At 40.1% G+C, this 44857-nt stretch carries 49 protein-coding genes and 1 other RNA gene (1 of these 50 running past the window's edge); 45 read left to right on the forward strand and 5 right to left on the reverse strand.

What is annotated here, in order from left to right; all coding sequences use genetic code 11:
* The 17 genes from ABD010_RS07700 to ABD010_RS07780 all read left to right on the forward strand — a co-directional run.
* A protein-coding gene (locus ABD010_RS07700; RefSeq protein WP_343811782.1) for a demethylmenaquinone methyltransferase crosses the window boundary here: on the forward strand, positions 1-550 show its 3' portion. The gene continues 155 nt to the left of window position 1, outside the view; 550 of the gene's 705 nt are visible here — the last part of the coding sequence; the start codon falls outside the window, past its left edge; it ends in the stop codon at positions 548-550.
* 41 nt (positions 551-591) lie between these two features.
* Positions 592-1563 carry a heptaprenyl diphosphate synthase component II gene (gene hepT / locus ABD010_RS07705; protein WP_343811784.1) on the forward strand — a complete coding sequence of 324 codons (972 nt, stop codon included), beginning with the start codon at positions 592-594 and terminating at the stop codon, positions 1561-1563.
* A 75-nt stretch (positions 1564-1638) separates the two neighbouring features.
* Complete coding sequence (ndk, locus tag ABD010_RS07710; protein ID WP_343811786.1) at positions 1639-2085, forward strand: nucleoside-diphosphate kinase; 447 nt, start codon at positions 1639-1641, stop codon at positions 2083-2085.
* Positions 2086-2331: 246 nt separating this feature from the next.
* On the forward strand, positions 2332-3498 hold the full coding sequence (gene aroC, locus ABD010_RS07715; RefSeq protein WP_343811789.1) for a chorismate synthase: 1167 nt from the start codon (positions 2332-2334) through the stop codon (positions 3496-3498).
* On the forward strand, positions 3499-4575 hold the full coding sequence (gene aroB, locus ABD010_RS07720) for a 3-dehydroquinate synthase (protein WP_343811791.1): 1077 nt from the start codon (positions 3499-3501) through the stop codon (positions 4573-4575).
* A gap of 23 nt (positions 4576-4598) precedes the next feature.
* The gene (hisC, locus tag ABD010_RS07725) at positions 4599-5702 is read left to right on the forward strand and encodes a histidinol-phosphate transaminase (protein WP_343811793.1); all 1104 of its coding nucleotides are present in this window, start codon (positions 4599-4601) and stop codon (positions 5700-5702) included.
* A complete protein-coding gene (locus ABD010_RS07730; protein ID WP_343811795.1) occupies positions 5699-6799 on the forward strand; it encodes a prephenate dehydrogenase in 1101 nt (366 codons plus the stop codon). The genes hisC and ABD010_RS07730 overlap by 4 nt, the downstream gene beginning before the upstream one ends.
* Before the next feature lie 27 nt (positions 6800-6826).
* Positions 6827-8116: a 3-phosphoshikimate 1-carboxyvinyltransferase gene (gene aroA / locus ABD010_RS07735; protein WP_343811797.1), complete on the forward strand. Its 1290-nt coding sequence runs from the start codon at positions 6827-6829 to the stop codon at positions 8114-8116.
* Between the two features lie 106 nt (positions 8117-8222).
* On the forward strand, positions 8223-9491 hold the full coding sequence (locus ABD010_RS07740) for a tetratricopeptide repeat protein (RefSeq protein ID WP_343811799.1): 1269 nt from the start codon (positions 8223-8225) through the stop codon (positions 9489-9491).
* 31 nt (positions 9492-9522) lie between these two features.
* On the forward strand, positions 9523-10095 hold the full coding sequence (locus tag ABD010_RS07745; RefSeq protein WP_343811801.1) for a ReoY family proteolytic degradation factor: 573 nt from the start codon (positions 9523-9525) through the stop codon (positions 10093-10095).
* 96 nt (positions 10096-10191) lie between these two features.
* Positions 10192-10656, forward strand: coding sequence for a DUF2487 family protein (locus ABD010_RS07750; protein WP_343811803.1), 465 nt, complete (start codon positions 10192-10194; stop codon positions 10654-10656).
* A 150-nt stretch (positions 10657-10806) separates the two neighbouring features.
* The gene (locus tag ABD010_RS07755; RefSeq protein ID WP_343811805.1) at positions 10807-11319 is read left to right on the forward strand and encodes a QcrA and Rieske domain-containing protein; all 513 of its coding nucleotides are present in this window, start codon (positions 10807-10809) and stop codon (positions 11317-11319) included.
* A 6-nt stretch (positions 11320-11325) separates the two neighbouring features.
* Positions 11326-12000 (forward strand): menaquinol-cytochrome c reductase cytochrome b subunit, encoded by a 675-nt coding sequence (gene qcrB / locus ABD010_RS07760; protein ID WP_343811806.1) that lies wholly within the window; start codon positions 11326-11328, stop codon positions 11998-12000.
* 19 nt (positions 12001-12019) lie between these two features.
* Complete coding sequence (locus ABD010_RS07765; RefSeq protein ID WP_343811808.1) at positions 12020-12799, forward strand: menaquinol-cytochrome c reductase cytochrome b/c subunit; 780 nt, start codon at positions 12020-12022, stop codon at positions 12797-12799.
* A gap of 84 nt (positions 12800-12883) precedes the next feature.
* Positions 12884-13465 (forward strand): lipoprotein heptaprenylglyceryl N-acetyltransferase LhaT, encoded by a 582-nt coding sequence (lhaT, locus tag ABD010_RS07770; RefSeq protein ID WP_343811810.1) that lies wholly within the window; start codon positions 12884-12886, stop codon positions 13463-13465.
* A 67-nt stretch (positions 13466-13532) separates the two neighbouring features.
* On the forward strand, positions 13533-13787 hold the full coding sequence (locus ABD010_RS07775) for a sporulation protein YpjB (RefSeq protein ID WP_343811812.1): 255 nt from the start codon (positions 13533-13535) through the stop codon (positions 13785-13787).
* A gap of 61 nt (positions 13788-13848) precedes the next feature.
* A complete protein-coding gene (locus ABD010_RS07780; RefSeq protein WP_343811814.1) occupies positions 13849-14535 on the forward strand; it encodes a zinc metallopeptidase in 687 nt (228 codons plus the stop codon).
* Between the two features lie 638 nt (positions 14536-15173).
* Here the strand turns inward: ABD010_RS07780 and ABD010_RS07785 are convergent.
* The gene (locus ABD010_RS07785; protein WP_343811816.1) at positions 15174-16046 is read right to left on the reverse strand and encodes a YitT family protein; all 873 of its coding nucleotides are present in this window, start codon (positions 16044-16046) and stop codon (positions 15174-15176) included.
* A gap of 231 nt (positions 16047-16277) precedes the next feature.
* Here ABD010_RS07785 and ABD010_RS07790 point away from each other — a divergent pair, with 231 nt between their 5' ends.
* The 15 genes from ABD010_RS07790 to nth all read left to right on the forward strand — a co-directional run bounded on the left by ABD010_RS07790 (position 16278) and on the right by nth (position 30989).
* Positions 16278-16613, forward strand: coding sequence for a nucleotide pyrophosphohydrolase (locus ABD010_RS07790; protein WP_343811818.1), 336 nt, complete (start codon positions 16278-16280; stop codon positions 16611-16613).
* Positions 16614-16649: 36 nt separating this feature from the next.
* The gene (gene dapB / locus ABD010_RS07795; RefSeq protein ID WP_343811820.1) at positions 16650-17447 is read left to right on the forward strand and encodes a 4-hydroxy-tetrahydrodipicolinate reductase; all 798 of its coding nucleotides are present in this window, start codon (positions 16650-16652) and stop codon (positions 17445-17447) included.
* 12 nt (positions 17448-17459) lie between these two features.
* Positions 17460-17882: a methylglyoxal synthase gene (gene mgsA, locus ABD010_RS07800; RefSeq protein WP_343811822.1), complete on the forward strand. Its 423-nt coding sequence runs from the start codon at positions 17460-17462 to the stop codon at positions 17880-17882.
* The gene (bshA, locus tag ABD010_RS07805) at positions 17879-19003 is read left to right on the forward strand and encodes an N-acetyl-alpha-D-glucosaminyl L-malate synthase BshA (protein WP_343811824.1); all 1125 of its coding nucleotides are present in this window, start codon (positions 17879-17881) and stop codon (positions 19001-19003) included. The genes mgsA and bshA overlap by 4 nt, the downstream gene beginning before the upstream one ends.
* Positions 18997-20208, forward strand: coding sequence for a CCA tRNA nucleotidyltransferase (locus ABD010_RS07810; protein WP_343811826.1), 1212 nt, complete (start codon positions 18997-18999; stop codon positions 20206-20208). The genes bshA and ABD010_RS07810 overlap by 7 nt, the downstream gene beginning before the upstream one ends.
* Complete coding sequence (locus tag ABD010_RS07815; RefSeq protein ID WP_343811828.1) at positions 20175-21179, forward strand: biotin--[acetyl-CoA-carboxylase] ligase; 1005 nt, start codon at positions 20175-20177, stop codon at positions 21177-21179. The genes ABD010_RS07810 and ABD010_RS07815 overlap by 34 nt, the downstream gene beginning before the upstream one ends.
* Complete coding sequence (gene panB / locus ABD010_RS07820) at positions 21179-22018, forward strand: 3-methyl-2-oxobutanoate hydroxymethyltransferase (protein WP_343811871.1); 840 nt, start codon at positions 21179-21181, stop codon at positions 22016-22018. Before ABD010_RS07815 ends, panB begins: the two co-directional genes overlap by 1 nt.
* Before the next feature lie 5 nt (positions 22019-22023).
* A complete protein-coding gene (gene panC, locus ABD010_RS07825; RefSeq protein ID WP_343811830.1) occupies positions 22024-22884 on the forward strand; it encodes a pantoate--beta-alanine ligase in 861 nt (286 codons plus the stop codon).
* Positions 22885-22939: 55 nt separating this feature from the next.
* Positions 22940-23323, forward strand: a complete 384-nt coding sequence (gene panD, locus ABD010_RS07830) for an aspartate 1-decarboxylase (protein WP_343811832.1) — start codon at positions 22940-22942, stop codon at positions 23321-23323.
* Positions 23324-23408: 85 nt separating this feature from the next.
* Positions 23409-26216, forward strand: coding sequence for an ATP-dependent DNA helicase DinG (dinG, locus tag ABD010_RS07835; protein WP_343811834.1), 2808 nt, complete (start codon positions 23409-23411; stop codon positions 26214-26216).
* 288 nt (positions 26217-26504) lie between these two features.
* Entirely contained in the window at positions 26505-27023 is a 519-nt protein-coding gene (locus ABD010_RS07840; protein WP_343811836.1) for a cell wall elongation regulator TseB-like domain-containing protein, read from the forward strand.
* Between the two features lie 12 nt (positions 27024-27035).
* Positions 27036-28220, forward strand: a complete 1185-nt coding sequence (locus ABD010_RS07845; RefSeq protein WP_343811838.1) for a pyridoxal phosphate-dependent aminotransferase — start codon at positions 27036-27038, stop codon at positions 28218-28220.
* 18 nt (positions 28221-28238) lie between these two features.
* A complete protein-coding gene (asnS, locus tag ABD010_RS07850) occupies positions 28239-29531 on the forward strand; it encodes an asparagine--tRNA ligase (protein WP_343811840.1) in 1293 nt (430 codons plus the stop codon).
* Between the two features lie 114 nt (positions 29532-29645).
* Complete coding sequence (locus ABD010_RS07855; protein ID WP_343811842.1) at positions 29646-30332, forward strand: DnaD domain-containing protein; 687 nt, start codon at positions 29646-29648, stop codon at positions 30330-30332.
* Positions 30333-30335: 3 nt separating this feature from the next.
* On the forward strand, positions 30336-30989 hold the full coding sequence (gene nth, locus ABD010_RS07860) for an endonuclease III (RefSeq protein WP_343811844.1): 654 nt from the start codon (positions 30336-30338) through the stop codon (positions 30987-30989).
* A gap of 91 nt (positions 30990-31080) precedes the next feature.
* Here the strand turns inward: nth and ABD010_RS07865 are convergent, their stop codons facing one another.
* A complete protein-coding gene (locus ABD010_RS07865; RefSeq protein ID WP_343811846.1) occupies positions 31081-33882 on the reverse strand; it encodes a PBP1A family penicillin-binding protein in 2802 nt (933 codons plus the stop codon).
* 91 nt (positions 33883-33973) lie between these two features.
* Complete coding sequence (gene recU / locus ABD010_RS07870; protein ID WP_343811848.1) at positions 33974-34579, reverse strand: Holliday junction resolvase RecU; 606 nt, start codon at positions 34577-34579, stop codon at positions 33974-33976.
* A 95-nt stretch (positions 34580-34674) separates the two neighbouring features.
* Here recU and ABD010_RS07875 point away from each other — a divergent pair, with 95 nt between their 5' ends.
* Positions 34675-35625, forward strand: a complete 951-nt coding sequence (locus tag ABD010_RS07875) for a DUF2515 family protein (protein WP_343811850.1) — start codon at positions 34675-34677, stop codon at positions 35623-35625.
* Between the two features lie 57 nt (positions 35626-35682).
* Here ABD010_RS07875 and ABD010_RS18330 read toward each other — a convergent pair whose 3' ends face one another.
* Positions 35683-35787: a spore protein gene (locus tag ABD010_RS18330; protein WP_390351235.1), complete on the reverse strand. Its 105-nt coding sequence runs from the start codon at positions 35785-35787 to the stop codon at positions 35683-35685.
* Positions 35788-35940: 153 nt separating this feature from the next.
* Here ABD010_RS18330 and ABD010_RS07880 point away from each other — a divergent pair, with 153 nt between their 5' ends.
* The 10 genes from ABD010_RS07880 (at position 35941) to ABD010_RS07925 (ending at position 42852) form a co-directional block, all read left to right on the forward strand.
* Positions 35941-36180, forward strand: a complete 240-nt coding sequence (locus tag ABD010_RS07880; protein ID WP_343811852.1) for a hypothetical protein — start codon at positions 35941-35943, stop codon at positions 36178-36180.
* A 73-nt stretch (positions 36181-36253) separates the two neighbouring features.
* Positions 36254-36610 (forward strand): DUF1798 family protein, encoded by a 357-nt coding sequence (locus tag ABD010_RS07885; protein WP_343811854.1) that lies wholly within the window; start codon positions 36254-36256, stop codon positions 36608-36610.
* A 62-nt stretch (positions 36611-36672) separates the two neighbouring features.
* Complete coding sequence (locus tag ABD010_RS07890) at positions 36673-37077, forward strand: cytidine deaminase (protein WP_343811856.1); 405 nt, start codon at positions 36673-36675, stop codon at positions 37075-37077.
* A 155-nt stretch (positions 37078-37232) separates the two neighbouring features.
* Positions 37233-37532, forward strand: a complete 300-nt coding sequence (gene gpsB, locus ABD010_RS07895) for a cell division regulator GpsB (RefSeq protein WP_343811858.1) — start codon at positions 37233-37235, stop codon at positions 37530-37532.
* A gap of 69 nt (positions 37533-37601) precedes the next feature.
* An RNA gene (gene rnpB, locus ABD010_RS07900) (RNase P RNA component class B) lies at positions 37602-37985 on the forward strand.
* 167 nt (positions 37986-38152) lie between these two features.
* Positions 38153-39295 (forward strand): THUMP domain-containing class I SAM-dependent RNA methyltransferase, encoded by a 1143-nt coding sequence (locus ABD010_RS07905; RefSeq protein WP_343811873.1) that lies wholly within the window; start codon positions 38153-38155, stop codon positions 39293-39295.
* Entirely contained in the window at positions 39292-40785 is a 1494-nt protein-coding gene (locus tag ABD010_RS07910) for a carboxypeptidase M32 (protein WP_343811860.1), read from the forward strand. The genes ABD010_RS07905 and ABD010_RS07910 overlap by 4 nt, the downstream gene beginning before the upstream one ends.
* Positions 40786-41157: 372 nt before the next feature.
* Positions 41158-41553 (forward strand): NUDIX hydrolase, encoded by a 396-nt coding sequence (locus ABD010_RS07915; protein WP_343811862.1) that lies wholly within the window; start codon positions 41158-41160, stop codon positions 41551-41553.
* A gap of 487 nt (positions 41554-42040) precedes the next feature.
* On the forward strand, positions 42041-42448 hold the full coding sequence (locus tag ABD010_RS07920) for a MarR family winged helix-turn-helix transcriptional regulator (RefSeq protein ID WP_343811863.1): 408 nt from the start codon (positions 42041-42043) through the stop codon (positions 42446-42448).
* On the forward strand, positions 42445-42852 hold the full coding sequence (locus ABD010_RS07925; protein WP_343811865.1) for a rhodanese-like domain-containing protein: 408 nt from the start codon (positions 42445-42447) through the stop codon (positions 42850-42852). The genes ABD010_RS07920 and ABD010_RS07925 overlap by 4 nt, the downstream gene beginning before the upstream one ends.
* Before the next feature lie 165 nt (positions 42853-43017).
* Here the strand turns inward: ABD010_RS07925 and ABD010_RS07930 are convergent, their stop codons facing one another.
* Complete coding sequence (locus ABD010_RS07930; RefSeq protein ID WP_343811866.1) at positions 43018-43500, reverse strand: hypothetical protein; 483 nt, start codon at positions 43498-43500, stop codon at positions 43018-43020.
* Positions 43501-43888: 388 nt separating this feature from the next.
* On the opposite strand from ABD010_RS07930, the gene ABD010_RS07935 reads away from it, so the two are divergent.
* Positions 43889-44407, forward strand: coding sequence for a DinB family protein (locus ABD010_RS07935; protein ID WP_343811868.1), 519 nt, complete (start codon positions 43889-43891; stop codon positions 44405-44407).
* 124 nt (positions 44408-44531) lie between these two features.
* Positions 44532-44765, forward strand: coding sequence for a hypothetical protein (locus ABD010_RS07940; protein WP_343811869.1), 234 nt, complete (start codon positions 44532-44534; stop codon positions 44763-44765).
* Positions 44766-44857: the final 92 nt, after the last annotated feature.

Here is a 44857-nt window from a genome sequence, read left to right on the forward strand (position 1 = left end):
GGATGTTTGTTGCGGTACGGGGGATTGGTCATTTTCACTGGCTGAGGCAACTGGTAAGGAAGGCACGGTGATTGGAATTGACTTCAGTTCCAATATGCTGTCAGTAGCTCGTGAGAAAAACAATAACGCACAATATGAACATCTTTCATTTATTCAGGGTAATGCAATGAATCTGCCATATAATGATAATTCCTTTGATTACGTAACGATTGGCTTTGGGTTGCGAAATGTTCCCGATTATATGACTGTCCTGAAAGAAATGTACCGGGTCGTGAAACCGGGTGGGAAAGTGGTATGTCTGGAAACATCCCAGCCGACCATGTTCGGTTTTCGACAAGGTTATTATTTTTATTTTCGGTTCATTATGCCGCTCATTGGCAGATTGTTTGCCAAAAGCTACAAGGAATACGCATGGTTACATGAATCTGCCAAGAATTTTCCTGATAAAAAGAAATTGAAGGATATGTTTTTGGAAGCGGGATTCAGCCGGGTACAGGTGAAAAGCTATACTGGCGGAGTGGCAGCCATGCATATGGGTGAGAAGAAATAAACGCAACGATTAGCGGGAACTCAATGTAAAAGGTGACGTGCATGAAACTAAGTAAAACATATGGATATTTAAAAAAAGAACTGGATACAATTGAACATGCATTAAACAATGCAATTCAAGCCGATCATACTGTGCTACGGGAAGCATCTTTACAATTGCTTCAGGCAGGGGGAAAACGCATTCGCCCTGTTTTTGTCTTGTTATGCGGTCAGTTGGGGGATTACAATCTGGACCGGGTAAAAACGGTTGCGGTCTCTCTTGAACTGATACACATGGCGACGCTAGTGCACGATGATGTAATCGACGATGCTTCATTGCGCAGAGGAAAATCCACCACAAAACAGTTATACGGAAATCGGGTTGCCATGTATACAGGGGATTATATACTGGCCCGTGCATTGGAAAATATCACAACCATTCCCGATGTCAATGCTCATCAGGAATTATCCAAAACAATCGTCCAGGTTGTAGTCGGTGAGATTGAGCAAATTAAAGATAAATTTGACTGGGACCAGAATCTCCGTGATTATTTGCGAAGAATAAGACGAAAAACTGCACTGCTTATAGCAACAAGCTGTAAGTTGGGTGCTATCGTTTCGGGGCTTTCGGAAACGGAACAAAAAAAGCTGTATCAGTATGGCTATTATATAGGGATGTCCTATCAAATTATTGATGATATTCTGGATTTTACCTCTTCAGCAAATGAATTGGGTAAGCCTGCCGGAAATGATCTGCTTCAGGGTAATATAACACTGCCTGTCTTATTTGCAATGCAGGATCCGGCATTTAAGAAGTTGCTCATGGAAACATTTGAGTCACCTGAAACAGTGACAGATGATGAAATGTCCAACGTAATTAAAAAACTGAAAACAACAGATGCGATCGAAAAATCGTATCAAATCAGCGATCACTATTTGAATAAAGCGCTATATGCTTTAAGCAGTATTCAGAATCATAAAGCCAAACAGACACTTGTAAACATTGCCAAATATATAGGCAAAAGGCGTTCCTAGATTCATTGTTATTTACCACGAAGTTTGATAAACTTTTAAACGGTTGTGAAAATACATACTAAACGAGGTGCTAATATGGAAAAAACATTTTTGATGGTAAAACCAGATGGCGTTCAACGCAATTTGGTAGGGGAGATTGTAAATCGATTTGAACGTAAAGGATTTAAACTGGCCGGGGCAAAACTGATGCAAATCACGGATGAACTGGCCGAAAATCACTACGGTGAACATAAAGAACGTCCTTTCTTTGGTGAGCTGGTCAGTTTCATTACGTCCGGACCGGTATTTGCAATGGTTTGGGAAGGTGAGAACGTGATCACTACCGCCAGAGATATGATGGGAAAAACAAATCCGCTTGAAGCTGCAGCCGGAACAATCCGCGGCGATTACGGCATTACAGTTGGTAAGAATGTCATTCACGGTTCTGATTCACCAGAAAGTGCTGAACGCGAAATTGGCCTTTTCTTTAATGAAAATGACATTTTATCCTATTCAAAACAAGATAGTGAATGGATCTACTAATTATGAAAAAACCTCCGTATTTGTACGGAGGTTTTTGTGTCTCCAAACGAAACTCCTATTTTTATGCCAATTAAATCAGCCCCAGCATAATACTTCGGCAAACATTTTAATTCAATTCGGATTTTTTTAGCGAAACCACTTTTATCTCAGCATCGTATTTTTATGCAAAATAATGATGTTTTTTTCACAAAAGTAAAAACAAATATGATATAGTAATATGAAAATCCTGAAAAGGAGGATCTCATTATGCGCTACTTAACTGCAGGTGAATCACATGGAAAACAACTTACAACAATTATCGAAGGTCTTCCTGCCCGGATGCCGCTTACCATTGATGACATCAATCAATCATTGCTTCGCAGGCAAAAAGGACATGGCAGAGGCAAACGAATGCAAATTGAAAAGGATTTGGCCGAAGTAACAAGTGGAGTTAGGCACGGATATACGCTTGGCTCTCCTGTTACGCTCGTCATTCATAATGATGATTTTAAGCATTGGAAAGATATCATGGGGGAAGCATCGCTGGAAGAGGATAAAAAAATCAGACGCACTGTCTCCAGACCAAGACCAGGGCACGCTGACTTAAATGGTGCATTAAAGTATGGCCACCGTGATATGCGGAATGTACTGGAACGTTCTTCAGCCCGCGAAACTGCTGCAAGGGTAGCAGCCGGAGCTGTTGCTAAAACATTGTTGAAGCAACTTGGGATTGAAATTTCAGGATACGTAAAGGAAATTGCCGGAATTGTCGCGGAAGATTCCCCTTCACTTACTATGAAGGAAAGGCAGGATATGTCGGAATCATCTCCGGTTCGAACGTTGGATAAGCAAGTGGAGCAACCAATGATGGATGCAATCGACAAAGCAAAAAAAGATGGCGATTCAATCGGTGGGGTTGTGGAAGTATGTGTGGAAGGGATGCCTGCCGGAGTCGGATCCTATGTCCATTATGATCGAAAACTGGATTCCCGCATTGCCGGCAGTGTTGTCAGCATAAATGCTTTTAAGGGAGTGGAATTCGGTCTCGGTTTTGAAGCAGCACGACGAAATGGAAGTCAGGTTCATGATGAAATTGCCTGGAGTGAAGAAAAAGGTTATTACCGGAAAACGAATCGTCTGGGTGGATTCGAAGGTGGCATGACAACCGGAATGCCAATCGTTGTTAAAGGTGTTATGAAACCTATTCCAACACTGTATAAGCCACTGCAAAGTGTTGATATTGATTCCAAGGAAGCTTTCAATGCCAGTATTGAACGATCTGATTCATGTGCTGTACCAGCGGCTTCAGTTGTGATGGAACATGTTGTGGCATTTGAAATTGCAAAAGCTGTTTTGGAACAATTTCCATTTGATCAGTTTCCGAATCTTGCAGAAGCCATCAATGATTACCGCGAAGAAATAAGGTGCTTTTAGGTGAATGTAACCAGAATAAACGCTTCTTCAAAAACGTATTATGTTTATGTTGGCGAAGGTCTCAGAACAAAGGTTGAGGAATTTTTACCGAAAACATATTCTTCCATTTTAATCGTTACGGATAATCTGGTGGCTGGCCACTACCTGGAAGACATTGAACATAATTTTGACAATGAACGTGTTTATACGGCAATTATTGAGAATGGAGAAGAGTCGAAATCAATTGAAATGTTTCATCAACTTCAAACGAAAGCAATTGATTGCGGACTGGATAGAAAATCATTAATTGTAGCGCTGGGCGGCGGTGTTGTTGGTGATTTGGCAGGGTTTGTTGCAGCAACATATATGCGTGGTATCGATTTTATTCAAATGCCTACGACCATCCTGGCACACGACAGTAGTGTGGGCGGGAAAGTGGCAATCAATCATGAAAAAGGGAAAAACTTAATCGGAAATTTCTATTCACCTGCAGCGGTGATTTATGATGTCGATACACTGAAATCGTTAAACCAAAAAGAGTTCAGGTCCGGATATGCGGAATTGGTCAAAGAAGCCTTGATTGCTGACGGGACATTTTTCAACACACTGATGTCCGTTAACTTGTCTGATTTAAACAATACAACCATTGCGGATCATATCAATCAAGGAATAACAATAAAAGCAGAGGTAGTTGAAGCAGACGAGAGAGAAGCTGGAATACGAAAATATTTGAATTTTGGTCATACATTCGGGCATGCATTGGAGGCATTGCAAGGCTATCATGGCTTCTCACATGGTGAGGCAGTAGCAGTCGGACTGCTTTTTGCATTTCAGGTTAGTGAGGAAACATTTTCTATCAGGTTGCCATTTGAACGATTGTTTTCCTGGCTCCGATCAAATGGTTATCCATTACAACTACCGGAATTGGATTCAAAGCACATGTTAAGTAAAATGAAACTTGATAAAAAAACAGAAGGCAAAAAAGTTCAAATGGTGCTTTTACAGTCAATTGCCCAGCCGATAACGGTTGAAATCAGCGATGATGATCTATTGAGGCATATTGAATTATTTAAGAAAACATTATCAGGCAGATTTTAAGTAAAGGACAGGTGAGGACTGGGATGGATACTAAACAAATTATAAATGAGTTAACACCATATAAACCGGGCAAGCAAATTCATGAGGTCAAGGAAATGTATGGATTGGACCGCATCGTAAAACTGGCGTCAAATGAAAATCCATTCGGTTATACAAAAAAACTTGATAATCTGAACGCATTTTCACCATCCTTTGAGGTTTATCCAGATGGATATACAGCAGAATTACGAAGTGCCTTGGCAAAAAGATTAAATGTTGATGAAAGTCAGCTTGTTTTTGGAAATGGATCTGATGAAATTGTCCAGTCTATCTGTCGTGCATTTCTGTATCCGGGAGTCAATACTGTTATGGCGGTACCGACATTTCCTCAATATAAGCATAACGCGCGCATCGAGGGAGCGGATGTTAGGGAAGTGCCGGTTGTAAATGGCTACCACGATCTGCAGGGAATGCTTGATGCTATTGATGAGGAGACAAATGTGGTTTGGCTGTGTTCACCGAATAATCCAACCGGCTGTGCCATCCCTCATGACGATTTCTATAACTTTCTGGATCAATGTCCGGATGATGTGCTTGTAGTACTGGATGAAGCTTATTATGAATATTTGGATGAAAAGAAAGACCTTGATACAGTGGAAAATTTGCCGCAATACAAGAATCTGATTGTACTGAGAACCTTTTCAAAAGCATATGGGCTGGCAGGTTTGCGAATTGGGTACGGAATTGGAAACCCGGATTTGGTTGCAAAACTGGATGTTGTCAGAGGACCGTTCAATACATCATCCATTGCACAAAAAGCTGCTTTAATTGCTATGGAAGATGATACGTTTATCGCTGACAGTGTTTCTCGAAATAAAAAGATCAAAAAAGAGTTTCAACAATTTCTGGACACCATTGATTGGCAATATTATGAGTCAGAAACTAATTTTTTATTTATTTCCACACCGATAAACAGTAATGATGTGTTCCAATACATTCTGAAGCAAGGCTTTATTGTTCGTCCGCTCGAAGGTCTTGGGTGTCCGAATGCAATCCGGGTCACAATTGGCAAAGAATCGGATATGAAAGAATTACAGTCCATTATTTTACAGTTGAACAACAAAGTAATCGAGGCGAATCGATCTTGAAACGAACAATATTCATCATTGGCCTGGGTCTGATTGGTGGTTCTCTGGCCAAAAGTCTTAAAAACGACAGCAATAATTATATAATAGGATTCGATTCGGATATGCGAAGCGTTGAGCTTGCTCGGAACAACAATTTTATCGATGCTTCCTGTGAGGATATTACGGTGTCTGCACAGGAGGCCGATATCATTATTTTGGGTACACCTATCAGTGAAACCATCACAATTCTTGGAAAGCTGAACAAGGTATCGTACGATCATGAAGTAATTGTGACGGATGTTTCCTCGGTTAAAACACCTGTAATGAACAAAGCCAAGATGATTACGAATAAAAATATCAACTTTATTGGCGGTCATCCGATGGCAGGATCCCACAAACGGGGAATAACCGCAGCGAAGGAACATCTGTTCGAAAATGCCATTTATGTACTAAGTCCGGCAGAGAGTTGCCGTTCACATTTTGTTGACGAGTTAGAAGAAGTGCTCCGTACCGTAAAAAGTAATTTTATTGTTTTGCCGGCCGAAGATCATGACGAGATGACGGGTGTAATTTCGCATTTTCCGCATTTAATTGCATCTTCCCTGGTTCATCAGGCAAGAAAATGGCAGCACACACATGCATATATTCCAAAACTTGCTGCAGGAGGCTTTCGTGATATTACAAGAATTGCCTCAAGCAATCCGGATTTATGGCAAGATATTTTTTACCATAACCGAAGTAAAATGTCACAGTTATTGGGTGACTGGATAGCAGAAATGAACGAATTAAAAGATTTAATTGATTATAACAACCGGCATGAATTGACTGCCTATTTAAGACAGGCAAAAGAATACCGGGACGGGCTTGGCACCTCGAAAAAAGGTGCTATTCCGGCATTTTATGATTTGTACGTCGATATCCGTGACCAACCTGGAGCAATTTCATCGGTTGCCAATATACTGGCATCAGCAGAGGTTAGCATCAAAAATCTGCAAATACTAGAGATACGTGAAGGTATAACAGGTGTATTGCGGTTAAGTGTGCCATCAAAGGACGAACAGCAGAAAAGCCGGATTGTTTTGGAGAAAAGCGGATATGAACTTATGCTTGCAGAATAAAAGTATCCAATGAAGGAAGTGAAACTATTGACCGAAATAAAGCTGAAGCCATTTCAAAAGCCATTAACCGGAGAAGTGGAAGTACCGGGAGATAAATCGATTTCTCATCGTGCTGTAATCCTAGGATCATTGGCAAAAGGCACAACAAACATTACTAATTTCCTGAATGGAGAGGATTGTCGCAGGACAATTGACGCTTTTCGGAAACTGGGTGTCACGATTGAACAGGAAGGTACAAGTGTCACCATACATAGTGATGGAAAAGAAAAATTAACCGAAGCAAAACAGCCCATATATTTTGGAAATTCAGGAACAACGGCACGGTTGATGCTAGGAGTGTTAGCGGGATTACCTTTTTTTACGACGGCATATGGTGATCCGTCTTTAACGATCAGACCAATGGATCGGGTTGTTCAACCGATGCGCCTTATGGGAGCTTCCATTACGGGCCGTGAAAAAGGAAGTTATCTGCCAACGGCCATTAACGGAGGAAACCTTAAGGGAATATCGTATACACTTCCCGTTAAAAGTGCACAGGTGAAATCTGCGGTTTTATTGGCAGGGTTATTTGCTGAAGATGTTACCGAAGTCATAGAGCATGCAGCTACGCGTAATCATTCTGAAAATATGCTGGAAGCGTTCGGAGCAGATATCGTGATAAAGGATAATGCAATTCGTATAACCAATCAATCATTGTCTGCGGCAAATGTTTATGTTCCCGGGGATATTTCGTCGGCAGCATTTCTTTTGGCATCTGCAGCCATCGTTCCCGGGAGCAGCATATCGATTAATAATGTTGGCCTGAATAAGACACGTACAGGCATTATTGATGTTCTGCTGGAAATGGGTGCAAATCTGAACATTTCAAATAAAAAAAGTATAAGTGGTGAATTAATCGGCGACATCACGGTCACACAAGAAGATCTGAAAGGTATCGTGATCGAAGGCGCTATGATTCCCAGATTGATTGACGAAATTCCTGTCATCGCTCTTCTTGCAACACAGGCTGAAGGGGATACAGTAATTCGTGATGCAAAAGAACTCAGACTGAAGGAAACGGATCGGATTGAAGCAATTGCGTCAAACTTAACCAAGCTCGGTGCCAATGTTGAAACAACAGAAGATGGCATGGTTATCCACGGCAAAACTTCCATTACTGGCGGAAAAGTGGTATCATACGATGATCACAGGATTGCCATGATGCTTGCTGTTGCCTCACTTATTGCCGATGATGCTATAATCATTGATGACATTTCATCCATAGCCATTTCATATCCTGATTTTTTCAAACATCTGGATACACTGAAGACACCTTAAAGAATCTGCATAAAGGCAGATTCTTTTCTGTTTGAAGTAAATAGAAAATTTTTGTATGATTAAAATCACCGGAAATTATTGTCCGATGAGAGGAAGGAAGAAATTAATGGACGAATCAATTATGGACGCAGTACGTCTGATGGAGAGCAAACAGTCAGATAAAGCCATCGCACTTCTTGAAAACTTTTTGCCACAGGCGGACGCAGAAGAAAAATATACAATTGCTGAATTATATATACAATGGGGGTTTTTACAAGAAGCAAGCACTGTTTTGGAGGAACTTCTACAGCAATTTCCGCAAGAAGGAGAACTTAAAGTAATGCTTGCTGATGCATATATTGAGTTGGATAGGGATGAGGAAGCAATGAGTCTTCTCAATGAGATTGGGGAAGATGATCCGGAATATATTGCGACGTTGATTCAACTTGCTGATTTGTACCAGGCACAGGGCTTGTTCGAAGTCGCTGAGCAAAAGCTGCTGACAGCAAAACAGAAGGAACCTAATGAACCGATTATCGATTTTGCACTTGCCGAGCTGATGTTCTCAACCGGTTCCTATACAAATGCCATCCTGTATTATGAAAAAGTTTTGCCGGTTACCAAGGAAATTGCCAACGTTTCCATTAATGACAGACTTGCTGAAGCATATGCCGCATCCGGTGAATATGAAATGGCTTTAAGCATTTATCAGGATATTGACAGTGAGGACTCGGATACATTATTTAAATATGGTTTTACCGCACTGCACGCCGGACGAAAAGATATTGCCATTAAAGCCTGGGAACATCTCATAGAAATAGATATGTACTATCATACAGCTTATTATCAGCTCGCCAAGACGTATGAGTCAGAAGACATGATAAATGAAGCATACGAAACTGCCAAAAAAGGGTTAAAAGTTGACGAATTTAATAAAGAATTGTTTTTCCTAGCGGGATCCCTCGCACATCAGCTGAATGCAAATGATGAAAGTGAAAAATGGATGCGTGAAGCAATTGCACTTGATCCCGACTATAAAGAAGCAATCCTGTTTCTGATTGAACTGTTCAAAACGAATGAAGATAATACAGGAATTATTGATCTGATTAAGGAAATCAAAAACACCGGTGCCAGTGATCCGGTTTATGAGTGGGAGCTTGCCAGAGCTTATAATGAGAATGAATCATATGGAGATGCATTAAATCACTATGACGAAGCATATAATAGCCTAAACGAAGATAGCGACTTTCTAAAAGAATATGGGTACTTCCTAATGGAAGAGGGGAGGCAGAAAACAGCATTATCCGTTTTTGAAAAATATTTGTCCCAGCAGCCAGAGGATATTGAAATGGAAGAGTACATCAACAGAATAAAACAGATGGAAGAAACTGATTAACAAAAATAGATGCTGAAGGAGGTAACCGGTATTGCAAACTCCTGTTTCCTTACAAGATAAAAAGAGCTTTATTCAATGGTTTTTAAATCATTATCAATTGAAAAAGCGGGAAAGTGTCTGGATTTTGAATTATTTGGTTAATCATAATGAGGTTCTGTCAAATGTACATTTTGTGCGGGAAGCAAAATTCTGTCCTCGGGGGATTGTCATTACAAGCCATTGCTCCGAGGAGGTGCCGTTTCGCTTTTATAAAAATCAGCTGGTAACAACAGATGCTGAAAAGTCATTTCACGATATTCGCCTGAATCGGCACGATCCACTGTATATTCAGCTGAATTTTGAAAAAGCAAATCAGAACATCTTTTACGCAGCAGTGTTGGTGGAAAATCCATTTATCCCGAACGAGTATTTCATAACACAAAAAGATAAAAACCTGGCAGCTGATTTATTGGATAGACTTCTGTTTGATTCAACTAAAAACCGTCTCCTGAATAAAATCGATAAGGCTTTGGATCAGCATGACCGTGATACGTTCAATCAACTTGTGAAACAACTGAATCAATTAGAAAAAAAAGCTGATAATCAACCTGATATCCATCGATAATCGGTTGATTTTTTTTGTTTAAATGGGATATGATTAATTTTAAGATTGCTATTTTAATTTGTGAGAATATTGTCAGAGAAAGGCTGGATAATTTTAATGAAATGGAAAAAGAATGAACTGGAGCAATACATAGGTGCAAAAGAATATGTGGATACGATTATTATACCATTACTGCCATTCCAGTTATCAGATGACTCAACGATGACGAAAGATGCCTTTCAGAGGGAAGTCCTTGAAACATTTACAAACGAGCTGGAATTGGAACTTACCGGAAGAGTGTTACTCACCCCTGCATACAATTATTTGAAAACGGCTGACAAAGAAGTGGAAATTGGCCGTCTGAAAAGCTGGACTGATAATATAAGCAACCAGCCTTTTCATCATGTGTTTTTCACAACATTCGATTCTGCCTGGAAAAAAGTTGAACGGGATTTACCAGGAACATTATTGTGGTTACCCGGCATAACAAAAGGAGAGATAGACTCCAAGGAAATGCAGACAGTTATCCGGAGCCAGGTCGAACAAGTTAATGAATTAATCCGAACGTATTGGGCAGAATAAAATAGTGTACGGAATCGTTCAATTTCGAATCTTTTATGATAATGTCGATTATATATTGACCGGACAAACAGTTTGCGCTATCATGGTAATGTCCTAGTAATCTGATTAAATTAAAATTGTCCGTGAAAAATGTATAGAGGGGGGAAAATCATGAGCGAAGATAAACAGCGAGTATCCCGTCGTCAGTTTCTCAACTACACATTAACTGGTGTAGGCGGTTTCATGGCAGCTGGTCTGATGATTTCACCGATTCGGATGGCTATTGATCCAGTCTTCCAAAAATCCAGTGCTGGTGAATTGGCGAATGCGGGCATTGCTGTGGAAGACCTTACAAACAAACCGCAGCGTGTCGACTGGAAGGTGAACCAAGTCGATGGCTGGTACGAGTCGAAAGTCAGTAAATCTGCTTGGGTCTATAAAAAAGATAACGGCGACATAGTAGCACTTTCCCCAATATGTAAACACTTGGGCTGTGTTGTTTCATGGGAAGGCAGTGATCAATATCCGAATCAATTTTATTGCCCATGTCATGGTGGACGCTATGAAAAAGATGGCGAAAACGTTCCAAACACACCACCGACAGCACCGCTGGATCTATACGAACACAAAGTTGAAAATGGGATGCTGTTTCTAGGTAAAGCACATCCACAAGGGGAGGCGTAAACGATTATGTTACAGAAGATTTATGACTGGATAGATGATCGTATTGATATTACGCCACTATGGCGAGATATCGCAGATCATGAGGTTCCTGAGCATGTTAATCCTGCCCATCATTTTTCAGCTTTCGTTTATTGTTTTGGAGGATTGACATTTTTCGTTGTAGTTATTCAGATTTTGTCGGGTATGTTCCTGACCATGTATTACGTTCCAGATATTGAGAACGCATGGAAATCTGTTTACTATCTGCAAACCGAAGTTGCCCATGGCCAGATTGTAAGAGGTATGCATCACTGGGGTGCCAGTGTTGTAATTGTCATGTTATTACTACATACGCTGCGGGTGTTTTTTCAGGGAGCCTATAAAAAACCACGTGAACTTAACTGGATGGTCGGAGTATTGCTATTCTTTACAATGCTCGGTCTCGGATTTACGGGTTACCTACTGCCTTGGGATAACAAAGCTTACTTTGCAACAGAAGTAGGGTTGAACATCGCAGAACAAGTTCCGTTTATTGGAGATGACATTAAAACATTACTTGCAGGTGACTCGGAAATAGTCGGTGCACAAACACTGACCAGATTTTTTGCGATACATGTTTTCTTTTTACCTGCTGCATTGTTCGGTTTAATGGCTGTTCACTTTGTACTGATTCGCAGACAGGGTATTTCCGGACCATTATAAAATTAAAGGAGGTAGAACTGTGCATAAGGGTAAGGGAATGAAATTCGTCGGCGACTCACGAATATCAGCCGAACGAAAACCTAACATACCAAAAGATTATTCTGAATATCCCGGTAGAACGGAAGCATTCTGGCCCAACTTCCTTCTTAAGGAATGGCTGGCAGGTTCTGTGTTTTTAGTCGGTTTTCTAAGTCTGACACTGGCACATCCGTCCCCGCTGGAAGGAATGGCCGATCCGACAAATGCAAGCTATATACCGTTGCCGGACTGGTACTTTCTATTCTTATATGAACTTTTAAAATATGACTTTGCGAGTGGACCATATGTTTTACTTGGTATCATCATTATCCCGGGACTTGCTTTTGGCGGTTTGTTACTGGCACCATTTCTTGATAACGGACCAGGAAGGCGTCCACATAAGCGTCCTGTTGCAGTCGGAATGATGCTCCTAGCTCTTGTATCATGTATTTGGTTGACGTATGAGTCTGCGTCCCACGTTAATTGGGAGAAACGTGCTGAAGTTAACCAACCGATTCCTCCATCTCAGCAAGTGGAGATTAACAAAGAAGATCCGGGCTATGCTATTTATAAGAGTAACTGCATGAGCTGTCATGGTGAAGACTTACAGGGTGGATCAGCCGCACCTCCATTGGTCGGTATCGATCGCTCTGCAGATGAAGTAGCCAAAATCGCACAAAATGGTACCGGACAAATGCCACCGGGTATGTTTAAAGGTTCGGATAAAGAACTGGAAAAACTCGTTAAATTTATCATGTCCGTCAATAAAGACGCAAAATGATACGTAAGTCAATGAGCACTTTTGCCATTAAGTTTGGTGAAGGTGCTCTTGTTGATTCGGAGTAATGAAGAAAGGACTCATGAGATGATTAAATACATACTGTTGGACAAAGGGTTCATTTCCATACTATTCATCATTAATCTATTGGGAACACTGTATGGTTACTATTGGTACCGTTTCCAGCTTGAGACAACGCCCGATATTTTTTTGATTTTTGTGCCGGATAGTCCGACTGCCAGCTTATTTTTTACGATTTTTCTCCTGTTCTTCCTGTTTGGCAGAAATACTCCATATATTGAAGCGTTAGCCATCATCACCTTGTTTAAATATGGTATTTGGGCAGTGGTTATGAATCTGTTGACGCTGGTTGTAGATGGTTCATTAAATTGGCAGGGCTATATGCTGATGGCATCACATGGAGCCATGGCAGTTCAGGGACTACTATATGCCCCTTTTTACAAAATAAAGCTTCATCACATTGTCGTGGCTGCAATTTGGACGCTACATAATGATGTTATTGATTACGTGTTTGAAATGATGCCCGTTTACTCATCCTTATCAACATATATGGACGAGATTGGATACTTTACATTTTGGTTAAGTATTCTTTCCATTGCGATTGCTTATTTCCTGACCGTGAACAAAAAGAATCCAGTGTCGCTGTAACTGCATGTTATATATTATTGGAGCCTCACATACATTAGATTAGAAGAAGTTTTGTGAGGTGATCTCTATGAAACATCAGCGGAAATTCCATCGATTGTGCATACTCATAGGGATTTTGCTGTTGGCGGCACCTGTAAGTGTTCAAGCAAAGGAAACTGCAGGTACATTGATTTTTGCCAAAGCAAATCATTCGTCGTTGGAACCCTTGTATTGGATGACCATTATAGTCGGCGGTTGTATAGCTGTTACATTAACATATGTAAGTTGGAGAAAATATAAAGCAGAGAAGAAAAAAAATGTAAACAAGGATTCAAACAGTTGACTTTTTATTAAAATTTGACTAAAATTGACCTTGACAAGATATAATTATGGAGGAATGAACGATGTTGGGTGGTCTTGGCGGTTATTTTATATATATTGCGTTACTCATGATAATACCGATATGGGCTCAGTCAAAAGTTAAGAGTACCTATAAGAAATATTCAAAAAAGGCAACTTCTTCCCAGATGACCGGCGCAGAAGTAGCCCGGAAAATTTTAAATGAAAATGGGATATATAATGTGGAAGTGCAGGAGACCAAAGGGGTATTGTCTGACCATTATGATCCCCGCAAGAAAGTCGTTCGTCTATCAACGGGCAACTTTCATGGACAATCAATGGCATCTTCAGCTATTGCAGCGCATGAAGTCGGACACGCTATTCAGGATGCACAGGATTATGCATTCCTGCGTTTCAGGTCTTCACTGGCGCCAATTGCTTCAACAGGGTCAAATATTTCCTTTTTCCTGATTATTGCTGGAATTCTGCTGAATATGTCCGGAATGCTTCTGTTTGGCATTATCTTCATGTCAGCAGCCGTACTGTTCCAACTGATAACATTGCCGGTCGAATTTGACGCATCAAACCGTGCGATGGCACAGCTTGTTTCAACAGGAACCATACGCAATAACGAAGAGCGGGAAACTAAGAAAGTCCTTAATGCTGCCGCATTGACATATGTAGCTGCAGCACTCGTAGCAGTTGCAGAACTGGTAAGGTTTATTCTTATCTACGCTGCCAGCAACGAATAATAATTGAGGGGACCCTTTTTTGACCCCCTCCTTGTGTAATTACAATCGATTGAGAAACTTAAAAAGTGTCATGATTTTCTAAACGAAAACATGACACTTTTTTGCTGTGATTTACGATAGTAATTAAAACAGGAACATTCATTTATATTTCTTTTTCCGTAACTACGGCATAATATTACCGAGTGAAGCTTCCTACCCTCGCAGCTGAAATATACTCGCTTTCACTTTACAGCATAAGTGCGGCATCTGCTCAAAAAGACTATCGCAGTGTCTTCTTGACCGTGAGCAAGTGCCGAGCCTCCTCAGCTCGTACCTCGCCTGCGGGGACCCCCTTGCCTAGCTTGTTCTTCCCACAGGAGTCTCGCATATTCCAGCTGCTGGTAATGTGTTTATAACATCTTGTAAGTGATCTGTACAATTTAAGTTTGGTACGGGGTTTGATAACGAGCAAATACTAGCGGAGGAAATACGCCGAGACTCCTGGGGGGGCTAAGGCATAGGTGAGACACCGAAGTGCGTATGCACGAGGTGGCTCACCAGCCGCCCCCCGGAAAGGGAGGTGTATTTCCGGAGCGGCATAATAGCACTTTCCACTTTTCAAACTTATTGCACAGTTTTAGTTCAATTATTCACTGTGCTTAATCATTGATAGGGTTTTTATTTTCATCCAGTGTGAAACCTTCTCCGACAACATCGTGTACAGAGCTTACTGCTACAAATGCGTGAGGATCAATGTCATTAATTATATTTTTTAACCGGACAATTTCATTTCTCCCTACAATACAGTAAAGGACATCGCGTCGTTCACCGGTAAAGCTCCCTCTGCCGGATAGAACGGTTACACCGCGATCCATATCCTGAATGATTTTTTCAGCAATATTATCGCTTTGACTTGAGATAATCGTTGCACCGCGCGCGGAATATGCGCCCTCCTGAATAAAGTCAATTACACGGGCACCGACATAAACAGCCACAAGTGTATACATACCATTGACAAGATCAAGTATGGAAAATACGGATGTTGTGATGACAACAAAGTCAAACAGGAACATTGTTCTCCCCATACTCCAGCCAACATACTTATGGACGAGCCTTGCGATAATGTCAACTCCGCCTGTGGTACCACCATAGCGAAATATGATTCCCAGTCCGACGCCGATAAAGACACCGGCAAATAATGCAGCAAGTGTCATATCAGAGTGCAAGTCGATTTCGATTGGATTGATCTGAAAAACATATAAAAATACGGATACTGCTGCTGTTCCCAGGATGGTATACAGAAATGTAGTTCTCCCCAGGAACTTCCATCCGATAAAGAATACGGGAATATTGAGAATCAGGTTGGAAATTGCAGGGTCCCAGCCCCAGAGAAAATATAGCAATAAGGTAATACCCGTAAATCCACCTTCGCCCAAATTGTTTTGCATATTAAAATGAACAATCCCAAAAGAAAAAATTGCAGACCCAAGCAGGATGAAAAATATGTTTTTAAATTTCAAGCCAAAAATCATAGTGAGATACCTCCAATCCAGCAACACTCTTATTATTATAGACAATTACATACCAGTGAACAAATGGATTTTATCAATATCGTAAAAATAGCAGTATTTTTCTCAGCTTCTATAAAGTATTTCAGTTTTTTCCGGAAATTATTTTTTCTGATGCTATAAACGCAAACATTTGTCAAAGCATTGCTGATTAGCTAACATTAAAGAAGATTGAATAGCTGAGGAGATGTATACATGAGAACAAATCATACGAATTATAACACACAGGAAATTCAGCAACGGGTTGATTCCTACATATCCCAGTTCAAAGAAGGTTACTTCTCGCCGCTCAGTCTGATGGCGAGGCTAACAGAGGAAGCAGGTGAACTGGCCCGTGAAATCAATCATTATTATGGGGAAAAACCGAAAAAATCCACCGAAACGAAAAAAACAGTAGAAGAGGAATTAGGCGATATTGTGTTTGTCCTGACCTGCTTTGCCAATTCATTGGACATCAATCTGTCGGAAGCATTTGAACAGTCGATGAGCAAAATTGAGACACGGGATAAAGACAGGTGGACAAAAAAATAAAACGTAACAATCACAGTAATGAGTGGAGGAATTTTGATGAGCATTAACATAATTATTGCCGGCCCGCGCGGAAGAATGGGCTCCGAGGCAGTCAATATGGTTCATAACGAGGATAGTTTTGAACTGGTAGCGTGTATCGACCGGAAACATAACGGAATGAGCATGAATGAAATAGATGGTCTTCCCGATATTGATGTACCATTTTATGAAGATCCGGAAGAATGCCTGCAACAGACGGATGCCGATGTACTGATTGACTTAACTATTCCAGAAGCAGGCTTTGTGCATACCAAACTGGCATTGCTGTATGATGTCCGCCCTGTTGTGGGAACATCCGGATTCACACCAGATCAGATTGATGCACTACGGGACCTGTCGAATTCACATGGTACAGGCTGTATTATAGCACCTAACTTTGCTGTCGGTGCAGTGTTGATGATGCGCTTTGCAAAAGAGGCTGCCAAATATTTGCCTGATATTGAAATCATCGAAAAGCATCATGATAAAAAATTAGACGCACCATCCGGAACAGCTGTCAAAACGGCTGATTTGATCAAAGACGCAAGAGAATCAAAACAACAGGGTCATCCGGATGAAAAAGAAACAATGGATGGTGCACGGGGGGCAGATACGGACGGAATTCATATCCACAGTGTACGTCTCCCAGGCTTGGTTGCACATCAGGAAGTGCTTTTCGGCGGACCGGGACAGACGCTTACCATTAAACATGATTCGTATAATCGTGAATCATTTATGGCAGGTGTTAAACTTGCGGTCAATAAAGTGATGAGCATGAACGAGCTGGTGTATGGATTGGATAACATACTTGACTAGGGGGAACGGCAAATGAATATCGCTTTAATTGCCCACGATAAAAAGAAGCGCGATATCATTAATTTCAGTATTGCCTACGAACATATTTTAAAGAATCATCAATTGTTTGCTACTGGTACAACCGGGCAAAAAATATCTGACGAAGCGGGTCTGGACGTTTATCGTTTTCAGTCTGGCCCGATTGGCGGAGATCAGCAAATTGGCGCCAAAATTGCCAGCAATGAAATGGACGTCGTGATCTTTTTAAGAGATCCATTGACAGCACAGCCGCATGAACCTGATGTAAGTGCATTAATGCGGCTGTGTGATGTCCATTTAATTCCGCTTGCAACCAATATTGCTGCAGCGGAGATTGTGATACGCGCATTGGCGAACGGAGATTTTTCATGGAGAGAAATTATCAAACAACGTGAAGAAGAAGGTAAGTATCAATGAAAAAGATAGGAATTACATGTTATCCGACAGTGGGCGGTTCAGGAGTTATCGCCACCGAATTGGGCATGCTGCTGGCGGAACAGGGCAATGAAATTCATTTCATTACCTCAAGCCTGCCATTTCGACTGAACCATGTTAATCCCGCGATTTTTTATCATGAAGTGGAATTGAATCATTATCCGGTTTTTCAATATCCTCCGTTTGACCTTGCGATGGCGAACAAAATGGCGGAAGTTATCGACCAGGAAAAGCTGGATATTCTTCATGTTCACTATGCCATGCCACATGCAATTTGTGCCATTTTGGCAAAGGATATCGCAAAACATGATGTAAAAATTGTTACAACGCTGCATGGCACTGACATCACAGTTCTCGGATATGATCATTCCCTCAAAAAAATGATCAGGCATGGAATCGAAAAGTCAGATGCAGTTACAGCAGTGTCCCAGAGCCTGGTGAATCAAACGAAGGAAATGCTCGGTGTGGAAAAAAACATCCAAGTTATTTATAATTTTGTTAATGAAGATAATTATGTAAAAAGCGAACATCCAAGCATCAAACAGCATTACGGTATAAAAGAAGATGAAAAAGTAATCATTCATATTTCAAATTTCCGCAAAGTGAAACGTGTACAGGATGTTATCTATACATTTGATAAAATCCAGCAACATCTGAAGGCAAAGCTTGTACTGGTTGGCGATGGGCCGGAATACTCGGACGCTGTACAGCTTACGAAACAGCTGGGTATCCAGAATAAAGTGTTGTTTCCCGGTAAACAGAAAAATGTGAGTGATTTACTGTCCATCTCTGACCTGAAACTGCTTTTATCTGAGAAAGAAAGTTTTGGACTTGTGCTTTTGGAAGCAATGTCCTGCGAGGTACCATGTATTGGAACAACAATAGGCGGAATTCCGGAAGTGATTGACCATGGGAATTCCGGTTATCTGGTGGAAGTCGGTGATACACAAGCAGCTGCTGCATATGCGATTAATCTGCTGAGTGATGATGCACTTCTGGAACGCTTCTCCAAAAATGCGCTTGATCGTGCCAGAAGCTGTTTTTCTTCCCTGGATATTGTTAACCAGTACAGCGCACTTTATGACGAAATACTGAAATGGTGAAAACAATGGATCTATCCATTTTTGATGAAGCGAAAGAAATATTGGAGCGACTTGAGTCTTATAACCATAAGGCATATTTTGTCGGTGGCTGTGTACGGGATATGATTCTCGGACGAAAAATAGGTGACATTGATATAGCCACTTCGGCAGCACCTGAATTGGTCCAACAAATATTTGAAAATGTCATACCGGTCGGAATACAGCATGGTACTGTCATTGTCCGACACAACCGTCAGTCATACGAAGTGACGACATTTCGAACAGATGGCAAATATTCAGACCAGCGACATCCTGATTCGGTTACATTCATTCAGTCGATTGACGAGGATTTGCGACGTCGTGACTTTACCATTAATGCATTGGCAATGGATAAAGATGGGGAAATCATTGATTTATTCCGGGGCAGAAAAGACATAGCTGACAGGGTAATCCAGACAGTCGGAAACGGTTATGAGCGTTTTGAGGAGGATCCTCTCCGTATCATCCGGGCGCTCCGGTTTTCCAGTCAGCTGGGATTTACCATAAGTGAGTTAACAATGGCCAATATGAAAAATCTCAAACACGAAATAGAAGGGATTGCCGTTGAACGAATCAAACAGGAATTTGCAAAATTTTTTGCGGGTGAACATGTGCAAAGTGGCATCGCGTATTTAAAAGAAATGCAATTAGACCACTATCTGCCGGTTTTCAGAAATCACCGTGAATTGATTCATGAACTGCCAGACGGGTTGACACCTGTTCCATCGTTTGGAGCCCTTATCGCTTTATTCCATTACCTTGCGCCGCAAATTACCATTCAGGATTGGAGCAGCCAATGGAAATGTTCCAACAAGGAAAAACGTGTGGCGATTGATTTAACGTTGGCACTTCGTCAGTACAATAAAAATGGGCTGGACAGCTGGCTTGTCTATTGTTTACCTGCAGCATGTCATTCTTCCATTGTTGTGTTGATAAATTTATTATTGGACGAGCGTGTTGAATTAAATGATTTTTTGAGGCTGAACAGTAATTTACCGATCCATTCAAGACAAGAATTAGCGATTAATGGACATGACATCAAACAATTATTTCCTAGTCGAAATGGTGGACCCTGGATCAAAAATATACTGAATGCTGTTGAATTTGCCGTAGTTACCGGAAAAGTGGATAATGATAAAAATGACTTAAAGGAATGGATAAAATGGAATCCAACCGCAACAAATTAATTGAGTTGTTATCAGCGAGCAGAGATAAATATGTATCCGGTCAATTCCTTTCCGAAAAGTTGGATATTTCCCGCAGTGCTATTTGGAAACATATGCGGGAACTGGAAAAAGACGGATATAAGATAGAAGGTGTATCACGCAAAGGTTACCGAATCATTAAGTTCCCTGATAAAGTAAGTGAAAACACACTTCAGTGGGGGTTACAAACCCAATGGCTGGGCAAAAAAATTATTCACCGTGAAGCCATTTCCACCACCCAGCAGCTGGCACATAAAACAGCTCAGGAAGGTACTAATAATGGAACAGTTATCATTGCCGACGAACAAACAGAAGGCAAGGGAAGAATGAACCGCCATTGGCATTCATCCAAAGGAAAAGGGGTCTGGATGAGCCTGATTCTTAAACCCGATATTCCGCCTAATCTTGCACCACAGCTGACACTGCTGACTGCAACAGTGCTGGCAGAAGTGTTTTCATCGTATACGAACACAAACCCAAAAATCAAATGGCCGAACGATATTCTCATCGAAGACAGGAAGACAGCGGGTATTTTGACAGAAATGCAGGCGGAACAGGATCAGATTCAATATGTAGTAATTGGAATGGGTATTAATGTGAATACGGCTGCTGAGGAGATACCGGATGATATTAGGAATAAGGCAACTTCATTACGTATGGAGACGGGGGAAAATTGGAATCTGAAGGACCTTATTCAGCGCATTCTCGCTGCATTTGAGACTGGCTATGAAACATACATGACCGATGGATTCCCACCGGTTAAACAAAAATGGGAGCACTATGGGTATAAAATCGGAGAACGGCTATTCATTAAAACATTGCGGAAAGAGTGGTATGCAACGTTTATTGGGATTGGTGAAGATGGTGCATTACTGATTCAGAATGACGATGGAGGGGTTGAAAAGATTTATTCAGCGGAAATTGAATGGTTTAAAGAAAAGGGGGATGTATGATGCTGACAAGAACAGACTTGCAAAAAATGAAAACGGAAAATCGCAAAATTGCAATGATAACTGCCTATGATTTCCCCTCAGCCAAAACGGCTGAAAAAGCAGGGATTGACATGATTTTGGTTGGGGATTCGCTTGGAATGGTTGTACTCGGATATGATTCCACCGTAAAAGTAACGGTTGGTGACATGTCCCACCACGGAAAAGCTGTGCGACGTGGAGCTCCGGACACATTTGTTGTTGTCGATATGCCGTTTATGTCCTATCATGTGTCACAGGAACAAACGATGCAAAATGCGCAAAAACTGATGCAGGAAACAGACGCTCAAGCGGTTAAACTGGAAGGTGCGAATGAGGAAATTCTTCGTGCGACCAGGAAACTTACTGAAGCAGGGATTCCGGTGGTGGCCCATTTAGGATTGACTCCGCAATCCGTTAATGTTCTTGGCGGATTTAAAGTACAAGGGAAGGACAGACAAGCTGGCGAACAGTTGCTCCGTGATGCCAAAAATCTGACAGACAGCGGAGCAGTTGCACTTGTATTGGAGTGTGTTCCGGAAGAACTCGCAGCGATTGTAACCGATGAAATTACAATCCCGACCATCGGAATCGGTGCTGGCCCGGGTTGTGACGGCCAGGTGCTTGTGTACCATGATATAGTAAAATATGGAGTTGACAGACTGCCTAAATTTGTAAAAACCTATGCCGATTTTAATACAATCGGCATAGAAGGTGTGGAAGCCTATATTTCAGATGTCCGGCAGCAAATATTCCCTGCAGCCGAACACACATTTAACATAAAAGACAATCAGTTATTGCCGAAAACCAATAAGAAAGAGTAGATTTTATGCAAATTATACGATCAGTAAAGGAAATGCAGCAGTTGATGCTGGAACTTGGCAAAGAAAACAGGATAGGTTTTGTTGCCACAATGGGCTATTTTCATGAGGGACATATTTCACTTATGAAGGAATCAGTAAAGGAAAACGACAAAACCGTTACAAGTATATTCGTCAACCCATTGCAATTTGGTGCTAACGAGGATCTTGAACGGTATCCCCAAGATCTGGAGAATGACAAAAGAGTGGCAGAGGAAGTGGGAGTGGATATTTTATTTATCCCTGAAGCCACTGATATGTATCCCACAAAAATGACCTTTGAAATAATTGCAAAACAGCGGACAAATGTAATGTGCGGGAAAACCAGACCAGGACATTTCGAGGGAGTTGCCACTGTCCTCATTAAGCTGTTTAATATCGTACGTCCCGATAGAACATATTTCGGCAGTAAAGACGCACAGCAGGCATCCATTGTACAAGCGTTCATTCATGAATTGAATTTTCCCATTGAATTGGTTATATTACCGATTGTCAGGGAAACAGATGGTCTTGCAAAAAGCAGCCGGAATATTAATTTAACCACCCAGGAGCGACAGGAGGCTGTATGGATTCATAAATCACTGGAATATGGCAGACAATTCGTTGTTGACGGTGAATTTATTCCTGCTATGATTGTACAAGAGGTTATAAACATGATTCATGAAAAAACATCCGGAACTGTTGATTATGTGGAGTTATTGAGCTATCCAGAATTAGAGCCGGTCATTAATACCGGCAATCAATTCATTCTGGCTGCAGCAGTACACTTCAGTCAGGCGCGACTGATTGACAACCTTATAATTGACAGTGAAGGAAACAAAACAAGGTAAAGCGAACCTTCAATCAGAGAGGTTCTTTCCCTTGGATAAATTAGGAGGAAACGGCATGTTTCGCACCATGATGAAAGCTAAAATTCATCGTGCCCGTGTTACCGAAGCAAATTTGAACTACGTTGGCAGTATCACGATTGACCAGAATATTCTTGATGAGACCGATATTCTGCCGCACGAAAAGGTGCAAATTGTAAACAATAATAATGGAGCCCGCTTGGAGACCTATGTCATATCCGGTGAAAGAGGGTCCGGAGTTATTTGCTTAAACGGGGCAGCTGCACGGCTTGTCCAAAAAAACGATATTGTTATTATTGTTTCCTATGCACTAGTCGCGAGTGATGAACTTGCAGGCTATAAACCAAAAGTCGCACTAATGGATGAAGAAAACAGAGTCACCAGAATTGTTGAACAGGAGCCTCCATTAACTGCGATATAATTTCAAAATGGTGGCACAACGCTTATCTGTTCATGTGATAAGCAATTTTCAGCTGAAGTGATTTTTAGAGAGACAGGTGGATATAATGGATAGGCGATTTGCGGTGATTGATCTCGAAACAACAGGACACTCACCATCAAAAGGCGACAAAATAATTGAAGTTGGTCTTGTCATTATCGAAAATGATGAAATTACTGATGAATTCTCCACTTTGCTTCATCCGGGAAAAGATATTTCACCTTTTATTACAAAATTGACAGGTATTTCCAATGACGACGTAAAAAAGGCTCCTCGATTCCAGGATAAAGCAGATGAAATTGCTGCACTGCTGCAAAACAGCTATATTATTGCTCATAATGTTCCGTTCGATCTGGGCTTTATTAACGAAGAATTTGCCTTTGCCGGATTGAAAAAACTGCAAAATCCTGTCCTGGATACAGTTGAGTTGTCGCGTATACTTTGTCCAAAAGCTCCCGGGTTCAAATTGGGGCAACTGGCAGAATTTATGAATCTTGATCACCATGACCCACACCGTGCACTTTCAGATGCATTTGTAACGGCTAAATTATTTTTGACCCTTAAGCAAAAACTTTATACACTGCCATATGAGACAGTTACACAACTGTTGCAGCTGTCAAAACAGTTGAAATCCGATTTGGAGGAATTATTATACGATTGTCAGCAGGCATTTGGTATGTCAATTGAACCGGAAGCTGGAATGGACAGTTTCAGAGGGATGGCATTTAGAGCAATCGAGATACCCAAAAAGAAACATTTTGACATCGCAACTGCATTCGGAAATTACTTAGATGATATTTTTGAAGAAGACGGAAGTATGCAAAAACTGATGACACGATATGAAAAGCGTGATGGTCAAAGGGAAATGTCTGAAACGATTTACGACGCTTTTCAATCAAATAATCACGCGTTGATTGAGGCGGAAACCGGAACCGGAAAATCCCTGGCATACTTAATACCTGCTGTGTATGAAGCGGTCCGAACAAACAAGCGAATTGTTATCAGTACATATACGATACAGCTGCAGGCACAGTTGATGGAGGAAGAAATACCTCTGATACGAAAACTGCTACCATTTTCATTTGATGTAGCATTATTGAAAGGAAAACAGCATTATATCAGCCTGGAGAAATTTGAGCGGTCTCTTGCTAATATGCAATCGGATAATTATGATATTACATTGACAAAGTCGATGATTCTTGTATGGTTAACAGAGACCGATACAGGGGATATTGATGAAATACAGCTGCCATCGAGCGGATATTATTTTTACCGGGGGATTTCGAGTGATTCAGAAGGTTTTGCAGATCCGAATTCACCCTGGTTTAGCCGATCCTATTATCAAAAGGCACGGAAAAAAGCCCAGCAGGCAGATATTTTAATTACGAATCATGCCTTACTGAGTACCGACATGTTCAATGAATACCAGTTTTTGCCGTCCTATAATAAAGCCATTATTGACGAGGCACATCATTTGGAAGAGACAGCTTCCAAACATTATGGCCTGAAATTGGATTATGTTTCCATTCAATATATGCTTTCACATATTGGAGCAACAGATGAGGACGGCTGGTTGAATACAACACTTGTTAAATATAGGTTTACAGCCGAATACTTTCCGTTTGAAACCTGGAATGATATCTTCCAGAAAGCAAAACACGAGGCGGATGACATGTTCCGTATGATTTTTCAATATGTTATCGAGCAAAAGCAGAGAGACAGGTCCCTGAGTGATATCGGACGCATCCAGTACCGTTTCCAAACTGATGAGGCGTATTCGTCAAAATGGAATGTTATTTTGGAAATGGTATCAAGGTTTATTTTTTACGTAAGGGATTTAATCCATATGCTTTCACAGCTGGATTACCATGCTTCCGAAATGGATGTCTTTGACAGACATGAAAAAATCAATCTTCAGGAATCCATCGAGTCGCTTCAGTCCATTATCGACAGAATGGAGGAGCTTTTTCTGATGGAAGATGAGCAGGATCCTCAAGTGAAATGGATTGAAATTGAGGCGAAAGGTGCCAAAAACGCTGTCTATTTGTACAGCGAGCCAACAGATATGTCCGAAATACTTGCTGATGAATTTTTCAGTCAGAAGAAGAGCCTGATTCTGACAAGTGCAACCCTGACAATGAAAAATTCATTTACCTTTGTCCAAAACCGTCTTGGTCTTATGCCGGAAGATACGGTTGCAGTAAAAATTGAATCACCTTTTTCATATGAGAATCAGGTGCAGCTGATGATACCAAATGATTTTCCGGATGTTAGACAAGGAAATCAGGATGACTTTATTTATTCCACTTGTGAAGCAATATTATCGCTTGCCGACATTACCCAGGGTAGAATGCTTGTATTGTTTACTTCGTATGATATGCTGCGAAAATCATACTGGCTGCTCAAAGATATGATGAATGCGGAAGATTACATGGTGATTGCACAAGGTATTTCGAGTGGAAGCCGTTCGCGACTTAAAAAGAACTTTCAGTCATTTGATCAGTCCATTTTGCTTGGAACAAGTTCATTCTGGGAGGGTGTTGATATTCCGGGTGAAGATTTATCCTGTCTGATGATTGTCCGGCTTCCTTTCCAGCCGCCAAATCATCCGATATATGAAGCAAAATCACAACGGTTTAAAAATAACGGTAAAAATGCTTTTTTTGAGTTGGCACTGCCCAATGCAGTTATACGTTTCAAACAGGGTTTTGGCCGGCTGATTAGATCTGCCGGTGACCGTGGTATTGTGTTTGTATGTGATGCGCGGATTGTCAAATCGCGCTATGGCAGATTTTTCACACAATCCATTCCCTCCGTGCCAGTAACATATGATTCAACGGAAAAATTAATGGATAAAGCGGAGAAGTGGTTTTAGTAGCTTGTTTAACCCCGCAGTTGACAAAAACGTAACAAAAAAATACTGATGCACTGGTTGATGCATCAGTATAAGCTGGTATGGGAAGGAAAAAATTTGTTGAAATAAATAAATTTAAACACATCAGCTGCAATGCTTGTTATACTGTTTATTGAAGTTCATTTATTTGCAACGTTACTTATAGTTTAGCCAGTGCGTTGGATGCTATAAGTAGCAAAATATGATAAAACAAGAAGCATTTTTAAATGGAGGTAACATGATGGATAATTGGATCATATCGCGTTATACATGAGGAATAGAACTGTCCCGGTCTGGCTTAAATGGACGATCGGTATACTATGCATTATTTTACTTTCTTGTTTTATCTACAGTGTATATTTGTATATTGATGTTCAACAAAACAAGACGGCAGCTTATCCTGATGTAACCAAAAATGTAAAACGCGAAACCGAAATTAGTACTGTCCGGAAAATTGAACAGTATCACGGAGAAAAAGCGTTCTATGTTGTCTATGGACAAACAGGGAATAATCAGAAAAAAATTGTGTTTTATCCATATTCCAAAAAGGACGGAAAAATAAAAGTCATTGACAGATCAAATATTATTCCGGAAAAGTCAATACAGAAAGATTGGAATGCGCAGTGCGGCAATTGCGAACTGGTCGAAATAACACCTGCATTGATTAATGAAAAGGGAGCCTGGGAAGTCACGTTTATAGATGAATCCAATCGCTATGTGATTGATTATTTATCCATATTTGATGGAAAGCAAATCGAGCAAATACGATTAAAACAGATGTTCAAATAGGAAGGGGATTACATGGAATTAGCAAACCGGGTTAAAACATTAACACCATCATCAACTTTGGCGATTACTGCAAAAGCAAAACAGCTGAAAAATGAGGGACATGATGTGATTGCATTGGGAGCAGGGGAGCCTGATTTCAATACGCCACAATTTATTATTGATGCCGCAAATGAAGCAGCACAAAATGGTTTTACAAAATATACGCCTTCTGGAGGAATCCCACAGCTTAAGGAAGCAATCGCAAAGAAATTAGATCGGGACAACGACTTATCCTATTCAACTGACGAAATAATTGTTACGACAGGTGCAAAACATGCATTATATACCTTGTTTCAAGTACTTTTGAATAGGGGTGATGAAGTTATTGTTCCTGCACCATACTGGGTAAGCTACCCGGAACAGGTTAAGCTGGCAGAGGGCAAGCCGGTTGTTGTTAAGGCTGAAGAATCCAATAACTTCAAAATAACTCCAGAACAACTGGAAGCATCCATAACAGATACGACAAAGGCTGTAATTATCAATTCACCAAGCAATCCAACCGGAATGATGTACAGTATGGATGAACTTGAAAAAATAGGAGAAATATGCCTAAAGCATAATTTATTGATTGTATCGGATGAAATATATGAGCAACTAATCTATACGGACGATCAGCATGTGTCGATTGCAGGCATTTCAGAACAGCTGAAAGAACAAACAGTTGTTGTTAATGGTGTCTCCAAGTCCTATTCCATGACAGGATGGCGTATCGGATATGCTGCAGGGCCCAAGGATATCATTAAAGCAATGACGAACCTTGCGTCACATTCAACATCCAATCCTACTTCCATTTCCCAGTATGCTGCACTGGCTGCATATAGCTCTGAGAAAGATCCCGGTGAGGAAATGCGCAGGACCTTCCGTGAACGGCTGGATACATTACATGAGTTGTTAAATGAAATACCTGGCGTCACCTGCCGAAAACCAAAAGGAGCGTTTTATTTATTTCCAAATGTGAAAGAAGCAGTCCGGAAAACCGGATTTGAATCAACGGATGCCTGGGTAACGGCACTTCTGGAGGAAGAAAAGGTTGCACTTGTACCAGGTTCCGGTTTTGGTTTTCCTGACAATGTACGTTTATCCTATGCAATTTCAATTGACTTATTAAAAGAAGCGGCAGAACGGATTAACCGTTTTGTAGTAAATCATCAATCTTAGGCAGTGGAGGTAATTTTTTTGAAAACAACGATATCACAAGCACCTAAATTTCTAGGGCAGGAAGTCACTATAGGGGCATGGCTGGCAAACAAGCGTTCAAGCGGAAAAATAGCTTTTCTTCAGCTACGTGACGGAACAGGATTCATGCAGGGCGTTGTCGCCAAAAATGACGTTTCCGAGGAGACATTTCAGCTTGCCAAAAACATAACCCAGGAATCTTCCATGTACATTACAGGTACTATTGTTGAAGATAAACGGTCCCCATTTGGCTACGAAATGCAGGTAAGTAATATTGAGTTGATTCAGGAAGCAATCGACTATCCGATAACACCAAAAGATCATGGGACAGAATTTTTAATGGATCACCGTCATTTATGGCTTCGTTCAAAAAAGCAGCATGCCGTTATGAAAGTGCGAAATGAAATTATTCGGGCAACTTATCAATATTTCAATGAGAATGACTATGTTAAAGTGGATCCGCCCATTTTGACCGGTTCTTCTGCCGAGGGGACTACCGAATTGTTTCATACCAAATATTTTGATGAGGAAGCCTATTTATCACAGAGCGGTCAGCTGTATATGGAAGCAGCGGCAATGGCTCTCGGAAAAGTTTTCTCATTCGGACCAACGTTCCGTGCCGAGAAATCAAAAACGAGACGGCATCTGATTGAGTTTTGGATGATTGAACCTGAAATGGCGTTTATGGATCATGATGAAAGTCTGGAAGTTCAGGAGCAGTACGTAAGCTTTGTTGTTCAATCTGTATTAGAAAACTGTCGTCTTGAATTAGATACGCTTGAAAGGGATACATCAACATTGGAAAACGTTAAGGCGCCGTTTCCGAGAATCAGTTATGATGATGCTGTGACATTACTGCAGGAAAAAGGATTTGACGACATTCAATGGGGCGAGGATTTCGGTGCACCACATGAAACGGCTATTGCGGAGCATTATGATAAGCCAGTGTTTATTACGAATTATCCTGCTGACATTAAAGCTTTCTACATGAAACCTGATCCGAATCGTCCGGAAGTTGTTCTATGTGCCGATCTGATTGCCCCGGAAGGGTACGGTGAAGTCATCGGCGGCTCACAGCGCATTGATGATCTGGACCTAATGAAACAGCGCTACGAAGAGCACAATCTAACCAGTGATGCATATAAATGGTATCTGGAACTACGGCAATATGGCAGTGTTCCACACTCCGGATTTGGTCTTGGACTCGAACGGACGGTGGCATGGCTGTCAGGTGTCGAACATGTCAGAGAAACCATTCCATTCCCAAGGTTATTAAACAGACTTTATCCATAACTTGAAAATCCCTTGCTCCTGAAAAGCAGGGGATTTTATTGATTAAAGCTAAACCTGAATAATTAAAACCTGCCCCTGTGGTTTTAATGTTATACTATTTACGAGGTGTTTTAATTGAAAAAGTCCATTTCATTTCAGGATATATTACTAAATCAACTACAGGTTCCGATAAGATTGCTCGAATCATACAAATCCTTAAACCTTAACGAAAAAGAGGTTATGGTAATTCTTCATATATACCGCTTTTTGAATGAAAATAATGACTTCCCGACACCTGGTGATTTAGCTTATTATCTGTCATTTGGTGAAAAAGAGTGTTCAGATATACTGCGTAAACTCATTCAACGAAATTTAATTTCAATTGAGCAAACCGAAAATGAATCGCATCAGATAAGCGAGGCATACAGCTTAAATCCGTTATGGAATAAATTATTTGAGGAAGAAGTAGAAGAAAAGGTTGAAAAAACGGAAGATGGCACTATTTTTGTCCTGTTTGAGCAGGAATTCGGCAGACCACTGTCTCCTTTTGAAATTGAAATGATTAATGTTTGGCTTGATGAGGATAATATTTTACCATCCTTAATCAAAGCGGCTCTAAGGGAGTCTGTCCTAATGGGGAAATTAAACTTTAAATACATTGACCGGATCCTTCGCGATTGGAAGAAGAAAGGGATTCATTCGGTAGATCAGGCCCGGGAAGCAAGTAAACAGTTCCATAATAATCAAGGAAGCAAACAGTCTGCACCTAGCAAGAAACGCGATACATCGTTTTACTACAACTGGCTGGAAGAGGGGGAGTAAGGAATGTTGAACAAATCCCAGGTTGAATACTGCCTGGATGTAATGAAAGAAATGTTTCCTGAAGCACAATGCGAACTTAGACATGAAAATCCTTTTGAATTGGTGATTGCTGTGCTGCTGTCAGCTCAATGTACCGATGTATTAGTCAATAAGGTTACAGAGGAGCTGTTTAAAAAATACAAAACCCCGGAAGACTACCTGGCAGTATCACTTGAAGAACTACAGCAAGATATTCGGTCTATCGGGTTATATCGGAACAAGGCAAAGAATATCCGGAAACTGTGCCAAATGCTGCTCGATGAATATGGCGGGGAGGTACCGGATACCAAGGAAGAACTAATGAAACTGGCTGGCGTCGGCCGAAAAACTGCCAATGTTGTTGCATCAGTTGCATTTAGGGAACCAGCAATAGCAGTGGATACTCATGTAGAACGTGTCTCCAAGCGGCTGGCAATTTGCCGCTGGAAAGATTCGGTTCTTGAAGTAGAGCAGACGCTGATGCGAAAAGTACCGAAAGACGAATGGGCAGATACACACCACCGGATGATTTTCTTTGGACGTTACCATTGTAAAGCAAGAAATCCAGAATGTCCGGAATGTCCACTTCTCGATTTATGCAGGGAGGGACAGAAACGAATCAAAAAGCTAAAAACTTGATTGTCATAAACCTCATGCATTGAGTAAGAAAGCTTTATACTTATCTGCAAAAAAAGAGAGACAGCTGAACTGGCTGTCTCTCTTTTTAAAATTAGGCGGCTTCATCAGAGTCATTTTCACTTTCATTTTCGGCACCGTTGTCATTTCCATTTCCGTTATTATCTTCATTACCATTATCACCATCCTGGTTTCCGGTACCTTCATCATTTCCCTGGTCGGTAGGTATGGTGAACTGAGCAGAACCGGGACTGCCTTGTTGCCCTTGATTACTTCCATTTTTGCCAACAGGCGTAACGGAAACTGTATACGTTTTACCTGGATGCGGAAATTCAAGGAAATATGACGCATTTGTTGATGAAACCTGCTGAGACGAAATTCCCTGGATAACCACTTTATAAGTTGCTGGCGGTCCTGAATAATCCCAACTCATAGAGACTTTTTTATTTCCGGGATTGAATGATGCATTGACACTGGAAACCTGCATGGCTTCTGTGCCATTATTATCTTGTTCTTCTTCTTCATCCTGCTCTTCCTCATCCTGTTTGCCGGATGCTTTTACCGTTACAGTGGAAGGTTCGCTGCTGCTTGCACTTGAATCCTCACTTACGGCTGTTACTTGTATCTTATAGGTTGCATTCGGCTCAACATTTGAAATCTCAAGTGATGTGTCGTCAGTGGATGAAAGTCCCTGCATGGAACCACCATTAACACTTGCTTTCACATCAAAGGAAACATTGTCATCGGAACTGTAGTCCCATGTCACCTTAATTGATTTTGCTTTTTTATCAAATGTTGCTTTCAGGCTTTCAACAGGATCCAACTGATCAAATTTCTCGGATGTTGAAGTTGGTTCATTACCTTTGACAAACAGTTCCTTCACAATTTCAGATGATGGTGTGTAATCACTCGGAAGTTTCGCTGGTCTGGATCCTTCTTCAACAGGCTTTTCGACCACGGAATCCGGTTTTTCAAAATCGGGTGTTTCGATACCTTGTGATATTTCCATCATCGTGTTCTTAAATAATGCATGTGGAATTTTTGTATCCGGTAGTATCGCTTTTTGGTAATCATATCCTGTCCAGGCTGAAATGGTATATTTTGTTGTATAACCAGTGAACCAGGAATCGGGACTTCCTTCCTTATTCTCCAGATTAGTTGTTCCTGTTTTACCGGCAACAGGTAAACCTGAAATGTCAGCCAATTGACCGGTTCCTTCTGAAATGGCTGTCTTCAACATGTCTGTCATCATGTATGCAGTATAGTCGGACATAACTGCTTTCGATTCCGGTTTCAGATTGATTGTTTTGCCTGTATCCGGAAACTCCACTTTTGTAACTGCATACGGCTCATTATAAATTCCACCATTTGCAAATGCACGGTACGCTCCGGCAAGTTCCATCGGATTTGTTCCTGTTTCTGATCCGCCAATTGCATCGGTCAGCGCAATTTGATCATTTGCAAATTCAATGCCAAGATTCTCCGCAAATTTTTGGGCGGTTCCGTATCCAATTTCAGCCAGCGTCTTAACTGCTGGAACATTCAGAGACTCCCTCAGTGCAAACCGCATGGAAACCCAGTCATAATAGTGACCGCCATTGACCCATGTATGGATTTCCTGATCGGACCCTTTAATTTCATACGGGCCGTCATCATTTAACTGATGATATGTTGACCATTGTTTGTTCTCAATGGCAGGGCCATAGGAAATAATCGGTTTAAATGTCGAGCCGGGCTGCCGGTTTATATCCGTTGCATAGTTCATTCCGTGCGTATAATTGCGTCCGCCGCCAATTGCTCTGATTGCACCCGATTGTGTATCCAGAACTACCATGCCGGCTCTCATGTCCACTTCCTTTGTTTCATTATCCACTTCAATTGTTTGTGGTTCAGGGTAATCGATAGGATTATTTTCATTCTCAGATAACAGAAATTGTACGTGCTCCTGAACATCGGTATCAATTGTTGTATAAATCTTTAAACCATCCGTATAAATATTGGCACCTTCCACTTTGTTTTTCACTTCTTTTCGAACCCGATCAAGAAAAGCAAGGTATTTATTATTCTCTTCCTCTGATTTCGACAGAAGTGATTTAATTTTAACATCACTTGCTTTCTCTGCCTGCTTTTCTGAAATTTTGCCATGCTGAACCATCAGGCTGAGAACCGTGTTCATCCGATCTTTCATCAGTTCGGGATTTTCATAAGGATTATATGCAGATGGCCGTTGCGGCAACCCAGCCAGAATTGCTGCTTCAGGCAAAGTCAGCTTGCTCAAATCCGTTTTTCCGAAGTATACTTCAGCCGCTTTGCCGACGCCATAAGCACCACTGCCGTAATATACCTTATTTAAATACATTTCGAGTATCTGCTTTTTGCTGTACTCTTGTTCCAGTTGCAATGCAAGCCACATTTCCTGTACTTTAAGACTGATTTTCTTTTCATGGCTCAAAAATGATTTTTCCACCAGCTGTTGGGTAATGGTACTTGCACCTTCAGAACCGAAACCATTTGTAACGTTGGCTATAACCGCTCCGCCAATCCGCCAGACATCAATACCCGGATGTTCAAAGAAACGAGAATCTTCCGTAGCAGTTACTGCATCAATCAGTACGTCGGGAAGTTCTTCGTATTCCACTTTCGTGCGTGCTTTATTTCCTAAATCAGCAATCAAATCGCCATCTTTATCATAGATTTTGGACGGAAACGGTGTTTTCAGTTTGGAAGCATCTATTTCCGGGGCTGTAGCAATATAATAAGAAAATAACCCCGCGACACCTAGTCCAATAACTAAACAAGCGATTAATGCAATCAGGAAAATTCGCTTCCATATTGGTTTCTTTTTTGATTTTTTCTGTTTTCGTCTTGCTGTACGAGACTGGCCGTTATCTGCCATAACTCATCTTCCTCCAATCCATTTAAAAAACTAAGTGTGCCGCCAAATGTTTATGGCGAAATCCTCAGTTGCACCCGAACAGTACGAGGTCTTAATCTTGTTTACTCGAAAAATAATAGTGATCAATGACAGCTAAATAATTTATCCTGGCTTGGAAATGAAATGGAATCAAAAACCCCTCCTGTTTGATCCGTTCATATGAAATGGATTTTTTTCCACCATTATTTTTTGCATCCCAATAAGGGAACAATTTGGCAGCAGGCAAAAAGTAAGATTCATTGTATACTGCAAACCGGATAATTAAAAAACAGATTCCACCATGTTCAACAATTGATTTCATATGCGTAATCTGGTGTTCATGTATATTTGCTAAAGGAAAACGTGTTTTGTTTTTTGTTTCCTTTGCTTCAAAATCGATGTATTTGTTTCGATAAAGACCATTATAGTCCGTTGTCGATGGCTGCTTAAAATATCCCTCGGTTATGACTGCTGCACTTCGTTTCGGGTAATGCACCTTCACGATTTGAACCGGGGTAGGTTTTTTATGAATAATTGCTTTCTCCGCAGCCAAATAATAAGTATTGGTTACATTGATATCTTCCTCCAATGTCATCCCACGATTACTGTAACCATTATTTTCCCGCGTGTTTGGCATTGGCTGTCTGTTGTTCTTTCCGGTTCCATTTGGATACCTCAACTTCATTCCCCCCGGCATATTACAGTATCATATCAAAAATTGGTATGATTGGTAACCATTAACTTCTTACAAAAGTGTGAAAGCAGGTAATTCCCATGCGATTTGTTTCAAAAAATACCCATTATCTACATTATATAACAAAAAAAACAAAGGAACATAATTCGGATAACATTTCCCGTACAAAAGCGTATCAAAACTTTTATAAGCTTTTTCCCGACATAAAATGGGCATTTGTTGCAAGCATCGTATCAAGAAATGCCGGATGGAATATGACGGATTTGTTTCTTTCGCCGTTTCATGAAATTTCAGGAAAAAAAGAACGGAACCAATTGTTTATGACCTATGAACGGGCTAACTGGCTGATTTTTTCAGATGCATATCCGCAACTATTGATTTATCAGCTGTCATTACAGATAAACATGCCAATGTTTCATATGCTGCCAGCGTTTCACGTATCGCAATACATGGTTGATGAGTGGCAGCGGTATTGGAAATATGGAGACAGGGAACGGATCTTGCTGGCATTAATCATCAATGAACAAAATGTTATTCAGCAGCCAGTAATAAAACAGTCGTATTTCAAGTATAAAATATTTTTTCGACTGCCATACCTGCTTCAGGATATTTTATTGTTAAACGCAATTATAATCCCTGCATCGAACAATAAGCTTTATGGTGTAAATGTACATGATTTTACAAAATTAACGAACAGAATTTCATTAGGAAAAAAAATAGCTTCGATAATTTTTAAGCCTTCTGTCTATTCATCCATTTACCATTTTGCGGAAAGTAATGAACATACCGGTTCAAGAAGGGATTATGAGAAGTATTTCACCAAGCCGATAGAAAAAGCCCCCATTTTACGTACGGTATATCCAGTTATCTCACATCAGGATATAATTCGAAATGACTGGTACAAAAAAGGGGGCATCAAGAAAAAATGGCTGAAAAATGTCACCGCTGACTTGAATCATGATATCAGCAGCTCTTTTTACAAAAAAAGAAAGATGTTTTATGCCTATTCCAAAGTTAGAAAGATATTGTAACAAAAACCTGGCTTATTCTATTATCAGCCAGGTTTTTTCGAGGGAGCTTCCGCGTTTCTAGGTTGATGGGCGATTAGGTCCGTCCAATTTTTTATTGCCCATGTCGGTTGGCTTGCGTTTCGGTTTTCGTTCGTTTCGCTGATCAGGCCGTTTCTTTTCCATCTTCTCAGCACCTCCTTCCATGTTTAGTTTGTCTCATGCCCTTTGAATTTACACTAGTTTTGTTTCATTTCTTCTAGTTTTGTCGAACAGGAAGGGAACGGAGTGTTTATGTGGAATACGAGTAGCAACCAACTAAAAGTGAGGGTGAATAAAATGGCAGTTGAAAATTTGGAAAAGCAGACATTTGCCGATGCCATTTCAGGATTAACTGATCAGATACGGATCATGGAACAAAAGTATACGTTAAAAGTGGATGACACCATATTGCAGACTTTCCATGAGCAGCAAAAAAGAATAAACCGAACAAGATCCTCCATGAAAAAACTGGCAAAACAAAAACCGGAGATCAAACTTTCTGCCCCGAATTTCAAAGTGCGAAAAAAATTATCGTAATTGCTGATTATTTTATGGTCTGATGGTAAAATGAATCTGTATCATTAAATTGTAAAAAGGTCGGATCATTTCTATGAATCTTAAACTACAAACGGAACAGCTTAGGCAGCATTTACAGCAATTAAAAAATAATTATGAAGAAAATGACCCTCCGGAAGATCGCAGGGACAAAGAATTTTTTCTGATGGTCAAATCACAAACCGAACCAATTTATCAAATGCTGGATCATTGGGAAGAAGAAGCACTTGCCATGGTTCAGGAACGAAAGGTTTCTTTACACCCACATCAGGTCACATCAACGAAGGAAAACATGGGACTCCTGTTAATGCACAGTTATTACATTGATGTGAAACGAAAACGGTATATGGAGCTCAATCATTCGGTGAATTTCATTTTTGACCAGCTTATCAATGACCTGCATGACGGATAACATGCTTTACACAGGGGTTGTTATCTTATATAATAACTGTCCAATGTGAAAGGGGTGCAGTTATGAATAAAGATGCCTTAATGAAAGAAGCTGTCAACATCATGGAGAAGGCTTACGTACCATACTCCGAGTTTCCGGTTGGTGCGGCACTGCTTACAAAATCAGGTAAGGTTTATACAGGCTGCAATATTGAAAATGCTGCATATCCTGTCAGCTGCTGTGCGGAAAGGGTGGCGATTTTCAAAGCCATTTCCGATGGTGAATACCATTTCACCAAACTGGCAGTAGCCGCTGATACGAAAAGACCTGTCCCGCCATGCGGATCCTGTCGCCAGGTAATGAGTGAGTTTTTTGATGCCGACACTGAAATCCATCTCACAAATCTGAGTAACGATATCAAATCCATTTCGATGGAAGCGTTACTTCCTTTCTCTTTTAATCAGGAGGATTTAAATGAAACGAGATAAAAGAAGCAGGTTTTTGGCTTCTTTTTTTTATGCCTTATAAGACAAGAGAGACCATTAATGTTATACTATAAAAAAGTGATGCACGCATAAATAAAGTGCCTGAAAATACAATTGATATTGATTGATAATTTGGAAAAAATATGAGGTGACTCAAAATGAATGCAAATCGAATACAGCTGAGTGGTAAAGATATTTTGGAAAAGGAATTTAAAACTGCAATCCGTGGTTATCATCAGGAAGAAGTAGATGAATTTCTTGATACGGTTATTCAGGATTATGAAGCGTATCAACAGGAAATTGACAAGCTGAAACAGGAGAATGAGCGGTTGCGTAAACAATCCGATCAGACAAGAACCAGGACCGCAGCACCGAATCACCAGGTTAATTATGATGTTATCAAACGATTGTCAAACCTTGAAAAAGCGGTGTTTGGCAAAAAGTACGCAGATTCTTAATGGAATAACTGTTTTTACCAATGCGAGATAACGTTTTATATGCTATAATAATTGGGAGACAAAAGCTGAATGCCTGCGTAATCGCTGTATGCAGTTTTATGCATGCAGAGGAAAGTCCATGCTCACACTGGCTGCGATGCCTGTAGTGATCGTGCCTGACGAAATCATAAGTCAGGGTAACCGTTATGGTTAACGGCAGTGAAAAATCCTAAATCCAATGTGATATGGATGAATACACTTGAAAGTGCCACAGTGACGAAGCTGGAGGGGAAACTTTCCGGGTGGAACGGGGTAAACCCCACGAGTGAGCAACCCAAATAATGGTAGGGGCATCCTTAAATAGGGAAATGAACCGAAAAAGGGACAAGCATTGCTTGTAGATAGATGATTACGACCAATGTACAAGGCTGACCACCGCTGGAAGTACAACGGTACAGAACATGGCTTACCAGGTATTCACAGGTCTGCTCTTTACAATGCAGGACTGATACGTTCTGATTTTATATGCGCTAATACGGATAAACCTTTCTGATTGCATGCTTGCTGTTGGAAAGGTTTTTTTCATTGCGATATAATATAGTGGACGATACTGAAAATTGAAAGTGAGAGGAATTATGGCTATGGAACAAGATGTGACATTGATTGCAACCGCCGCTATGGGTCTGGAATCAATTGTGGCAAGAGAGATTAATCAATTGGGATATGAAGCGGAAGTTGAAAACGGAAGGGTGATTTTCCAGGCACCGGTGTCGGCTATCCCGCGCTGTAATTTATGGCTGCGTACCGGGGATCGGGTGAAATTACTTGTCGGCAGGTTTCATGCCGCGACATTCGATGAACTGTTTGAATCAACCAAAGCTTTACCATGGGAACAATTTATAAGTGAAGAGGGAAAGTTTCCGGTTTCGGGAAAATCAATCAAATCAACGTTGTACAGTGTGCCCGATTGTCAGGCAATCGTTAAAAAAGCAATTGCCGAACGATTGAAATTAAAGTATGGATTTGCCGGTAAGATGCCTGAGACTGGTGCAATGTATAAATTGGAAGTAGCGATACATAAAGATGAAGCATTGTTGACGCTGGATACTTCAGGCAGCGGACTGCATAAACGCGGATACAGGGTTGGTCAGGGAGATGCTCCATTAAAGGAGACAATGGCCGCAGCACTTATCCTCCTGACAAACTGGAAACCTGACTTTCCACTTGTCGATCCATTTTGCGGTTCCGGAACGATTCCAATTGAAGCGGCATTGATTGGACAGAATATAGCACCTGGTTTTAATCGTGAATTTGATTCGGAAAATTGGAATTTCATTAAGCATCGGTTCTGGGATGAAGCATTTGAAGAAGCTGAAGATAAAGCAAACTATGATCAAAAGCTTGATATTACCGGATCCGACATTGACCATAAAATGATTAAGATTTCGAATGATAATTCAAAAGAGGCCGGTCTGGGTGAACTTATCTCCTGGAAACAAATGCAGGTAAAAGATTTATTTATTCGCAAAGAAAATGGTTACCTGATTGGAAACCCGCCATATGGTCAGCGGATTGGTGACGCAAAAGAAGCCGCTGCAATTTATCGGGTCCTTGGTCGGATTATGCAGGATCACCCATCATGGAGCGTTTATATTATGACGGCATTTGACGAATTTGAAAAACAATACGGCAGGAACGCCACAAAAAAACGAAAACTGTTTAATGGATTTATCCAGACAAATTACTATCAGTACTTTGGGATAAAAGAAAAGGGTGAACAATGATGCGTAAAATAGAACAGGAATTTCTGAATTTGTTAAAACAACAAGCTGCTTATCAGGAAGCAACAATGCTTACCTACTGGGATATGCGAACAAAAATACCAAATAATGGTGTGGAACAACGCTCAGAAGTGGTCGGCTTTTTATCCGAAAAACAACACCAAATAGAAACTTCCGATCAGATGAAATATTTCATTGATGAACTGAAAGACACGACTGAGGATGGCGTAATCCAAAAAGCAGTGGAAGAATGTGAAGAAAACTATGAACGTAACCGGAAGATACCGATTGCTGAGTATAAGGATTATGTCATGCTCCAGTCCAAGTCAGAAGCTATCTGGCAAGAAGCACGGGAAAAAGATGATTTCACGTTATTCCAGCCGTATCTTGAAAAACTGGTTGACTATAACAAGCGTTTCGCTGAATACTGGGGATATAAAGATAACAAATATGATGCACTATTACATAACTTTGAGCCAGGTGTAACAACGAAAACGCTCGACCAGGTTTTTCCGGAACTTCGCAAGTCATTGTCAGAGATGCTGACAAAAATTAATGCAAGTAATTCAAAACCGGATCCTTCCGTAATGAACGGCCATTTCCCAAAAAATGATCAGGAAGCCTTTACAATTGATGTGCTGAATGAGATGGGTTATGACTTTTCTTCCGGCAGACTGGACGAAACAATCCATCCATTTGCGATTGCGCTTAATATGAATGATGTGCGTATTACAACCCGCTACGATGAAAATGACTTCCGGATGGCTGTCTTCGGAACCATCCATGAAGGCGGGCACGCGTTATACGAACAAAATATTAGTCAAAAGTTAGCCGGAACACCGTTGGCAACCGGTACTTCCATGGGGATTCATGAATCACAGTCATTGTTCTGGGAGAATTTCATCAGCAGAAGTAAAGCATTCTGGGAGAACCATTATAAAACATTTCAATCCTATGCACCCAAAAATTTTCAGAAGCTGCCATTGGACGATTTCTATCGGGCCATTAATGAGGTAAAACCTTCCTTGATCCGAATTGAAGCAGATGAACTGACATATCCACTTCATATTATGATCCGGTACGAATTGGAAAATGCTTTAATTAACGATGAGGTTAGTGTTGGTGATTTACCAGGCCTATGGAATGAAAAAATGAACGAGTATCTGGGCATCACACCACCTACCAATCGTGAAGGTGTTTTACAAGATATTCATTGGGCCGGCGGTGACTTCGGCTACTTCCCGTCGTATGCTCTCGGATATATGTATGCAGCACAATTTCACAATACAATGAACAAAGAGATGGATATTCATAAGCTAGTAAGTGAAGGAAAATTTGATCCAATACGCAACTGGCTTACCGACCATATCCATCAATACGGAAAAATGAAAAAACCGCTTGAAATCATTGAAGACGTTACACAAGAAAAACTGAACCCGGATTATTTAGTGAACTATTTACATGATAAATACGGGGCTATCTATAATTTCTAAGGCTATTGGTATGTTGCATCGGTTTGTTTTCAGAAGGGTTGTTGTCTAGAATCTAATTATTTGCGGTACTATTAAAATTGACCGATTTATAGTATATAGTGCCGCTTTCCGACCGGGCTGTTAGAATATACTCATTACTTATCTTACTTACTTGTAGGGTTACATATTCCAACGGCCGGTTAGGTTAAGAATGTCCTTTTCGTTCAACAAAAATGGGTGTAGCTAAAGTCGTACAGTTTATAAAAAAGCTGCAAATTTTGCCGTTGGATATGATGTGATTAAAAGTATTTTTGTGAAAAAGTTATTCCGTTAAAGGGCCATTTAACGGAATAGGACTTATTGAAATACAAGGTTAATTAGGGGTGATGATTTGTGAGGGATAGGGGTTCGGTTGTACTTATAGAAAATAGCAAAGTTGGACTGATTAAAAGAACTAGGAATGGTTCTGTTTACTATGTTTTCCCTGGTGGAGGAATAGAAGAGGGTGAAAACCCTGAAGCAGGGGCAAAAAGAGAAGCCTTTGAGGAATTAGGCGTAACAGTCAATGTGAAAGAGTGTCTTGCAAAGGTTGAGTTCAATGGAACACAATACTTTTTCTTAGCTGAAATTATCGAAGGAACTTTCGGTACCGGACAAGGTGAAGAGTACACTGATGAAAACAGAAATAGAGGTACATACTTGCCGGTATGGGTAGATATAGAAAATCTTTCAACTCTTGATGTTAAGCCGAAAGAAGTTGCTTATAAAATACAATCCATCTTCAAGTAACGGGTGCTTATCGCGAATAAGGTAAGCGCCATTTTTAACAGAAAAAAGGATTGAGTAAATTCCTGGAATTTGAAATAATTGATATCAAGTAAAGGGTCAGATTGTTATATAGAAATTAAGAGAGGAAGATATATGTGTCAAAATATTTCAAAGGGAAATTTTTAGTCTCAAAGATCGTGGTGACAATTATTCTTCTTGGCTTATTAATATTAAATCAGTACGGTTTAATTACCAATACGTTTAATGCGATTATAACGATTGTAGCCCTTATTGTGTTTTTTATTACTGATAGCAATTTGAGGAAAAAGGAGCTGCACTCTTAATCAATCGGGCGCGCTTCTTGAATAAGAAGGCGTCCTTTTTAATACGAAGATTAAGGAAATAAGGATGAGAATATTGATTTTTAATTTTAATCAGTTATACTGACTATATATTAAACTGATTAAATGGGGTGCTTATTCTGTTCCTTCAAAAGTCGTATGGATTTTTGCTTGCAAAGGCAAAAGAAGAAATGGAATCACGATTTATAGAAAAACTTTTACCTTTAAGATTGGATGCCAGACAGTTTGGGGTTCTTCAATTTTTGGAGGAATACCCCAATTCTTCACAAAAACAAGTGGGTGATGCTCTGCAAATTGATCGTACCACCATGGTGTCACACATTGATTTTCTGGAAGAATTACAGTATGTAAAGCGAATTAGAAATCCAAAGGACAGAAGATCCTTCGTGGTAACAATCACGAAACGGGGTCAAGAAAAGTTAAAATTAGGTCGAAGCTATCTTGAGGATACTGAAATGGATGTCCTTTCAAGTCTTACTGGTAAGGAACAAGAGGAGTTTAAATCGATTTTGTTAAAAGTATGGGCAACTATACAGAAGGGGGAAGAAGAATGAATCGACTTGATTATTTTAATGCAAGGTTGGAAGCAAATATGAGTCCAATGGAATACCGCAAAGCTAAAGAAGAACAGCCAGAAAATTATGTGCTGGTGGATGTCAGAGTAGGGCCAGTTACAATTAGGAAAGAGATATTAGAAGGTGCAAAGGTTATTCCATTAAATGAGTTACAAGACAGAATGTCGGAACTTCCTAAGGAAAAAACCATTATACTATATTGTTGGGACACTTGGTGTACACTTGCTTCAAAAGCTGCTGTTTTATTGCTAGAAAATGGCTTTGATGCAAAGGAACTCTATGGTGGTTTGGCAGCTTGGAAAACACTCGATTTTCCAACGTTAGGATTATCAGAAGTAACCTCATCTCCCAATGAAGACAGTGGTGTGGACTGTGAATGCTAGAATACTCCATTATGTTAGCCGCAATACCAGCTAATACTAGAAAAGACTATTCCATAATAGGGCGCCTATCTGGAATAAGTGCGACCTTTCTTTTGAATGTGGGGCAGATGTGGAACCTCTTTCTAGTGTTATTATAAAGACTATAAACTAAACAAAAAGTACAGTTTAATCACTGGACTTATGGTTAGATAATTCTGGGGAGCTTGGTTTTTCGATGAATTTTTGAAAACCATAGTTCAAAAGAGCTAGTGAACAAGTTTTGATAAAAAGTGCTGTAGAGGTCATTCTTTTTAATTTATAATGACCTATTTTTTGGAAAAGTGCATTTAGGGGATAGGCATAAAGAAGATCCATAATTAAATTACATAACGCGTATAAAGAGAATTTTCCATAAGTGAAATGAAACACCCATAAATTAATTGTAAAAAATGGTCCAAATATAAAGGCTAAATCATCAAATACTCTGTACTTTAACCCTCCTTTAACATCCCACCATTTGAAAATTGGGTTTAGAAGTGATTGTATTAAAAAAATACAAGAGCAAAATAATGTAACTGGTAAATATTTTTTAAAGGAGAGTTTTGGAAGGAATGATAATACAATAGCCCATAAAACGATTGCATTTACTATCCTAAAAAAAGTTGCCATCAAGAATTACCACCTTAAGTTTTTTCTTAATATGTGGTACTTGATTGAATTTATTCAATTATATTTAGCCGACGTTGAACGTAATCAATAATGATACTATAGACTTCAAAGTGATATTGCTTTAATGTAACGCAGTATGACGTAAGTATCTAAATTTTTTCTTCAACTAAAGGGCGCAAGAATTGAACAATATTGGATAGTTTCAGCAGTTAACTTTCTTGGTCTCTAGTATACGGCAGGTGCAATAAGAGGAAAAAAGGCAATGATAATCATGTTGCCTTTTCTGTATGTTCAATTAAATTATACCATATATTTTTACAAATTATCAGTCTTCATTTTTTCCATTTTACTGGTAGTGTTGTACTTACAGTAGAATGGAGGTAGATGGATGATTGATTATAGAATAAAAACAAAAGAAAATTTCACTGAAAAAATTGGGGAACTTGTATGTATGCTTGAACATTCGAGGGAAGTCACATTGAATGAAATCTCTGATTTAAACCAAGACGAGTTAGACTATTTGCCAAACGGTAGTTCAAATTCAATTGGTTCTCTTTTATCACATATTGCATCAATTGAGTTTATTCATCAAGTTATCTCGTTTGAAGAGAGAGATATAACAAAAAGTGAATACTTAAAGTGGGGAACATCTTTGGAATTGGGAGAGAAGGCGAGAGAATTGATTAGAAATCATTCTATTGATTATTATTTGGATGAATTATCACAAGTTAGGGAAAATACACTAATTTATTTGAAAACGAAAAAAGATAGTTGGTTATTTGAAGAAAACAAATGGGATAATGGTGTTCCTTACAATAATTATTATTTATGGTTTCACGTTATGGAGGATGAAATTAATCATCGCGGACAGATTAGAATAATTAAAAGACTGTTGGGAAATAGGTAAAGCTTGTTCAACTAAATGGCGCGGTTCTGGAATAAGGATTGTTGCTCGTGTCTATTTAATGGAATAAGTTATGTTAAAATGAAACCAGTACAGCATTGATATACGTGAAGAAGGAGAGATGGAAATGAATAGAAAACTAAATGCTCCCCAAGTTCTTTTGACGGTTGTCTTTCTCACATTTGTTTTATCTATATATAATTTTTTAATTCCCGAATTTGAATATAAATCTATACTATCTATACTCGTTGGTGGAGTGGCAGCCTATATTGGAGCAATTTTGGCAACGACGATTATTAAAGATGAAGAATGTGTTCTTAAATGGTTACGAAATGACATAACAGAACTAAAAAATAAGTAATATCAGTTTATTACGCAAACGGGCGCGTTTCCGAAGTTAATTAAGCCTTATTCATTAGATAAGGGTATAAGGCTTTTTATCCGAATGTATAC

This window comes from Virgibacillus siamensis (assembly GCF_039522605.1).
Classification (GTDB): domain Bacteria; phylum Bacillota; class Bacilli; order Bacillales; family Amphibacillaceae; genus Lentibacillus; species Lentibacillus siamensis.

What these genes read in the sequence shown, in the direction of transcription:
- hepT (WP_343811784.1), top strand. Translation starts at nt 592, where the DNA reads ATGAAACTAAGTAAAACATATGGATATTTAAAAAAAGAACTGGATACA.
- ndk (WP_343811786.1), top strand. Translation starts at nt 1,639, where the DNA reads ATGGAAAAAACATTTTTGATGGTAAAACCAGATGGCGTTCAACGCAAT.
- aroC (WP_343811789.1), top strand. Translation starts at nt 2,332, where the DNA reads ATGCGCTACTTAACTGCAGGTGAATCACATGGAAAACAACTTACAACA.
- hisC (WP_343811793.1), top strand. Translation starts at nt 4,599, where the DNA reads ATGGATACTAAACAAATTATAAATGAGTTAACACCATATAAACCGGGC.
- ABD010_RS07740 (WP_343811799.1), top strand. Translation starts at nt 8,223, where the DNA reads ATGGACGAATCAATTATGGACGCAGTACGTCTGATGGAGAGCAAACAG.
- ABD010_RS07750 (WP_343811803.1), top strand. Translation starts at nt 10,192, where the DNA reads ATGAAATGGAAAAAGAATGAACTGGAGCAATACATAGGTGCAAAAGAA.
- ABD010_RS07755 (WP_343811805.1), top strand. Translation starts at nt 10,807, where the DNA reads ATGAGCGAAGATAAACAGCGAGTATCCCGTCGTCAGTTTCTCAACTAC.
- qcrB (WP_343811806.1), top strand. Translation starts at nt 11,326, where the DNA reads ATGTTACAGAAGATTTATGACTGGATAGATGATCGTATTGATATTACG.
- lhaT (WP_343811810.1), top strand. Translation starts at nt 12,884, where the DNA reads ATGATTAAATACATACTGTTGGACAAAGGGTTCATTTCCATACTATTC.
- ABD010_RS07775 (WP_343811812.1), top strand. Translation starts at nt 13,533, where the DNA reads ATGAAACATCAGCGGAAATTCCATCGATTGTGCATACTCATAGGGATT.
- ABD010_RS07780 (WP_343811814.1), top strand. Translation starts at nt 13,849, where the DNA reads ATGTTGGGTGGTCTTGGCGGTTATTTTATATATATTGCGTTACTCATG.
- ABD010_RS07785 (WP_343811816.1), bottom strand. Translation starts at nt 16,046, where the DNA reads ATGATTTTTGGCTTGAAATTTAAAAACATATTTTTCATCCTGCTTGGG.
- ABD010_RS07790 (WP_343811818.1), top strand. Translation starts at nt 16,278, where the DNA reads ATGAGAACAAATCATACGAATTATAACACACAGGAAATTCAGCAACGG.
- dapB (WP_343811820.1), top strand. Translation starts at nt 16,650, where the DNA reads ATGAGCATTAACATAATTATTGCCGGCCCGCGCGGAAGAATGGGCTCC.
- mgsA (WP_343811822.1), top strand. Translation starts at nt 17,460, where the DNA reads ATGAATATCGCTTTAATTGCCCACGATAAAAAGAAGCGCGATATCATT.
- bshA (WP_343811824.1), top strand. Translation starts at nt 17,879, where the DNA reads ATGAAAAAGATAGGAATTACATGTTATCCGACAGTGGGCGGTTCAGGA.
- ABD010_RS07810 (WP_343811826.1), top strand. Translation starts at nt 18,997, where the DNA reads ATGGTGAAAACAATGGATCTATCCATTTTTGATGAAGCGAAAGAAATA.
- ABD010_RS07815 (WP_343811828.1), top strand. Translation starts at nt 20,175, where the DNA reads ATGGATAAAATGGAATCCAACCGCAACAAATTAATTGAGTTGTTATCA.
- panB (WP_343811871.1), top strand. Translation starts at nt 21,179, where the DNA reads ATGCTGACAAGAACAGACTTGCAAAAAATGAAAACGGAAAATCGCAAA.
- panC (WP_343811830.1), top strand. Translation starts at nt 22,024, where the DNA reads ATGCAAATTATACGATCAGTAAAGGAAATGCAGCAGTTGATGCTGGAA.
- panD (WP_343811832.1), top strand. Translation starts at nt 22,940, where the DNA reads ATGTTTCGCACCATGATGAAAGCTAAAATTCATCGTGCCCGTGTTACC.
- dinG (WP_343811834.1), top strand. Translation starts at nt 23,409, where the DNA reads ATGGATAGGCGATTTGCGGTGATTGATCTCGAAACAACAGGACACTCA.
- ABD010_RS07840 (WP_343811836.1), top strand. Translation starts at nt 26,505, where the DNA reads ATGAGGAATAGAACTGTCCCGGTCTGGCTTAAATGGACGATCGGTATA.
- ABD010_RS07845 (WP_343811838.1), top strand. Translation starts at nt 27,036, where the DNA reads ATGGAATTAGCAAACCGGGTTAAAACATTAACACCATCATCAACTTTG.
- nth (WP_343811844.1), top strand. Translation starts at nt 30,336, where the DNA reads ATGTTGAACAAATCCCAGGTTGAATACTGCCTGGATGTAATGAAAGAA.
- ABD010_RS07865 (WP_343811846.1), bottom strand. Translation starts at nt 33,882, where the DNA reads ATGGCAGATAACGGCCAGTCTCGTACAGCAAGACGAAAACAGAAAAAA.
- ABD010_RS07875 (WP_343811850.1), top strand. Translation starts at nt 34,675, where the DNA reads ATGCGATTTGTTTCAAAAAATACCCATTATCTACATTATATAACAAAA.
- ABD010_RS18330 (WP_390351235.1), bottom strand. Translation starts at nt 35,787, where the DNA reads ATGGAAAAGAAACGGCCTGATCAGCGAAACGAACGAAAACCGAAACGC.
- ABD010_RS07880 (WP_343811852.1), top strand. Translation starts at nt 35,941, where the DNA reads ATGGCAGTTGAAAATTTGGAAAAGCAGACATTTGCCGATGCCATTTCA.
- ABD010_RS07885 (WP_343811854.1), top strand. Translation starts at nt 36,254, where the DNA reads ATGAATCTTAAACTACAAACGGAACAGCTTAGGCAGCATTTACAGCAA.
- ABD010_RS07890 (WP_343811856.1), top strand. Translation starts at nt 36,673, where the DNA reads ATGAATAAAGATGCCTTAATGAAAGAAGCTGTCAACATCATGGAGAAG.
- gpsB (WP_343811858.1), top strand. Translation starts at nt 37,233, where the DNA reads ATGAATGCAAATCGAATACAGCTGAGTGGTAAAGATATTTTGGAAAAG.
- ABD010_RS07905 (WP_343811873.1), top strand. Translation starts at nt 38,153, where the DNA reads ATGGAACAAGATGTGACATTGATTGCAACCGCCGCTATGGGTCTGGAA.
- ABD010_RS07910 (WP_343811860.1), top strand. Translation starts at nt 39,292, where the DNA reads ATGATGCGTAAAATAGAACAGGAATTTCTGAATTTGTTAAAACAACAA.
- ABD010_RS07925 (WP_343811865.1), top strand. Translation starts at nt 42,445, where the DNA reads ATGAATCGACTTGATTATTTTAATGCAAGGTTGGAAGCAAATATGAGT.
- ABD010_RS07930 (WP_343811866.1), bottom strand. Translation starts at nt 43,500, where the DNA reads ATGGCAACTTTTTTTAGGATAGTAAATGCAATCGTTTTATGGGCTATT.
- ABD010_RS07935 (WP_343811868.1), top strand. Translation starts at nt 43,889, where the DNA reads ATGATTGATTATAGAATAAAAACAAAAGAAAATTTCACTGAAAAAATT.
- ABD010_RS07940 (WP_343811869.1), top strand. Translation starts at nt 44,532, where the DNA reads ATGAATAGAAAACTAAATGCTCCCCAAGTTCTTTTGACGGTTGTCTTT.